This window comes from Mycobacteroides sp. H001, assembly GCF_001440005.1.
In the GTDB taxonomy this organism is placed as follows: Bacteria; Actinomycetota; Actinomycetes; order Mycobacteriales; family Mycobacteriaceae; genus Mycobacterium; species Mycobacterium gwanakae.
On the sequence record NZ_LJYH01000018.1, the window covers coordinates 1 to 54,069 of the forward strand.

Genomic DNA, 54,069 nt, shown 5'->3' on the forward strand with positions numbered 1-54,069 from the left:
GGCCATGGCGGCGGCAGCGGGGGCGGCCACGGTGGCGGCGGGGGCCATAGCGTGCCCGACGGGAGCTACTCCAACACCGGTGCTCCGTCGTTGCGTCCGTCGGGTCCGTCGGTGTTCATGAATCTGGACGCCGGTCAGATGGACGTCGCGCGCAAGATCATCGAAGAAGGTCTGCGTCGGGGGCTTTCGCCCGAGGCGATTCAGATCGCGTTGGCCACCGCACTCACCGAGTCCGGCTTGCGCAGCCTCGCGAACTCCTCGGTTCCCGACTCGATGATGCTGGCCAATGACGGTGTGGGACATGACCACGACTCGGTGGGGCCGTTCCAGCAGCGTCAAAGCTGGGGTGCCACAGCCGATTTGATGGATCCGACGAGGTCGGCAGGCAAGTTCTACGACCAGTTGGTGAAGGTGTCCGGCTGGCAGGACATGAGCGTTGCCCAAGCCGCGCAGTCGGTTCAGCGCTCCGCCTTCCCTGACGCGTATGCGAAGTACGAGGCGCAGGCCGCGCAGATCTTCCACCAGGTCACCGGCCGATAGTCGCGTTGCCCGTCGGCTGACTGTGGTGCAATGTGGGCATGGCCACGCCGCGACGCACCCAGGAGGAACGTTCGGCGGCGATGCGTTCTCGCTTGCTTGAGGCGACCATCGACTGTCTCGTCGAGTTCGGGTATTCCGGCACCACCACCTCGCGTATCGCGAGTCGCGCGGGTGTCACGCGCGGTGCGCTGATCCATCACTTCCAGTCGAAGTCGGAACTGATGGCTGAGTCGGTGCGCCATCTCGCGTTCAAGCGCACCCAGGCGGTGCTCGAAGAGCTGATGGCCATGGATCAATCCGCCGACTCTGTTGAGCGGTATCTCGACGTGCTGTGGCGGATTCATCAGGGGCCGTTGTTTACCGCGGTGGTGGAGCTGCTTATCGCGGCGCGGACCGAGCCTGACCTGCGTGTGCACCTGGACCAGTTCGAAAAGATGGTGCTGCACAATCTGTCAGCGTTGCATGTACTCGACGACGAGGATCCGACGTCACCCAGAGATCGGCGTGACTTCGGTCTGCTGGCCATGGACATCATCCGCGGCATCCTGGTCAGCAGCTTGACCGCGTCTCAGGAAACCCGCGACCGTCGCTGGGCCAGGGCCAAGCAGATGCTGGAGCTGCGGCTTCGGGCGCCGCAGCTCGATACGCAAAAACAAACTGTCCTGTAGGTAAATGTCCGGGGTGATTCCGGGCAAGTTTGGCGCACGTTCGCCAAGTTCATCGTTCCATGGACCAGGCCTTCTTCGGGTTGACGATACATCTGTACCGCACCCTTACATTCAGGATAGAACGTATGTTACGTTGACGAAGCCCCCATCGAAGTGCGCGCAAAAGGAGCTTGGAACGATGCCCCCAAAGGCCCCCGAAAAGGTTTTCGTCATCGGCGTCGGGATGACGAAGTTCGAGAAACCCGGACGACGTGAGGGCTGGGACTACCCGGCCATGGCCAAGGAATCGGGCACCAATGCCCTGACCGACGCCGGCATTGACTACGACAAGGTGGAAGCCGCCTATGTCGGGTACTGCGCGGGGGAGTCCACCTCCGGTCAGCGTGCCGTCTATGAACTCGGCATGACCGGCATCCCGGTCACCAACGTCAACAACAACTGTTCAACCGGCTCGACCGCGCTGTTCAATGCGGCGCAGGCCATTCGCGGTGGACTTGCCGATGTCACGCTGGCGCTGGGATTCGAGAAGATGCAGCCCGGATCGTTGGGCGCGACCTTCACCGATCGCGAGCAGCCCATGCAGCGGCACATCGAAGCCCTCGCCGGGTTGTTCGATTTCGCCTTCCCACCTGCGCCCTGGATGTTCGGCGCCGCCGGGCGTGAGCACATGCAGAAGTACGGCACCACCGCCGAGCACTTCGCCAAGATCGGTTACAAGAACCACAAGCATTCGGTGAACAACCCTTACGCGCAGTTCCAGGAGGAGTACACCCTTCAGGACATTTTGGACGCCAAAGAGATCTACGCACCACTGACCAAACTGCAGTGCTCGCCGACCTCCGACGGATCGGGCGCGGCCATCTTGGCCTCGGAGCGGTTCGTCGAGGCGAACGGGCTCGGTGACCGTGCCGTGGAAATCGTCGGGCAGGCGATGACCACAGACACCCCGGGGACGCTGGAATCCAAGTCGGCGATCACGCTCATCGGATTCGACATGGCCAAGCTCGCCGCGCAGAAAGTGTATGAGCAGGCTCAGATTTCGGCCGACGATGTGGACGTCATCGAGTTGCATGACTGCTTCTCGGCCAACGAACTGATCACCTACGAGGCGTTGGGACTGTGCGCCGAGGGCGAGGGCGGCAAGCTGATCGACAACGGTGACACCACCTACGGCGGCCGTTGGGTGGTCAACCCGTCGGGTGGCCTGATCTCGAAGGGGCACCCGCTTGGTGCGACCGGTCTGGCGCAGTGCGCCGAGCTCACCTGGCAGCTGCGCGGTGAGGCCGACAAGCGCCAGGTGGCCGACGCGAAGGTGGCGTTGCAGCACAACCTCGGCCTCGGTGGGGCGTGCGTGGTCACCGCTTACAAGCCGGCCAACCGCTGAAAGGGGTTGGAAAACAATGGCTGACACCAAATACCCGTTCAACAACGATGGCCTGGACCAGTGGGGCGCCGAGGAGACCATCGAGGTCGATAAGGATCGCCTGATCGCCTATGCCGAGGCCACCAACGACCCGATCGAAGAGCATCGCAAGGGGGAGGTGGCACCACCGGTTTTCGCGGTGGTGCCCATCTTCCAGTCACTGGTCGGAACCACAATGAGTGTCGTTCCCTACCAGTTGATTCCGCGTGTGGTGCACGGCGAGCAGTTCTTCCGGTTCCACCGGCCCATCAAGCCCGGCGACACGCTGGTGGCCAAGTCGAAGATGACCGGCTACGAGGGTATGGAGAACGGCACTCGCGGCACGGTGTATGCCGAAACGCGCGATGCCTCGGGCGATCTGGTCAACGAACAGTACGTGACGTTCTTCTTCCGCAAGTACGACGTGGGTGAGACACGCGGTGTGCTTGGCCCGAACGTTGTGCTGGATGAGGCGATCAAGGCCAACGCGCCAGCCGCCTCCCTGGTGCAGCATGTCGATGATGACCAGACGTTCCGGTACAGCCCGGCCTCGGGTGATCCGATGCCGATCCACCTGGACAACGATGCCGCGGTGGCGGCCGGATTGCCCGGCATCATCGCGCATGGGTTGTGCACCATGGCATTTACATCGTGGGCCGCCCTGACCGAGCTGGCCGACTCACGCACCGAGCGTCTCAAGGAGCTGGCGGTGCGCTTCGCCAAGCCGGTGCTGCCCGGGCAGGACATCACCACCAGCTTCTGGAAGAACGGTGCCGTCGGCACCTATTCATACGAAACGAGCGTCGGCGACGATCTCGTCATCAAAAACGGCCACGCCGTTATCGCCTAAGTCATCGCAGAAGGAGAGGGAATCACTATGGGACAACTTGACGGACGGGTGGCGGTCATCACCGGTGCCGGACGTGGCATCGGCCGTGAGCACGCGCTGCTCTTCGCCAGGGAAGGCGCATCGGTGGTCGTCAACGACCTCGGCGGCGCCAACGACGGCTCCGGATCGGATGCCGGGCCCGCGCAGGAAGTGGTCGACGAGATCGTGGCCGCCGGAGGCAAAGCCGTTGCGAACACCGACAACATCTCGACCTGGGCCGGAGCCTCGAATCTGGTGAATCAGGCCGTCGAAACCTTCGGACAGCTGGACGCCGTCGTGAACAACGCGGGCATCTTGCGGGACGGCTTCGTCGCGGGCCTTGAGGAGGACCAGTGGGATTCGGTCATCCAGGTGCATCTCAAGGGGCATTTCGCGGTGCTGCGCCACGCAGCCGAGTACTGGAAGGCACAGTCCAAGGCCGGCGCCGATGTCAAGGCCACCGTGGTGAACACCGCATCGGATTCCGGTGTGACACTGCCGAATCCGGGTCAGGGTAACTACGGTGCGGCCAAGGCCGGTATCGCGGCGCTGTCCTGCGTCGCGGCCGCCGAGCTGGAGCGGTACGGGGTCAAGGTCAACGCGATCGCGCCGGTGGCGCGCACGCGCCTGACGCTGGCCACGCCGGGTATGGGTGCGATCTTCGCGGCGCCGGTGGAGGAGGGGCAGTTCGACATGTTCAGCCCGGCCAACATCTCACCGTTGGTGGCCTACCTGAGCACGGAGAAGAACCCGTGGACCGGTCAGGTGTTCAAGGTGACCGGTGGATCCATCCAGCGGCTCAAGGGATGGTCGGTGACCGACACCGCCGAGACCGACGGACCATGGAGCATTGACCTGGTGCGCGAGAGCGTCGAGCCCTGGAAGTAGGTATTTCTTAACGCGAACGGTCCCCCGAAATCGGGGGACCGTTCGGCGTTTTCAGGTGTGTGCACGGCGGCGCGCCCCTAGATTCGGAGTTATGAGGCACACCGGTCAACTCGCCGCGGAGTTCGTCGGCACGCTGATCTTGATTCTGTTCGGCTTGGGTGTGGTCGCACAGGTGGTGACGGCCGGTAACGAGGACTACGGCAATCACAACTCCATCGCCTGGGCCTGGGGCATGGGAGTCGCCTTCGGCATTTTCGCCGCCGGGCGGATATCCGGCGCGCACCTGAACCCGGCGGTGACGCTGGCATTGGCGGTGTTTCGTGGATTCCCCTGGAAACAGGTGATTCCGTTCATCCTGGCCCAGACGGCGGGTGCGTTCGTGGCGGCGCTGCTGGTTCGGTGGAACTACGGAAGTGTGTTGTCGGCTGTGGATCCCGGGCACACCATTGCGACGCAGGGGGTTTTCTCGACGCTCCCGGGTAACGGCGCCCTTGACGTCAGCCTGTGGGGCGGCCTGCGCGACCAGATCATCGGCACCGCGATCCTGTTGTTCCTGATCTTCGCCATTTCAGACCGGCGCAATATCCGTATGCCTGAGAGTCTTTTGCCGTTCGCGATCGGGGCGGTGGTCGTCGGTCTGGGCATGGCATGGGGGTCCATCGCGGGGTATGCGATCAATCCGGCCCGCGATTTCGGGCCCCGGCTGGCGTCTTATCTCACCGGTTTCGATACGGCCTTCCTGGACCAGCACGGCGCCCAGTACTGGTGGGTGCCGATAGTCGGACCACTCGTCGGGGGCCTGCTGGGGGCCGCCCTGTACCGCTATCTCGTGGAAGCATTCCTGTACGCAGACGATTCCGAAACCCAATCACCGTCGCACACCGAGGAGTTCGCCAATGGCTGATTTCGTGGCATCGATCGACCAGGGCACGACCAGCACGCGTGCCATGATCTTCAACCACCGCGGCGAGGAGGTCGGCCGCCACCAATTGGAGCATCAGCAGCTGCTGCCGCGGGCAGGTTGGGTGGAGCACAATCCGGTGGAGATCTGGGAACGCACCTGGTCGGTGCTGGCCACTTCCCTGAACGTGACCGGATTGTCGTCGGGGGATCTGGCTGCCGTGGGAGTGACCAACCAGCGCGAGACCACGTTGGTGTGGAACCGTCATACCGGCCGGCCGTACTGCAATGCCATCGTGTGGCAGGACACCCGCACCGACAAGATCGCGGCGGCGCTGGACCGTGACGGCCGCGGTGACGTCATCCGGGAGAAGGCCGGATTACCTCCTGCCACATACTTTTCCGGCGGCAAGCTGCAGTGGATTCTGGAGAACATCGACGGTGTGCGCCGCGACGCGGAGAACGGGGATGCGCTCTTCGGTACCCCCGATAGCTGGGTGATCTGGAACCTTACCGGTGGCATCCGTGGCGGGGTACACGTCACCGACGTGACCAACGCCAGCCGCACGATGCTGATGAACCTGGAGACCCTGGATTGGGATGACGAGCTGCTGTCGTTCTTTTCCATTCCGCGCCAGATGCTTCCGCCGATCAAGGCATCCTCGCCGGTGGAGCCCTTTGGTGTGACCACCCATATGGGGCCGCTCGGTGGTGAGGTGCCCATTGCCGGCGACCTGGGCGATCAGCAGGCGGCGATGGTGGGGCAGGTGTGCCTGAGCCCTGGCGAGGCCAAGAACACCTATGGCACCGGAAACTTCTTGCTACTCAACACCGGTGAAGAATTGGTCCGCTCGCGCAACGGGTTGTTGACCACCGTCTGTTACCAATTCGGGGACAACAAGCCGGTGTACGCGCTGGAGGGTTCCATCGCGGTCACCGGCTCGGCGGTGCAGTGGTTGCGGGATCAGCTCGGCATCATCAGCGGCGCCGCACAAAGCGAGGATTTGGCGCGTCAGGTCGAGGACAACGGCGGGGTGTATTTCGTACCGGCCTTCTCGGGCCTGTTCGCGCCGTACTGGCGTTCGGATGCCCGCGGCGCGATCGTGGGCCTTTCCCGGTTCAACACGAACGCGCATTTGGCGCGCGCCACGCTGGAGGCGATCTGCTACCAGAGCCGCGAAGTGGTCGAGGCCATGGAGGCCGACTCGGGTGTGCACCTGGAGGTGCTCAAGGTGGACGGCGGGATCACCGCCAACAAGCTCTGCATGCAGATCCAGGCAGACACCCTGGGCGTGGATGTCGTCAGACCCGTTGTCGCCGAGACGACCGCTCTCGGTGCTGCCTATGCGGCGGGCTTGGCCGTCGGCTTCTGGAAGGACGTCGACGACCTTCGGCGGAACTGGCAGGAAGACGAGCGTTGGAGCTCCTCGATCAGCGAGGAACAGCGCGCGCATGGGTTCGCCGGCTGGAAGAAGGCCGTGCAGCGCACGCTGGATTGGGTCGAGGTCTAAGTAATGGCCGAGTGTCGACTTCTCGGGTGAAAGTTCGAGAGAACAGCCCGAAAAGTCGACACTCGACAAGTGAGCTAGTCGGTTTCGCCCAAGATGCCGTAGATCTGCTTGCGAGCAGAATTGACGATCTCGATGATCCGCTGCTGCTGTTCGGCTGAGGCGGCGTGGGCCGATTGTGCGACTGCGCCCATCAGCTGACCGAGTGCGGAACGAAGATCGAGCACCGATGGGTCGGCGTCCTCATTGATCTTGTCCCAGGGCGGGGTGTCGAGTTTGGCCGCGCCCGCTTTGCCTTCTTCGGTGAGCTCGAACTGCTTGCGGCTGCCGCTGCCCTCGGCCTCGACGATGAGGCCCTCGTCAACGAGCAGTTGCAGTGTCGGGTAGACCGAACCGGGGCTTGGCCGCCAGATGTTGTTACTGCGCTCGGCGATCTCACGGATCATCTCGTAGCCGTGCATCGGGCGTTCGGAGAGTAGCGCCAGGATGGCGGCCCGGACGTCGCCGCGCTGGCCACGTCCCCGTCCGCGTCCACGCGGCTGGTCACCGAAACCGAATCCAAAACCAGGGCCGAAGCCCGGACCGAATCCGCGTCCAAACCCGGGCCCGAACCCGCGGTCCATGAACGCGCCGGGTCCGCGTCGCCCAGCCCAGGCTTGATCCTGGAACTCGCCGCGCGGGTCGCATTCGTGACGACGACCGCCGTGGCGCCGACCTGGTCCGCGACGTGTGGGGTCGAACCCGAATCCGAAACCAAATGGTGTGTCGGGCCGAAACTGTTCGGCCCTTTCCTCATGGGAAGTCATGTGTATCTCCTTGTGCTTGGGGGAGGCGTTCTCGCCTCTCGATACATAACGATATATCGGAATCGATCGTGATGCAACGAAAACTTTCGGAGACGATTTCGAGAGCTGCTGCCAGCTACGCGCCGTAGGGTGACCGCCATGACGGTGAAGTGGCTGGAACAACCCGAGGACCACGACTACGCGGCGGCCGTGGATTACCTGACGCTCGTCGGTGAGGCCGATGTGGTGAAGCGGACCGTGAAGGCGCTGCGCAATGCGACGCTGGAGTACCGCAAGGCCAAGGACATTCTGCGGGCGGCTCACCTGGAGATGCTTCCCAAGACCAACGCTCACGTGGCGCGCGACCTTGCGAAGATCGCCAAGGACAAGGCGTTGTCCCCCATCCTGCTGGTCCGGGGTGACGCACGTTCCGGGGCGCGGCTGGAGATCGCCGACGGCTACCACCGGGTCTGCGCCAGCTACATATCCGACGAAAATACCGATATCCCCTGCCATTTGGTTTCCTGGCAGTAGCTCCATGAGCGGATTTGGATTTCCGACCCTGGCGATCGTCGTCGTCGTCGGAATGGTCGGGCCGCTGCTCGCACTCAATACGCGGCTGCGGATCCCTGTCGTCATCGGCGAACTACTCGCCGGAATCATCATCGGCCGCACCGGATTTGGCTGGATCGACGCGTTCGATCCCACGTTCAAGATGTTCGCCGACGTCGGATTCGCGCTGGTCATGTTCGTCGCCGGCACGCATGTGCCCATACGCGATAAGACAATGGTGGCTGCACTGCCCAAGGCGGCCCTGCGCGCCATCGTGGTGGGCGCGGTCGGTGCGGTGTTGGGAGTGTTGCTGGCCAACGCGTTCCACACCGGACATGCACCGCTGTACGCGGTGCTCATCGCGTCCTCCTCGGCGGCACTGGTACTGCCGATCATCGACTCGCTGAGCCTAGAAGGGCCCAAGGTATTGAGCACCACCGCGCAAGTGGCCATCGCCGATACCGCATCGATTGTTCTGTTGCCCTTGGTTATCGACCTCAAGCACGCGCCCCGGGCGGCCGTCGGTGCGGTGGCCGTGGCGGCCTGCGCGGGCATTGTTTTCGTGATCCTGCGCGCGCTCGACCAGGCCGGAAAGCTTGACCGGTTCCACGATTATTCAAAGCAGCGCCGGGTGGCCATGGAGCTGCGGATCAGCCTGGCCATCGTCTTCGGGCTGGCGGCGCTGGCCGTGGAGACCCACGTGTCGATCATGTTGGCCGGGTTCGCGCTGGGCCTGGTCGTCGCGGGCATCGGGGAGCCGCGCCGCCTTGCCAAGCAGCTGTTCGGCTTCACCGAAGGCTTCTTCTCGCCACTGTTCTTCGTCTGGCTGGGGGCTTCCCTGCACGTACGCGAGCTCGGTGAGAACCCCAAGCTCATGCTGCTGGGGCTGGGCCTGGGTGGCGCGGCCGTGTTGGCACATATGGTCGGACGGATTTTCGGACAGCCGGTATCGCTGGGTGCGTTGGCGGCGGCTCAGCTCGGCGTGCCCATCGCGGCGGCCGCGATCGGTGAACAGCAACAATCATTACTGCACGGTGAGGCTGCGGCACTCATCTTGGGGGCGCTGGTCACGATCGTCGTGGCAACGCTAGGCGGCTCGCTCTACGCGAAGACATCTACCCGGAATCAGCCAGGGGTGGCGAAACCTGAAGGCCCTCGCGGAGACTCGGAGGGGTCTGACGCTGCCGGTGCTGCGGGTGGTCCGGCCCAGTCCGCCGGTGGGACAGGCGACGGCGCCGCAGGGTAGGCGGGCTGCATGTGCTCCAGGGCGCGAAGGTGACGTTCGGCGAGCACCGCGGCCAGCATGAACTGTGGGGGTGTGCCGGGCGGCGGTGGCGGTGCGATGCTGGCAAGCACATCGGTGGAGATCTGATAGAGCATCTGGTCGCGGGTTTGCGGCGCCAATTGCCCTGCACGGTTGAGGAATTGGCGGGCAAGATTCGCCTGTTCGGTGGTGAGGCCCGAGAGTTGTAGCGTCTGCGCCCATTCGGCCAGCGGTGGTGGCATCACCGGTGGCGGAGGGAGTTTGGGACCACGCTCGCTGATCACCATGGTGCCCGCGAAGATGTCGCCCAGACGTTTACCCTTGGCCGACACCAAGCTGCTGATCACGGCGGGTGCGCCCATGAACATGAAGATCTCGACCACGGCCGCAAGGGCGCGGATAACGGCTTGCCGCAGGCGTTCCGGGCCGCCGTCGTCGGATACCACCCGCAATCCCATGGCCATCTTGCCCAGCGAGCGTCCCCGGGTGGACATCTCCCAGATGACGGGATAGCCGACGAGTGCCAGCACGGAGTAGGCGATGCTGAGCGCGCCGGCCAGCGCCTCGTCGAACTGCGAGAGCGAGAACGCGACGACGAAGATTCCGGCATACAGCAGGATCACCTGCACGAAGATGTCGATGAACGCGGACACCACCCGCACCGGAAGCTGGGCCACCTTGACGTCCAAGACAACCGCGTCACCCGTCACCAACTCGGACATCACTCGAGACTACTAGTATTTGCCAGATGGACGTGGACGCATTTGTCGCCACTCACCGGGGGACATGGGACCGGCTGGAGCTGCTGCTCAAGCGCAGGCGCAGCCTGAGCGGTCCAGAGATCGATGAGCTGGTCGAGCTGTACCAGCGGGTGTCGACGCACCTGTCGACCGTGCGGTCGTCCTCGGGGGATCCGGCATTGGTCGGGCGGTTGTCCAACCTGGTTGCCCGGGCACGTTCGGCCGTCACCGGCGAGCATGCCCCGCTGTGGCGTCACTTCATCCGATTCTGGACGGTGTCGTTTCCCGTGGTCGCCTACCGGAGCTGGCGTTGGTGGCTGGGCGCGACAGTCGCTTCGATGGTGGTGGCAGTCGCCGTCGGCATCTGGGTGATGCACTCGGCCGAGCTGCAATCGGTGATCGGAACACCCGATGAGATTGCGCACCTGGTAAACGAGGACTTCGAAAACTATTACAGCGAGCATCCCGCGGCGGCCTTCGCGCTGCACGTGTGGATCAACAACTCGTGGGTGGCGGCCCAGTGCATCATCTTCGCCGTGCTGCTGGGCATTCCCATCCCGTTTGTGCTGTTCATGAATGCGGCGAATGTGGGCGTGGCCGGTGGTTTGATGATCGCGGCGGGCCGCGGAGATGTGTTCTTCGGCCTGATCCTTCCGCACGGTCTCTTGGAGTTGACGGCGGTGTTCTTGGCCGCGGGCGCGGGAATGCGCCTGGGATGGAAGGTTATTGACCCCGGCGATCGGCCCCGTGGACAAGTGCTTGCCGAGCAGGGCCGTGCCGTCATGTCGGTGGCGGGCGGACTTGTCGGGGTACTGCTGGTGAGCGGCCTCATCGAGGCGCTGGTCACCCCGTCGCCATTGCCGACATTCGCACGTGTGGCAATCGGGGTGATCGCGGAGGCGCTGTTCCTGGCCTACGTGGTGATTCTCGGGCGGCGCGGGGTGGCCGCCAACGAATCCGGCGATATGGAAGACGCTCCCGACTACGCTCCGGCTTCCTGAGCGCTACAGGCGTCCGGACGCCTTCAACGACAGATACCGGTCAGCAAGAGCGGGGGCGATCTCGTCCGGTGGGGCGTCGACGACCTCGACACCCTGCCGGCGCAACAAGGTGACGATGCGCCGGCGTCCGCCACGGGTACGTTCGGCAGCGGCCGCGTCATAGACCTGCTCGACGTCCAGTGTCCTGATATTTCCTGGCCCCGTGGAGTTCTCGGGCATCACCATGTCCTCGACACGTGGATCGCTGACCGCGGCTACCAGCAGATGGTGATGGCTGGTCAGCTGGGGAAGCAGCGGTAGCAGGCCCTCCTCCAGCGCCTCGGGATTCAGGTCGGTGAGCAGCACGATGAGCGAGCGATGACGGGATTTGCGACGAATGGTGGCCACGAGATCGCGGGCGTCGGATTCGACAAGCGACGATTCCAGCGGCGCCATCGCGTTGACCACCAGCGGAAGTAGTTCGTTGCGCGATGCACCGGACACCTGCGAGCGCACCGCGCGGTCGTGCGCCAGGAAGTCCACGCGATCTCCGGCGCGAGATGCCAATGCCACCAACAGCAATGCGGCGTCCATCGCCCAGTCCAACCGCGGCCACCCGGAGGGGTCACCCGATGTCGGGTCGACGCCGATGCGTCCCGCCGAGGTGCGACCGGTGTCCAGCACCACGAGGATGCGACGGTCTCGTTCCGGGCGCCAGGTGCGTACCACCACGTCATTGCGCCGGGCGGAGGCACGCCAGTCGATGGACCGGACGTCATCACCCACGACATACTCACGCAGCGAATCGAATTCGGTGCCCTGGCCGCGGATCAGGACGGGGATGGCGCCTTCGAGTTCGCGCAGTTTGGCGAGTCGGGACGGCAGATGCTTGCGGCTCAGGAACGGTGGCAGCACGCGCAGCTGCCAGGGCACGTCGTGACGTCCCTGCCGCCCGGCCAGCCCCAGCGGTCCCACCGTGCGCACGGTCACGGTGGCTGGCCGGTGATCGCCACGACGTAGGGGGTGCAAGGAGGTAACGATCTGTGTGCGTTCGCCGTTGCGCAGATTCAACCGGTGTGCCCGTGGTGTGGCACGCATGCTCGGTGCCCAACTGTCTCGGACCCATCCGCGTACCCGGCGGCCCGGATTCTGGATCTGCAGGGTGATGTCTACGGATTCACCAAGCCGGATGGAATCCGGCCCCGACCGGACAAAGGTGAGACGGCGCGGGCTGGCGGCGGCGACGATATCGATGACGATCAATACCGCGAGCGCCAGGAGTAGCAGCCAGAACAGCCGAACCGGCCACGGCGACACCAGGATCAGCAGCGCGCCCAGCAGCGCCGCCAATCCCGCGCGTCCGGTGAGAATCACTAGCGCGGCACCGGAACCGTGACGAGGATGCCGTCGAGCACACGGTCCGAGGTGGCGCCCTCCAACTCCGCCTCGGGACGCAGGCCGATGCGGTGACGCAGCGTCGGACGCGCCATCGCCTTGACGTCGTCCGGAGTGACGTAGTTGCGGCCGGACAGCCACGCCCACGCACGGGATGTCGCCAGCAGGGCCGTCGCCGCGCGCGGGGAGGCGCCCAGCTGCAGCGAGGGCGACTGGCGGGTGGCGCGGATGACGTCGACCACGTAGGCGAGCACCTCCGGGGCCACCAGCACGCGGCCCACCGCGGCGCGTCCGGCCTCCAGGTCGGCGGCAGAGGCGACCGGAGTGACATGGGACAGGCTGCGGGGGTCGAATCCGTGCGCATGCCGCTCCAGGATGGCGATCTCCTGATCACGTTCCGGCAGAGACACGTTGAGCTTCATCAGGAAGCGGTCCAACTGAGCCTCGGGCAGTTGATAGGTGCCCTCGTATTCGATGGGATTCTGGGTCGCGGCGACGATAAAGGGATCGGGGAGCGGCCGTGGAGTGCCATCGACCGTCACCTGACGCTCCTCCATGGCCTCCAGTAGTGCCGCCTGCGTCTTGGGCGGGGTGCGGTTGATCTCGTCGGCCAGCAGCAGATTGGTGAACACCGGACCGGCCCGGAACTCGAATGCTGCGGTGCGTGCGTCATAGACCAGGGACCCGGTGACGTCACCCGGCATCAGGTCGGGAGTGAACTGCACCCGCTTGAACTCCAGGGACAGCGCCGCCGAGAGCGTACGCACCAGAAGGGTTTTCGCGACTCCGGGGACGCCTTCCAGCAGGACGTGCCCGCGGCACAGGAGCGCGACGACCAGTCCGCTGACCACGGAATCCTGCCCCACGACCACGGTGGCGATTTGTTCGCGTAACGCGGCCAGGGCATTGCGCGCGGCGTCCTCAGAGTTCCCGGTGGTGGTTGCCTGTGTCACGATTCGCGTACCTGCCTTTCCAGAAGATCCAGTTGTCGAGTCAGATTGGTGAGCTGTTGGTCGTCCGACGGGACGGGGCCGAACAGCACATGGTGAATCTCGATGGGGTTACGGCCTATTCGCGAAGCGACGGTGGTGGTGACGACCTGCGGCGTCTCGTCGACCGGGAGGCCGAGCCGGCGCACGATCCGGTAGGTGGCGGCCTCGCGCAACGATGCGGCGGCGAGATCGCGGGCACGGCGCGACCGGTAGAGGCGCCCGCGCCCCTCGGTGGTTTCCGAAGCGCGCACGATCACCGGAAGCTTTTCGGCGACCACGGGCCCCAGGCGGCGGCCCCGCCAGAGAGCGAGCAGCAGTACGACGATGCAGAGCTGCCAAATAGCCATGCTCACTTGGTCGGGGATCAGATCGCCCATCGATTTCGGTTGGGCGCTGGTGCCTACCTTCGGCCGTTCGGGGACGTACCAAACCAGGTGCGAGGAGCGGCCGGCCAGATTCATGGCCAATGCCGCATTGCCCTGCTTGGCCAGTTGCAGGTTGGATAGCAGGGTGTCATCGCCCAGCACGGTGATGGTGCGGGCGCCCTCGGGATAACGCAGCAGAGTGCCGCCGTAGCAGCTAATTTGGCCGGGACCCGGGTTGGTGAATGTGTAGGTGGGGCCGATGTATGTCTGAATGGTCCCGGCCCGCTGAGCTTCCCGGAGATCGCAGTCGGGTTTGACGATCTCATCGCTTTGGTACGAGGTGATGCGTGCCTGCGAGGCCAGCCGCTCACGGGTCGCGGAGTACGGCGCCAGCAGCAGACGATCCCCGGGAATCTCAACCAGAGAGTCCAGTATCTCGTCGGTGAGATTCCCATTGTCCAGCACCATGAGCTGGCTGTCGGGTCGCATCGCGGCACGGACCTCGGCGATGGTGGTGGCGCGTGTGACGGTGACACCGCGGTCGCGCAGCAGTTGCGCGAGAGCGTGCCCGCCCCGCTGGGTCACGGCTTCTGGGTCGAGATAGCCCTCGGGCCGAGGCGATTTGGTGACCAGTAGACCCGTGACGACGATGGCGATCAGTGCGGTCAGGATCCATGCCCAGGTGCGCCAACGGTCCCGGAGGCGGGGAGAGGTGGCGGTGCTGGTGGTCACCGCACCGCCTCCCAGCCCGTCATCGCGCCGGGTTCTGTGGATGTCAACAGAACCGCGGCATCGCGGATATGGTCGTCCAAGTCGGCGATCTTGCGATAGGACTGTTCGGTGCCTGGGCGTTCGCCGTAGCTCACGTCGTTGAAGATTTCCGCACTCGATCGGAATTCTGGCGCCAGTGAGGGTAATTCGCGTGATGCGTCGGCGGCCAGCTCGTTGGCGGTACGTCCCGGCACCGGGGTGAGGATCGTGCGTTCTTCGAGTTGGCGTGCCACGGCGCGCAGCCGGTGCCGGATTGCCGAGGCCCAGTCACCCTGGGATGCGGCAAGTTCCGCGGCCGCTCGATGCTCCGCCGCAGTGAGCTCGGCTGATTCGAAGAGCCCGAAATCCGCGCCGCCCTTGGTCCGGATGGCGCGGCGGGCGATGCGCACCAACAGCAGCACGACGGCGATGACGATGAGCGCGGTGACGACGATGGTGAACCAGCCGCCGGGAACCTCGCTGGCCCGGAACTCCAGGTAGTTCAGGTGTTCGATGATCCAGTTGACCAGACGATCCAGCGGTGAGGGGTGCTCGTAGATCGGTTTGGCGAGTTCGTGTTGGGCCGCCTCGGCCGCTGATTCGCGGTCGATGTCGACGGTCGGCATTACACCTGAACCGGGGGATACGCGGGCAGCCACAACGCATCAGGGTCGATGCCGGGTTGTCCGAGGCGCTCGCGCGTTCTGGTTTCGGTTTGCAACACGAGATCGAATGCCTCGGTGCGCATTCGCTGGTCGGTGTAGAGCAGCACGTTCACCGCGGCGTTGAACGGCAGCGTGATGATCTGGGCGACGATGACACCGACACTGGTGAGCGCCAGACCCAGGAGCATTGTCGTGCTGCTGGTATTCGATGAGCCCAGGCCCATGCCGATCTGTCCGCCGAGGCTGAAGGGCATTCCCAGGATGCCGGCCACGATGCCGACGATGATGGATGTGAGCAGCAGGATGCCCAGGAGGCGCCAATAGCCCTTGCGTACTAAAGATATTGATCGGCCGATTGCGCCGAAGACACTCTGGCGCTCCAGGATCAAAACCGGGGACGCCAGGGCGAAGACGGGAATGAGATAGAAGTACAGCGCAAGGAAGCCGAACCCGAGCGCGAAGCCCGCCGGTACCGCGCCCCACGGGCCGACGGTGAGGGCAAGCCCGACCACTCCGGCGATACCGATCGCGAGAGGCAGGGTCAGCAGTAGCGCGGAGAGGAACGCCAACCCGATGAGCGCCCAGATGCGGGGCTTGGCACGCTGCCAGGCCGCCGAGGGCGTGGTGTGTTCACCGAATACGGAGCGTCCGACGGTGACCGTCAGCATGCCGCTCAGGACGATGGTGACCAGCATGGTGATCACGTAGCCGATGGCCGCGCCGCCGAAGTATCCGATCCCGAATGCGGCGGCGAACGCGTCGTCACTGTTCGCGTCGAAGCCGCCGACACCGCTGAGCAGTCCCAGGATGGGTCCGGCTTGCAACGCGAAGGTGAGCAGCTGGCTGATGACCACGACCATGGCGGTGAGACCGATCGTTGCCTTGGGGTTGGCGCGAATGGCGGCGACGGCACCGTTGTACAGCGCGGACAGATCCAGCGGGCGCAGCGGGATGATGCCGGGTTTCAGTGCCGGTGGCGCAGGTGTCACCCAGTAGGGAACCTGCGGCGGCCCCTGATATCCAGGCGGTGGCGGCTGGTATCCGAATCCCGGGGGTGGATATCCGTAGGCCGGGGAGGGTGGATAGCCAGGCGCAGCAGGAGGGTAGGCGGGTGGGGGTCCCGGGGGTAGCGGAGACGGAGTGACGCCCCCCTCGTCGTTGCTCATTGCTCCATTTTGTCGGCTGAGGGCGTTCCTGGCAATTGCCTCCCAATTTTAATGTCAACACTCTTGACATATGTCAGGCGGATTGACATTCTGGGGATATGACTGAGAAGAGCGCCACACAGGAATTCGATCTCGCGTTTGAGGCCGCGTACCGCGGCGAGCGTCCCGACGGTTTGGGTGTCCGGCCGCCGTGGAGCATTGGTGAACCACAGCCCGAGATCGCGACGCTGATCGCCGAGGGCAAAGTGCGCGGGGAGGTGCTTGACGCCGGTTGCGGCGAGGCGGCAACCGCGCTGTATCTCGCCGAGGTGGGGCACACCACCGTAGGTCTGGACTCCGCGCCCAAGGCCATCGAACTGGCGAAAGGCTATGCGGCCGAACGCGGCCTGACCAATGCCAGCTTCGCGGTCGCCGACATCTCAGCCGTCACGGGATATGACGGACGGTTCGACACCATCATCGATTCGACGCTGTTCCACTCGATGCCTGTCGAGCTACGCGATGGCTATCAGCGTTCGATTGTCCGTGCCGCGGCGCCGGGCGCACGCTACTACGTACTGGTCTTCGATCGCGCCGCGTTCCCGGCGGAATCACCCGTCAATGCCGTCACCGAAAATGAACTGCGGGATGCGGTTTCGAAGTACTGGGCCATTGATGAGATCCGCCCCGCCAAGATCTACGCGAACTTCAACGGATTCGAACCGGGTGTGGCGCAGGGGTTCGCGCGGCACCAGGTCGAGCCCGACGGCCGGTCATCGGTGCCGGCGTGGCTACTTTCGGCGCACCTGGCGGGCTAGAAGTCCAGGACGAACCGCTCGGGGTGGTGGTAGTCGTTGGTGCGGGACTGGCCGGTATCGAGATGCGGCGGCGGAATCCATTCGGTGACCCCGTTACCGCGGCGTTTTCGGGTGGTCCAGCCCTGTTGGAGCAGCCGATGATGCGGGCCGCAGGCGAAGGTCAGGTTGTCGATGTCGGTGGGTCCATCGTCGCACCAATCGTCGACGTGATGCACCTGGCAGAGATAACCGGGCACCGTGCATCCCGGCGCCGAACAGCCACGATCTTTGGCGTGTAAGACAATTCGCTGATCGGCGGTGGCGATCCTTTTGGACCGACCCAGGTAGAGCGGGCGGCCGTCGTCGTCGAATATCGCGAGGTAATGCAGGGCGTGGGCGGCCATCCGGATCAGGTCGGGTATGGGCACTAGGTTGCCGCTACCCGATATCGCCTGACCGGCTGCCCTCTGCAGCTCGCTCACCGTCGTTGAGACCACGACGGTGACGGGTAATCCATGATGTGAGCCCAGTTTGCCCGAGGCCAAGGTGCTGCGCAGGCACGCTCGTAGTCCGTCGTGGTTTCGCTGGGCGGTCGTTCGTGTGTCGCGCTCGGCGGCTGCCGCGTCGGGTTCGCCTTCGGTCGTGGGAGATTCATCACGAGGATCGCACATGCCCGGCGCTGCGAGCTTGCTCTGCACTGCATCGAGGTAGGCGCGCGTCTCCGGATCCAGCAGGCCGCTGATGGCGCTCATTCCGTCGGTTCCCTGGCGTCCGATCGATATGCCCCGCATGCGGGCACGGTCGACGTCAGAGAATCGTCCGTCGGGATTGATCAGAGCCGCAATCCGGTCGGCGCCAGCGCGGAGTTGTTCCGGGCCGAATTCGGTTCCCATGGATGCCAATCGCTGCTCGGCAGACTCGCGGGTATCGGCGTCGATCGCGTCGGGCAAGACGTCGAAGAACTTGCGGATGATCCGCACGTGCTCGTCGCCGATGCGGCCCTCTCGCAATGCGCGGGCGGTACGCGGAAGCAGGGGTTGTAAGGGCTCGCCGGTGAATGAATGCCGCGGGCCGAGATGTGCGGCATCGGCGAGGCGGCGCCGAGCGGTTGCGGTACTTATCGAGAGGTGCCGTGCCAGTACTTCTGCGAATGTCGTACCGCCCAGCGCGACCGGTGACCCGCGTTCCACCAGCCGGGCCGTGAGTGCGTGTGAGGCCGCGGTGATCTTGCGCTGTGCAATTTCCAGTTGCCTTAGTGCGGAGAGCAACTCGGGATTGTTGAGCTCATCACACGACGACTCGACGACAGCGGTGGCTGTCGCCAGTAGATCGTCGATTGGACTCATGTTTGAAGGCTATGGATGACGACCGACAGCTGGGCGAGGTTATCCACAACCACGATGGCCATCCACAAGTGGGATGAACCGCTTGTCGGATGTCAGAAGTTGCGGTAGTCGCGCACCGGCATCCGGGATCCGCGCCTCTCCGGCTTAGGTGCCATGAGCTCGATGAGCCGAATGACTCGATAGCGTTGTCCGGCATAGGGTTCTAGAAGTTCCAGCATGCCGGCATCGTCGGTCTTATTGCCGGTGAACGCGAATCCCACCTGCCCGGCGATGTGGTAGTCCCCGACGGGCACGGCGTCGGGATCGCCGAGCGCGCGACTGCGGACCTCGGCCTCGGTCCACGGTCCGATGCCGTGGATCGAGGTCAGGTGCTCTGGCTTGGTTTCCACGTCGATGTTGGCAGCGATGCGGACGGTGCGCATGCGGACCGGTTCCGCACCGGACTTGTGCCACTCCCACGACGGTATGTCGAGCCATTCTCGTTGGGGTGGCGGAGCCTTGGCGCCGCCCATGTCGGTGCCGACACGGTTGATGAGATACCGCCAGGCACGCCAGGCCTCTGCGCCGGGCACCTTCTGTTCCAGCACGGCCGGAACGAGGGCCTCCCACACGCGATCGGTGGCGCCCAGACGGACGCCCTTCGCGCCGTGGATCAGCCGGGTGACGACCTCGTGTTTAGGTGTGAGCGCTTCGGGTTCGTCGTCGGCGCCCAACAGGCGTGGCAGGCGATCGAGCAGCCACTCGGCACCGTCACCGTAGGCCCGGCCGACGACGGTTTTGTCTTCGCGTGAGATCGTCAGTACCCCAGGGCCATCCGGGGTGTAGGAGCCCCGGGTGATGGATCCGCCGGGGGACACCCGGTACGTGGGATCAGTCGAGCCGCGCCGGTGGATGCCGAGGGTTCGGCGTATATCCAACGGCCACGGTGGAGTCCACTCACGGATGAGCGGAGCTGCTAGGCCCCCGGGCAGAACTTCCAGCCGCCGGTCTCCTTCTTGAACTCGATGTCGTGCTTGCCCTTGGCATCGGTGATGTGAATGACGGCGATGTCGCCGTCGATATCGAGGCCGGTGATCTTCGAGGGGCCATTGTCGGCCTTGGTCAAGGCGTTGAGATCGGGAGCCTGCCCACTTCCGGCGATGTCCTTGAACGCCTCGCGGTACTTGGCGCAGAAGAAGGTGAGCATCTTCTTGAAGTCGTTGGCCTTGGCGGCATCGGCCATTCCGGAGATGGTCTGCTTGATCGCCTTGATGTCCTCGTCCTTGTTGGAGCCGGAGGAGCGGGGCGAGTCGACGATCTGGTCGTTGGCGGACGTGCGGGTGCTCTGCGTGCTGGAGTTGGTGGTGGTGAGTCCGAGTACCAGCAGGGCGATCAGGAAGATGCCGAGCGAGCCACCGACGACGGCCAGAGCCTTCTGCTGCGGGGTCAGTGGCGGCCGGGGAGGTTTGGGGGCGGGGGCGTAGCCGCTGGGAGGCTGGCCATAAGGGCCGGGCTGCGGGTATCCGGGAAACTGCTGTTGAGGCTGCTGGTACTGGCCGTGGGGGTACTGCGGTTGCGTCATCTGCGTATCTGTCCTAGCGCGGCTGCGGTCATAGCGTTCTACGCCAGTGTGCCGGATGGGGGAGGCGGACGGCTGGTTAGTGGTCTGGACTCGGATCCTGATTGTGAAACCGTGTCAACCTCGCAGAGTGCTCAGATAATCTCGCGAGTAGGGCAAGAATGAGTCCACAACGGGGCAGGCGGAATGCTCTGGCGGGTATCGCGACGCCATAGCGGGCGATTTGTGATTGATTCGATTGGGTGAGGGGGGCGGAGCCTTGGACGTCCTCGACCGATACGGCCGAACGCTCACTTGTCGGTGGCGCGTGAGACTCTGTTCGGCTTGCCTCGAAGATAGGTTCGAGGACTGAGGACAGGGGAGAACTGCGATGTTGGCGTACACGGCTGGCTTGAGACCAACGGTTGGTCGGTCCATCGCGTCCGCCGATCCGCTGAAGTATGTGGACAATCCGTTTTCTCAGTCGCCCGCCGTCACCCCGCTGCAGAGCTTCCCAACGATCCCTCGGAGACAAAGTGTCCTTCAACACCGAAATTGAGTCAGATGCGACGGATCTCAACGTCGCGCCCGGCTCGATTGTTGTCGTTCGCGACGAGGAGTGGCTGGTCACCTCGGCCGAGCAGGGAGCGGACGGCTGGCTCGTCCGTGTTCGTGGGCTTTCGGAGCTTGTCGCGGAGACCACTGCGGCGTTCTACTCAAGCCTCGACACGATCGAGGTGCAGGATCCGAAGGCGGCGAAGGTGGTCGCTGACGGCTCGTCGGGATATCGGGATTCCCGCCTTTGGCTTGAAGCGTTGCTGCGCAAGACGCCGGTCCCCTATGGCGACCAGGCTCTCACTGTCTCGACACACATGCTCGCCGATGCGCTGGGCTACCAGCGAGCGGCGGTTACGAGGGCGCTCGATCCTCAGCACATCCGCCCGCGCATCCTGATCGCCGACGCGGTCGGGCTCGGCAAGACGCTCGAGATAGGCATGATCCTGGCCGAGCTAGTGCGTCGTGGCCGCGGTGAACGCATCCTGGTCGTCACGCCCAAGCACGTGCTTGAGCAGATGCAGCACGAGTTGTGGTGCCGGTTCGCGCTGCCATTCGTTCGGCTCGATTCGACGGGCATTCAGAAGGTTCGCCAGAAGCTGCCGGCCACCCGTAACCCGTTCACCTACTTCAAACGCGCCATCATTTCGATCGATACGTTGAAGAGCCCGCGCTACAAGGCCCATCTGGAACGCCAGCAGTGGGACGCGGTGGTTATCGACGAGTCGCACAACCTCACCAACGCAGGCACCCAGAACAACGAGCTGGCCCGAATTCTTGCCCCGAACACCGAGGCATTGATCCTTGCCTCGGCCACACCGCACAACGGCAAGGAGGAGTCGTTTGCCGAATTGCTGAGACTGCTCGATCCGACGGTTGTCCACGCGGACGGCACCTTCACCAAATCCGACGTCGAGTCGCTGTTGATCCGCAGGCATCGGCACAGCCCGGAGGTCGCCGCCGAAGTTGGCAGTGACTGGGCCGAGAGGGCCGAGCCAGTGCACCTCCTGGTCAAGCCATCGGTGGCCGAGGACGCGGTTGCGGCCGAACTGTCGCAGACCTGGCTGCACCCCGAGGGCGGAAACTCGCCGTATTCTGGCGACACCAAGGCGCTGTTCCCGTGGACGTTGGCCAAGGCCTTCCTATCTTCGCCGGCAGCCCTTGCCGAGTCGATCAAGCAGCGCCGTAGCAAACTGGACGCGACCAACGCGACGCAAAATGCCGAACTCCAAGCGCTGGACACCTTGAACGATTTGAACTCCACCGCGCTCAGCGAGCAGGCGGGCAAGTTCGCCGGGCTGGTTCAGCGGCTCAAGGAAATTGGCGTCGGCAAAGGATCGGCAACGCGGGCAGTGGTTTTCGCTGAGCGCATCGCAACGCTCACGTGGCTGCGCGATCACCTGCCGTCGGCCACCGGCCTCAAGCCCGAGAACATCGCGATGCTGCACGGCGGGCTCTCAGACGTTGACCAACAGAAACTCGTCGACGGCTTCAAGCTGGAGACCTCGCCCATCCGGGTGCTGGTGACCGGCGACGTCGCTTCTGAGGGGGTGAATCTACACGCGCAGTGCCATCACCTCGTCCACTACGACATCCCGTGGAGCCTCATCCGCATCGAGCAGCGCAACGGCCGTATCGACCGCTACGGGCAGAAGCATCCGCCGGTGATCTCGTCGCTGATCCTTGAACCCTCCGACCTGGAGTTCTCCGGTGACCTGAGGGTGCTGTCGCGGCTGCTGGAGCGGGAGTACCACGCACACTCGATGCTGGGTGACGTGGCCTCGCTGATGGGTAAGCACAGCGTGACCGAGGAAGAGGACGTGATCCGCGGCGTGCTCGCCAAGGGAGCCACGCTCGACGCTGCGGTTCGCAGCCCCGAGGAGGTCGCCGCCGGTGATGACTTGGATGCGCTTTTCGCACGGTTCGACGCCGTCGATGACACCGCGACGCCGCTGCCAGGATCACCACGCCAAAGCCTTTATCCCGATGACATGACATTTCTCGACGAGGCGCTGCACGCGGCATTCCACGACAAGCCGCACGCGCCGCCCGAGCAGGGTGGCATTGGCTGGATTGTCAGTGCCCCGCACGGTATCGCCGAACTGATCCCGCCAAGGGACCTACGACAACGCTTCGCGCAACTTCCGCAGAACTACCTTCAGCATGGCCGCGTATTGGAGCGACTCAAACTCGCCACCAACGCCGCGGTCGGCTCTGCCCAGCTTCGTATCGCACGAGAAGGCAAGGGCATCAACAACACCACCTGGCCTGAGGCGCACTATCTGGGGCCGCTGCATCCCGTGTTGGACTGGGCCAGCGACCGCGCCTTGACCGCGCTGGGCCGAAACCAGGTGTTCGTGATTCGGGGCGACGTCGAAGCACCCACCGTGTTGGTGATGGGAACGCTGACCAACAAACGGGGACAACTGATCTCGCGGGTCTTCTCCACCGCGGTATTTCCGAATGCCGAGAACGTCGAGTTCTGCATGGTTGAACCGTTGGAGGACATCAGCTTCCTGACCACCCACACCGGGCTCAAGCCCGGCGCATCCAACCCGGGGCCGGTAGCCCACCACGATAGGTATCAAGCGCTCATTCCGGTGGCCGTCGAGAACGCGCGACGGGAGATGCGCTGGGTGCTTGACGCACAAGAAGCCGCCACCACCGAACGCCTCGCGCAGTGGCGGCGACGTGCTCAGCGATGGCACCGTGACGCCGAGCAGCTGGAGCTGTTCGGCGCGCAGCGTTCGCGTGTCGGCAAGCTCGGCCAGCGCATCAACGAAGAGCAGCGTCTGGCCGACCTACTGGCGCCCACCCAACAGTTGGTTCGTCCTCTGCTGGTCATTGTGGGGGCTGACGCGCCCATCGCCGGAAAGGAGCTGTGAGCATGCCTTCCTACGATTCCATCGTTGTTGGCGAGGATTGGATCGGCGAGCACTACTTCACTACCGAATCGACTCGGGAATCATTCCAAGGCAAAGTAATTGATCTACGTAGGCAGTGGGACGCCGAGGTGTCCGAGGGGCGCGACACGGTGCGCCGCCAATTGCTCGGTGCGGCCGGTGAGCTGCAAACCGCGCTCTCGGGACTGGCCGAGAATCCCGACAGTGCCGCTGCCGCACACGCGCTGGTGAGAACAACGCTGGGATATCCGCAAGAGCTGGTCGAATACACCGGTGAGCGCGCGGGAACCGAATTGCGGCTGCCGCACGCTCAATTTGCCGGCGTATCAAGCACCCTGTTTCTGCAGGCTGCTCCCGTCGAGTCGATCGATGACCTGCTTGACCCATTGACTGGGCTGCTGCTCGACGCGGGGGAAGAAGACCGCAAGCCCATCGTGTCGGTGTCGAAGGCCGTCTCGGCAGCATTCCGAGCCGATGAACCGCCCATGTTCGTTGTGGTGCAAGCGGGTCAGTGGGCGCTACTGGCAGAGGCCGAACGCTGGGCTGAGGGGCGCTACCTCGCGGTGGACTTGCTGGTGGTCTCCGAGCGTCGTGACGACAAACGTGGCGGTGAGCTGGACCGCGCCGCCGCGATTCTCGGCAGGCAGGCGTTGCTGCCGGACGCGGACGGAAACATCTGGTGGAAAGGCGTTCTGGACGACTCGATCAAGCACACGGTGGGAGTGTCTAAGGATCTGCGTGAAGGCATCCGGCTCTCGATCGAGATCATCGCTAACGATGTAGTGCGCCGTCGGGCAGTTAAGGGGCTGCCGCTCGACGCGATTGACGCGCAACAGCTCGCCAAGCATTCGCTGCGCTTCCTGTATCGCATTCTGTTCCTGCTCTACGCCGAGGCGTCACCGGAGATGCGCGTGTTGCCCTCCGGCGCTCCCGAATACGGCGAGGGCTATGGACTGGACAGGTTGCGCGAGCTCACCCTGACGGAGCTGGTGTCGCCCACCGCGAAATCCGGCGCCCACCTGTATGAGTCCTTGGCCACACTCTTTCGACTTGTCGACTGTGGGCATCACCCACATACGCCGGAGGCAGACGAGGGCATTGACGATCCGGCGCCCGGATTGGAGTTCAATGAGTTGCGCGCTGACCTGTTCGCTCCCGTGGCAACCGAGTTGATCGATCAGGTTGGGTTGAGTAATGAAGCAGCGCAACGAGTGCTACAGCACCTGCTGTTGTCCAAGGAATCCAAGGGCCGGAAGGGATCGGATCGAGGATTCATCTCGTATGCCGAGCTTGGCATCAACCAACTCGGTGCGGTGTATGAGGGGCTGATGTCCTACACCGGGTTCTTCGCGGCGGAAGACCTCTACGAGGTTGCCAAGAATGGTGACCCTGAGAAGGGCTCATGGGTGGTTCCGGTATCACGTGCTGATGACCTCTCTGAATCTGATTTCGTGATGACGGAGCGGGAGGCCACCGGGGAGATGGTCCCGGTGGTCCATCCGAAGGGGTCCTTCGTGTTCCGGCTCGCCGGGCGTGAGCGTCAACAGTCGGCCTCGTACTACACCCCCGAGGTGTTGACGAAGTTCGTGGTCTCCCAGGCGCTGGCCGAGCTTCTGGACCAGGACGGTGAGCGAACCAGCCCCGAACAGATCTTGGCTCTGACCATCTGCGAGCCCGCACTCGGTTCCGGGGCGTTCGCGATCGAGGCGGTACGCCAATTGGCGGCCGAATACCTCAAGCGACAGCAGGAAGATCTCGGCGAGGTGATCGACGCCGATCAGTACCAGATGGAACTGCAAAAGGTGAAGGCGCACATCGCCCTTCATCAGGTGTACGGTGTGGACCTCAACGCGGCAGCGGTAGAGTTGGCGGAGATCTCGCTGTGGCTCGACACCATGGTGGCCGGCTTGCAGGCTCCCTGGTTTGGCCTGCACTTGCGCCGCGGCAACTCGCTGATCGGGGCGCGCCGAGCGGCCTATGCGCCGACCCTGCTGGCGAAGAAGGCCTGGCTGAAAGCGGCGCCCAACGATGTGCCGCTCGGGGATGAGATTGGCGCGGGCATTCATCACTTCTTGCTGCCCTCCGCCGGATGGGGTGCGGTGATTGATACTCCTGAAGCAAAAGCGTACGCGCCCGAGAAGCGCGACGAGTTGCGGCTGTGGCGTAATGTAATTCGCAGTACGCCCGATACGGCGATCAAGAAGCGGTTGGCGGCGCTGGCGCAGCGGGTGGAGACAATGTGGGGATTCGTCCTGCGCCGCTTGACAATCGCTGAATCTCAAATCCGGCGCGAGATCGATGTGTGGGGCCTTGAGCCTACTACTTCTGCGCAGGGAGTGGTGACTCGCGAGCAGATCGAGTCGGTGCTGCACAACGAGAATGGTGCCTACTTACGGCTGCGGCGCGCGATGGACGCCTGGTGTGCATTGTGGTCTTGGCCGCTGACCACCGATACTCCGCCACCGGATTGGGATCAGTGGGTCGGCGGCCTGGAAGCGTTGCTGGGGGTGCCGCCGAAAGAAAGTAGGAACGAGAAGCGCGGACAAACCAGCCTGGCTGGTGACTTGAGCTGGTCGGAGCTGGACGTTGCCGAAGACACCGATCGCATTTTCTCGCAAGCGCTTCCGATTGACAAGGCAGTCGAAGAGTTTCCGTGGTTGAAGGTTGCGGACGAGATTTCCAAGACACAGGGCTTCTTTCACTGGGAGCTGGACTTTGCGCCGGTGTTCGCGCGTGGCGGCTTCGATTTCCAAGTCGGCAACCCGCCGTGGGTGCGCCCCGACTGGGACGAGGCAGGGGTTCTTGCGGAGTCCGATCCTTGGTGGAGGCTAGCGGAGAACCCGTCAGAGCTAGACGTCGAAGAAAAGCGACGGATTGTGCTGGCAGATTCGAAGATTCGGGCCGCCTACCTGGATGAACGAACGCAGCAATTTGGTGTCAGTGAGAGTCTTAGCTCCCACGTAGACCATCCAATCCTCGCCGGAATCCGAACAGATCTCTATCGATGCTTTCTTGAAAGATCGTGGCGTTCGATGGCGGGTGGTGGAATTACAGCTTTCGTTCACCCCGATGGACATTTCGCAGACCCCAATGCAAGAGAACTCAGGCGAGTCTGCTACCGACGTTTGCGCCGTCATTGGCACTTCAGAAATGAGCTAAAGCTATTTGATATTGGCAATAAAGAAGAGTACGGTGTTCAGGTTTATGGCCAAGTATCAGAGATTTCATTTTTGCACGCGACAACGATGTACCACCCAAATACTGTCCAGCGTTCACTCACCCACGACGGCTCCGGAGGCGCCCCGGGCGTGAAAGATGACAACGGAAAGTGGGATTTGCGTCCCCATGCCCAACGAGTTGTTCGGATTTTACCGGAGACGCTGACAAGCTGGGCCGATGCCCTCGGCGACGATGTTGGCGACGCCGATGCAGCACGTATGGTCTATTTAGTGAATCAAGCCAGTACAGATATCCTCATCAAGATGTCTTCAGCACCTCGGTTGGGTGATCTAGCGCCGCCTTGGACTTATGGATGGAACGAGACCAATGCGCGGAGAGACGGCCTTATCAGACGTGCATCGACGGTAGTTTCGAACTGGAACGAAGTCATCCTCCAAGGTCTCCAGATCACCAATGGGAACCCCCTGTACAAAGAACCGAATCCATCGATGCAGAGCAATCGAGATTCGGTTGAGATTGATCTAGAGCGCATATCCGACGGGTTTATTCCGCGAACGAGCTACCAGTTGGCGAAACAATTTGATGAATATATTTCTGCTTATCCCAAGTGGGCAGGTGACTCGACTTCGAATTATTATCGATTAGCCTGGCGAGAAATGGCGAAGACTGGAAATGTCCGTACGCTTCAGTCCGCGATCTTATGTCCGGGACCTCAACACCTTCTAACGATTTACTCGCTTAAGTTGAATTACCACGACTTGGCGGCTTCAGCTGGGTTCACAGCGTCGCTGTTGGCTGACTTCTTGATGAAGGTCTCGACGACTGGGCATATCAACGCATTCGCAATAGGCCGTGTTCCACATATTCTCGAGCACCGACTGCAACAGCAACTGGCTTTACGTTCTCTTCGCCTAAATTGCTTGGTTCGCCCCTACGCTCCGCTCTGGGAGGAGCTTTATGACACAGCATGGCAGCAGGATTCATGGGTTCCGCACGTTGGCGTGGATTACGCCGATCGTGCACCGTTGGGCGCAGTCGACCCGAAATGGGGGTGGCTGACTCCCTTGCGGCGCGCAGCCGACCGCCGGCAGGCGTTGGTGGAGATCGACGCGATCGTCGCAATCATGCTCGGGATCACCGCCGAGGAGCTGCTAACGATCTATCGCACGCAGTTCCCGGTATTGCAGAAGTACGAACGCGACGCTCTTTACGACGCGACGGGCCGCCAACTGCCGGGCAAGCTCGCCGCCGAGTACCGCAAGAAGGGCGGGCTGAGGGCTGAGGACTTCACCGTTGATGGAATCGCCTATCTAGAGCCGTTCGTCGGCGTTGATCGGGAGCGCGATATGGAATTGGCGCACAAGCACTTTAGTGACGTGGTGGGCGCATGAAGCAGGTCGAGGTAGATAGGCTGGCCGACGCTATAGTCCAACTCGATCCGCGACCTCGGGAACGGCGTTGGGCCAGCCTGAGTCTGTGCATCATCGACGCAGTGTGGAGCATCGGCGCCCGGTACGACACCGTTGTCGTGCCCTTGGTGCGCGAGGTGGCCAAGGAATTCGGTGTCGAACAACCGACCGTTCCGGCCAGTGAACCAGTGGGTGCAGATCCTCTGCCCTTGACACGGTTGGCCGGGCTCAGCGTCGATGAACTGACGCGACTTACCAACCGACAGTGGACCTCGACCCGGGGCGGGATCCTGAAATCCGATGCCGTGCTTCGCCACCTCCATGCATTTCTTAACCACGGAGTCGACGCGCTTACCGGGGCGATCAACGTGTTTGGCGACGAGACACGGTTCACTGCTCTCAACGCCGAGCTTCGCGCGATCCCTGGGGAGGGGGCCAACGCTGTTCGGCGGGACTATCTGTGGATGCTCGTCGGTCAGGACGATCTCATCAAACCTGACCGAATGATGTTGCGCTGGTTCAGTTGTCGCGGTGCCCAGGTCGACCCGGCAGGGGTGCGGGAGCTCATCACCCTACTCATCCCGGTCGTCGGTGAAAAGCTTAACCGCAGGGTTACGGCGTGGGAGATCGACCACGCGCTCTGGCTGGCTGGGCGGGGGGTGTAGCTGATGGGCGCGCTCCTTCCCACTCTGCAAGCCGAACACCTTCGCGAGGGACTGACCGATTACCTTGCAACGACATTCGCGCTGACCGACCCAGACGCTCAGTCCGCGCTGAGCGACTTCATTGGCGACCCCGACACCGGAATGTTCAAGGGGCCGTATGTGCGTCTGCGTCTGCCGTTTGCGCCATCAGGAGACCAGTGGACGGATCAGTTGGACTGGTGGCCCGCCGATTTCACCCCGTATGGGCACCAAGCCCATGCGTTCGGGCGGTTGTCGACCAAATATCAGGACCGGCCGCAGCCGACGTTGGTCACCACCGGCACAGGGTCGGGCAAGACCGAGGCATTTCTGTATCCGATCCTTGATCATGTTCTGCGCGTGAAGAAATCGGGTATCACAGGGATGAAGGCGCTCATCCTCTATCCGATGAACGCACTGGCCAACGACCAAGCTGAGCGCCTCGCCAAGCTGATCTCAGGCGATCCTGCGCTAGCCGGAGTTACCGCAGGCATCTACACCGGTGAACAAGCCGGCGGTGGGCGCACCCGAGTGTCGGTGGATGGGCTGATCTCCGACCGTTCCCTCATGCACGATTCTCCACCCGACATCCTGCTTACCAACTACAAGATGCTCGACCACATGCTGTTGAATCCGGGCCGCGCCGAGATGTGGCGGCTGTCGGCCGAATCGCTGCAGTACCTGGTGCTCGACGAGTTTCACACATACGACGGGGCGCAGGGCACCGATGTTGCGATGCTGCTACGCCGGCTTGGCCTGACGCTCAAGGCCCATTGGACCGTCACATCGACGGTGACCGACGGGGACCGCACACGCCCGCTCGGCAAGGTGACTCCGGTGGCGACCTCGGCGACCCTGGGGTCGCGGGCCGCCCCGGCGGCCATGCTCGGCTTCGCGCACACGGTGTTTGGTGAAGCGTTTGACTCGGATGCGGTCATTGAGGAGACCCGCCTCACTCCGGATGAATGGCGTCGTGCCCGCCGTGGGAGTTACGACGACGCGTGGAAACCCGTCGAACCGGTGATACCCGATGCGGTTGAGCGTATTGAGAAGGTCGATCGAACCGTCGGAGGGAATCAGGCTTTCGCCGAGGCAGTTTTCGCTGAGCTCTTCGAGAGGCCAAGGGAGCCAGCAAGTTCGGCAGTCTCCGCCGTTCTCAGAGTCGACGAGCTGCTCGACCAACTGAAGCGTCACCGATTCATTCAGGCGGTCCTGGAAACTGCGCTCGATGCGGTGTCGTTAGCCGAACTCGCCGAGCACGTGTTTCCGGCGGTGCCCCCCGATCGGGAAGCCGCTCGCACGCATGTAGCGCGGATACGATTCCTGGAGTTCGTTTTTGCGATGCTCTCGCACGTGCGTGCTGAGGCGGGTCGGGCTGCGCTCGGCGTGGATGTCCACCTCTGGATCCGCGAATTGAGTCGCGTTGATCGAGCGGTCCAGGCTGCGGCCCTGTACCGATGGTCCGACGACGGTGCGGTGGCCGATGACGACGCGCTGTTTCTGCCCGCCGTGTATTGCCGACACTGCGGGCGCTCAGGTTGGGGCGCACGCCTCGCGCCCACTGGCAACGCGCTTGACGTCACCGATGAGGCAATTCGTGCCGATCATGCCGCAGGTGCAGCTAGGTTCCGTGCGCTCATTTCCGCTCCCGCCGAGGCGCAGGTGATCGGTGGCGTTCGGGACCTGCGATGGTTTCAGTTGGATCATCGCGAACTGGAGGACACGGCACCCGACCCTGAGAGTCCCGAGGTGGTCGACGGACGGGTGCTGCCGGTACTCACCCTGAACGGACCCGATGCCGACGAGCAATCCAAGATCGACGTGTGTCCCGCTTGCGGGGCGGCGGACGGCATCCGGTTCCTCGGTAGTGCGGTGGCGACTCAACTGTCGGTGACCCTGTCAAACCTGTTCGGCGACACGCGCCTCGACGCCGCAGAGAAGAAGGCGTTGATGTTCACCGACAGCGTGCAGGACGCTGCGCACCGGGCCGGCTTTGTGCAGGCCCGCTCGCACAGCCTGACCCTGCGCACTGCGCTGCGAGGCGCGCTCGGTGACGCAGAACTGGATCTGGACGAGCTGACGCGAGCAGTCATCAACCAGGCCAGCGACGATCCGGTGTTGCGCTATCAACTGCTGCCGCCCGATCTGGTGGATCGCGACGAGTTCGTCGCCTTCTGGAAGCCCGACGTCCACCCGAACTCTCGACGAGCGGCTGAGAACAAGGCCAAGCGTCGGTTGCGCTTCGATATTGACCTCGAGTTTGGCCTGCAGTCACGCACAGGCAGGACCTTGGAGCTGACCGGCAGTGCAGTCGCCGAGGTCTACCTGGGGGCCTCGCATCGGGCACCGATCATCGGGCGGCGCGCCCTGGACAAGGCGGACCCCACCCAACTTCCGCTGCAGGGGGTACCCGACGCGGCGCTAGCTCAATGGGTGCGCGGTACCGTCGAGCGGATCCGTACCCGTGGCGGCATTCATCATGACTGGTTGCGGCCATACTTAGAACGCAATGCCAATCGCTATCACGTTTGGGGAGGCCGTCCCCGCGGTCAGGGCATGCCCGCCTTCCCGAAGGGCCGACCGGCCCCGACATTTCCCGCTATCAAATCCGGAGCCGCTGCGCTGCCAGAAGGATTCGACCCGATCACCGTACCGTCCTCCTGGTATGCGCAGTGGGCATCGCAATGCTTGAACGTCAGCCCCCAAGAGGGCACTTATCTGGCCAAGGCATTGTTCGCCGAGCTTGCCGCACAGATGCTGCTCTCCACCCTCACTACCGAGACCGGTTCCACCGTGTACGGGTTGGCGGCCTCCACGGTTCACATCGGTGTGCCTGTGTTGGATGCACTGCTGGACGGGCGACACTTGCTTGCCTGCGACATCTGCCAATCCCCGGTCCCGGGCAGCGCCACTACCATTGATGAGCTGGACGGTGCGCCCTGCACGTTGATCCGGTGCCCGGGCCGTCTGCACCGAAGCGGCAAGGCCGACAACTTTTATCGGCGGCTCTACGACTCGACGCAGATGAAGCGTGTCGTGGCCCGCGAACACACCGGCCTGCTGCCCGTGAAGACACGGCTGGACTATGAGACGGCGTTCAAGCGGGGTGGAGCAGACCCGCAAGCGCCCAATGTGCTGGTAGCAACGCCCACGCTGGAGATGGGCATCGACATAGGCGACCTGTCGACGGTGATGCTTGGATCGTTGCCGCGGTCGGTGTCGTCGTACTTGCAGCGCGTTGGACGCGCTGGCCGTCTTACCGGAAACTCGTTGGTGTTGGCCTATGTTCGTGGCAGGGGCGAACACCTTCCCAAGCTGTTCGACCCTCTCTCCGTGATCCAAGGCGACGTGCGTCCGCCAGCGACATTTCTTAGCGCCGAAGAAATTCTGCAGCGCCAATACGTCGCTCATATCATTGATCAGTTTGCACGCGACCGGCAGGTGGAGCCGCCAAAGGACGCGCAATCGGCCCTTGGTGACGACGGCGAAAATAGTTGGCTGTCAACTCTTTTAGAGACCGCGGCCACCGATGCGGATGCTCACCTGGGTCGATTTCTAGCCCAGTTCGGTGAACACCTCAGTTCAGATGCCGTGCAGGCGCTCCGCACCTGGGTAGTCGCATCGCCCGAGGGGATGCCAAGCGGACTCACCGTGCGGCTGATGTCGGCCGCACACCAATGGCGACTCGACCTTGGCGAGCTCACTCAACGTCTGGCCACAGTCGAGGCCGACCTGTCTGAGTTCGAGCGCCGCGCCTTCTCGCCTGCCGCTACCGACGACGACAAGCGGGCACTCAAGACCGCCCGAGGATCCCGTAAGCTTCTTGGCGCACAGATCAACTCGCTGACCCGCGACTATTGGATTGCTGTGCTCGAACGCTACGGTGTGCTGCCCAACTACACGCTGCTTGACGATGCGGTCACCCTCGACGTCGGTGTCACCTGGATAGACCCGGACAGCAACGAGTACATGGGAGAAGAATTCAGCTACCAGCGTGGCTCCCGAGTCGCGCTCACTGAGCTCGCTCCTGGCGCCACTTTCTACGCTCAGGGCCTCGCCGTCACCATTGACGCGGTGGACTTGGGATCGGGTGAGTCCAACATCCATGCATGGCAGGTATGCCCGCAGTGTGGATGGGCTCGGATCAGCGCGACGGCCGTGGCGACGGAATCAGCATCGGTGTGCGTGCGCTGCCACAGCACTGCCATCGCCGACGTGAGTCAGCACCTACCCGTTGTCGAGATGACCCGAGTGTCAGCCGAGGTCCGCCGTGATGAAGCCACCATCAACGACATTCGTGACGACCGCCGAAGCGAGCAATTCACCGTCGTGACCGCTGCCGACATCGACCCCGGACAGGTAGGGCGGAAATGGTTCCGGACCAGCTCGGCCTTTGGTGCAGAGTATTTGCGGCGCTTGGATATTCGTTGGATTAACCTCGGTCGTCGTGCATCGACGGGCAAGACTCGAATCATCGCCGGGCAGGAATCGACCAGTGGTCTGTTCCGGGTCTGTGCCTCGTGTGGACAACTCGATCGGGATGCCGGTCGGAACAACCGCTACGAGCATCGAACCTGGTGCCGCCTACGCGATTCGGCCACCGAAGATGTCCGCGACGTCGCATTGGCTCGACGGCTACGCACTCAGGGTGTGCTTCTGCACCTGCCGCCTCAGATGGAGTATGACAATTTTGCTCACCCGAGCTTGGCGGCCGCGATCAAGCTTGGGCTGCGAGAGGTGATCGGCGGCTCGCCTGAGCACCTAGATGTGGCGACCATCAGTGACGCGCTCTGGGCTCCAGACAGACGCGCGCTCCTGATTCACGACACGGTCCCCGGCGGTACCGGGTACCTCGCCGAATTTTCTGACCACAATAAGGTATTCGATGTCCTGGTGGCTGCTCGCCAAACGGTACGTGAATGTCCGTGCAAGGAAGAGGACCGGCTGGCGTGCCACCGGTGTCTGTTGCCGTTCGCCGCGCCCTACGAGATGGACAAGGTATCCCGGCTGACCGCACTGAAGCTTCTTGACGGCATCCTCGACGTCGGCTCACATGCCACCCCGAACCTCGACGAGTGGGCTGCGGATGTGACGGAGACGGCACCGGCGCCTACCGCGATGAGTGACGAGTCGTTTCTGGAGCGCGATTTCTATTCCTCATTCGTCGGGCGACTGAGACTGATGGGCGCAGCTGTTGTGGAGAAGCCTGGGCCCTACGGACCGTCAGCGACTATTGCCCTGCAAGGCGCAAAGCCCCGGAAATGGTCGCTGCGGCCGCAAGTTTCCCTGGATTTCGTAAAACCCGACTTCATGTTGCAGACCGCCGATCCGGATATTCCTCAGATAGCGATTTTTGCCGACGGGCGCGCTTTTCATGCGGTACCCGGGTGCAATCGCGTCGCGGACGACGCGGACAAACGGGCCGCTCTACGCGCCGCGGGATATTTGGTGTGGTCCTTTGGGCATGACGATCTACAACGGTTCAAATCGGGTGAAGCCGTGGACCCCATGTGGTTTGACCAGAAGGCCGCCAGCATCGTTACTAGTGAATTTCAGGTACAACCCAGCCTGGTGAGGTTGATGGCCAAAGATCCGGTATCGCAACTGCTGGAGTTCATGATTGCCCCTGATATCGAGGCATGGCGCAAGTTCAGCGCATGGATGCCGTACTTCTTTGTGCGAAGCGACAATCGGGTGAAATCCTCCGTGGAGGAGGTATTGTCTGCAGCGCTGGCGACGCTCGACGGAGTTGCGCCCTTCGCGTCACCCGCGGGCGATATGTGTTGGACCTTTACCGATGGTGGCATAACCGTCGCCGCGGGAGCACGCTCGCGCACCGATCCGCCGCGCGCCGTACTCGCCGTCGACGATCGAGAAGACAAGCTGGAGAACCTCGACGGAGAGGCGTGGAAAGAGTGGCTGCGGTTATCGAATTGGTTGGCTATCAGTGACCCTGGCCGCGTCACCACGCGGACACGGCTGGACACCGAACCCGATTCCGGTCCTGCTGATCTCGCAGTATCAGTGTTGCCCGTCGAATGGCAGGCGTTACTCGATGATGCCGTGTCCGACGGCGAACGCGATCTAGTTCGTGCATTGGCGGAAGCGGGTGCCGCGATGCCGACGATGGGTTACGAGACGGATGACGGCGATGTTCTCAGTATGGCCTGGGAAGGTACACGGGTAGCCGTCGCCTTCAGCGAGCAAGAGGCAGTTGACGGTTGGACGCTTTGCTCACCAGATGCTGCAGTGATCATGGACGTTCTGAAGGCGAAAGGAGTGATGTAGGTGGCGAATCTTGTTATCGCATCGAACAGCAAGGGTATGTCCAAGCTGGACGGTTCCGTGAAGAACAAGGTGTACGACTTCTTCGAGAAGCTCGCTGCGGACGACACCGCTCCCAAACTTCATATCGAACCGCTGCGTGGTGCCGTCGACCCGAGAGTGCGTACAGGTCGCGTGGACCTGTACTGGCGAGCGATCTTGTTCAAGATCGACGACAAGTCCGGTGGCCGCACATACATTTACATGGGCACGTGGCCCCACGATGACGCGATTAAACTCGCTGAACGAGCTACTCTGAAAGTCAACCCGATCAACGGCACCCTGGAAGGTTTGATTGGCGAGCCCGCACCGGTGGATTCGGTGGCGCTACTGCCCGCTCCTGAGAGAGCTGCGAAACCTGAGCTGTCATACCTTGCGGGCGTTGGATATACACTTGCCGACCTCACCGACAGGCTGGGTATCAACCGGACGTTGGCAACTCAGGCAATGGGTGCGGCAAACGAATCTGACTTGCTTGAGGTGGCTGCCACAGGGCTCGAATGGGAGGGTAGTGCGCTAGTCGAACTCGCAATGGGCATCGCGATTGAGATGATTCGAGAAGCGCATGGGTTCACCGAGAAGGCGACCGAATGGTCTCTGGGCGATGACGAGCAAATCATTGCGGCATTGGAACGCCCGGCCTCCAGGATGCAGTTCGCGTTCATCGAAGACAATGAGGAACTGCGCCGGGTGATCGAGGGGGGCGATTTCGCTGCGTGGCGCACGTTTCTGCACCCTGAACAACGAAAGTATGTGGAATCAAATACAAGTGGCGCCTTCCGGCTTTCTGGCGGTGCAGGAACCGGGAAAACTGTCGTCATCATCCACCGGGCGCGCAGGCTGGCCCGCGACAACCCGGACGCACGGATCATCTTGACCACTTTCAACGCAACCCTGGCGCAAGGGCTCAAAGCTGATCTTAAGGCGCTCGATCCGGGGTTGACGTTCGCCGAGAATCCCGGCGAACGTGGCATATATGTGGGCGGCATCGACTCACTCGGTAGAAGTGTGCTTTATCGTGCCGGTGATGATGCAACCCTTGCATGCGAGACAATTTTTGGGCACGGCGGGATTGAAATCAGTTCGCGCAGAACAAATTATGATGCGGTATGGCGAGAGATCGTACATTCTGTAGAAACGGGGCTGGAAGCCAGACTTGCCTCTCCAGGGTTTCTGGATAACGAGTACACGGCGGTTGTATTGGCCAATCGCATCACCACGCTTGAGCAATACGCAAAGGTCGCTCGACCAGGACGGGGGGTGCGACTGAGCCGGCCGCAACGCATCGCGGTATGGAAGCTAGTAGAGGCGTACCGCAGGCAGTCGCAGATGGACCAGACGCTCAGCTTTCCGGAAGTGGTGGCACTCGCTGCCGAAGCCCTCCGTATCCGCACGGAGAGGACTGGACGTCATCTCGCCGATCACGTCCTGGTTGACGAGGCGCAAGACCTGCATGGACCACATTGGGCACTGCTGCGTGCATTGGTCGATGACGGCCCCAATGACCTTTTCATTGCCGAGGATTCGCATCAGCGAATCTATGGGCGGCCGATTGTGTTGAGCCGCTTTGGGATAAGAATCGTGGGAAAATCGCGGAGGTTGACCCTCAACTACCGCACCACTGCCCAGAATCTCAATTTCGCGGTGAGTGTGCTTTCCGGCGCGGATTATTGCGACCTGGAGCAAGGCAAGGAGAGCACCAGCGAGTATCGCTCTGCTCGCAACGGTCCTGAGCCTGAGCTGATTCCGTGTGTCGACCTCGCGGCTGAGTTGGAAGCGGTTGCTAGGAAGGTGGGTGAGTGGCTGGTGGAGGAGGGTGTAGAACCCGAAAGCGTTGCAGTATTGACCCGCAGCCAAGACGAGCGGGACCGCTTCATTCGGGGGCTTGGCGAGCGCGGCATCACGGCACGTGCCATTGACAAGAGTGCTGCGATACCAGGGCAACCGCTGGTGATGACGATGCACCGCGCGAAGGGGATGGAATTCTCTCGAGTGGTCCTGGTGGGCGCCGACGACAAGCATGTGCCGTCCCCGGCAACACTTCGTTCTGTACCCGAGGAAGAACGTGCGGAGGCGTTGTTGCGGGAGCGGTCCCTCCTCTACGTTGCTAGCAGCCGGGCGCGTGATGCGCTTGTGGTGACGTGGAGCGGGAAGCGGACCGAGCTGTTGGGTACGGCGGGAGTCACAGCCGGAACTTGAGGCACTCCGACTAGCCGTTCTCGGGAGCGTATGACCGAAGTAGGCTGGCAACAGCCGCCGGGAGGTCGGTGTATTCGATTAGGCGGGTATCTCGTGTCTTGGTCCAGCGGTAGTCGAGTTCACGCTGGCCCATGGAGTCGTCCTTGAGTACGCGAGGGCACCCAGACCCGCACTTCCGTGGGTCTGCCGTCGATGCACCGCGCAGTGACGTGTGTTGGGCGCAGCGTCTGCGCACGCGTTACCCCCTTTGGCTGCGTCGTTCCAGTTGCCGCAAGCGTGTCGGGCCTGGTGAGTTCTAGTCATGGTTGCATCCACGTTTCTTCTGATGTGACGCGCCGATTGTCGATGCCCTAGTTCATGAAGCGATCATGGGTGCTCACGGCCATGAAATTTGTTGGTTACTAGGCCCAGTGTCAGATGCGTGTGCTGTGATCATTCTGGATGTCATTAACAAGGGGAGGTCCTCAGGTGGGGCTGTCGGAGTACGAACAAGAACAACTGGTCAAAGTTAGAGAGCACAAGGAACAGTCGTTGAGTAGATCGCCCAGGCGTCTGGTGCCTGCTGGTGTGCAAGCGCGGGGAGCCAACCTTTTCAACAAATTGTCGAAAGTGCCCGGGGCGGATAAGGCTAAGGATTCTGGGGCCGCGGTGCTCGCTGTGACGGCGGAAGGCGCGGGAAAGCTCATGACTCGGTCTGGCCGGCTGACTACTTCGAGTAGCCGCGTCGTCCGTGCGTATGTGAAGAGGGGGCATACCGTCAACGAGCTGGCAGACATACGGAGACTCGACCTACGTGCGATCGATAAGGTCGCGTCGTTCGCGCGATTGCATTACACCTACGCGTTGTCGGCCGCGGCGGAGGGCGCGGCGGCCGGCCTCGCCGTCAGCGGTGGGCAAGCTCTGGCGACAACGGGCGCCGTCGCCGGTGCGGGCGTCGCTGCTGCCCCGGGGTTGGGCACAATCGCGGCAGCCATGGGCGTAGACGCTGCGGCGCTTCTGGCGATTTGCAGCCGCGTCGTGGCCCACGACGCGCTCTATTACGGGTACGACCCCCATGACCCGGCCGAAGAGATCTTCATGATGCAGATCATCGGACTTGGCCTGGCCACGACCGGTTCAGCCAAAGCCGCTGCGTACCAACAACTCGCGGTATTGACACGGAGCCTAGCTACCAACGCGGCCTGGAGACAGCTGAATCAGCAGACGTTCGTCAAGGTGGCGCAGAAGTTTGCCGCACAATTCAGTCAGAAGCTGACGAAGAAGAAGCTCGGGCAGTTTGTTCCGGTGGCTGGCGTGGGTATCGGAGCTGTGTTGAACTGGAAGATGGTTGACGACATTGCAGATGCCGCCTACTGGTCTTACCGGGAACGATTTCTTTGCGAGAAGGACGGCGCCAGCCCCTCGGTGATTGACGTTGGGATGGTCAACGAAACTGCGGAACCGACAGGCGAAGAGCCAGTGATCGATGTTCTCGGGATTCTTCAGTCCGAGGGGGTTGGCCTCTTAGAGGGTGAACCCGCAGCGGAATGACATTCAAAGGGCGATCTGAGAATTGTTGTGCTGCTATATAATACGATTTGCTTGGAGGGGCGGGTATGTATCTGGATGAGAACGCGGTGGCCGACCGACTGTTTAGGGAGGCCGAGATACGCGAAAAGATCGCTGCAGATTATGGCTTTTCCTCCGATACGATGTCGGCATCTGAGTTTATTGATTCGGTGGTCGAGAAGCTCGATCAGCATCCGGCAGAGCCCATGCAACCACGTTCAAATCGTGAGGTATTCATTGCCGTGGTCAAGGCGGTGGGCAGCAACTCTCGGCAGTGGGTGACGTTCCGTAGGAACCAAAACGACTTGCGTGACCTGCTGGGGGATTTTGAACCTGCGCGAGCGCAAGGTGCCGCCCCGGCGAGTCTCAGGGCGCTGTTGCCTGGGACAACTGGTGGAGGCGATGCACGGGCGATTCTGGCTTGGGCAGCCACGCTGGCAGACCTTGATGAGCGGAGAGCAAGCTATTACGACGGTGTCATCGAACTCGCAAATACCCTCAGAAGGCGCGCTGCGTCGCGGGACATCGAGCTGTCAGATGAAAAACTCATGCTGTGCGTAGTGGGACATCTCATAGACGAGCCTCCTAAGCGATGGGATGGCCCGCGCCTGGGGAAACTGGCCGGGATGAGGTTCCCGCTCGCCAGTGAGTTCTTCCGAAATCTCGGCTGGAACGGTTTTAAGCCAGACCGCCATGTCATCCGTCTGCTGAACCGTTGGGTTCCCAACATTGTTGAACAGCAGGCTGATTCCGTGAATGCGTTGGTATCGCTAACGGGTCGCGAAACTGGTGAGGTGCGCGAAGCAATGAAGTACTCCTTAGCGGGTATGGCTATCTCCCCAACGAGTAACTACTCGCGTACCGACAACTTGATTTGGCTGCTCGGCGCAAATGCGGAGAAGAAGGGTCGAGAGAGTGATACGCGGTATGTGAAACCGTGACTTGCGTGGGAGTACCTGTCATGCAATAGAAGTGCACTGTCGGTGCTCAATGTGATGATCGGAGAATGACAGCCCGCATCCCATCGCGCGTGACCGAAGCGCACAGCCTCCTGGAGGTAACCCTGTTCGTATCCGATCCGAACAGGTCTGCTGAGTTCTATCGTGCGCTCGGCATTACGCTCTTCGAGAATTGTGAGCCGGGCTGCCCGACACATTACGACGGTGGTGTGGGTGAGGTGGTTCTTCAGCTCTGGCCGTCCCTGGAACGCCCAATATCCAAAGTGCAGTTGGGGCTTCGTGCCACCGATATCGGGGCGGTGAGCTTGGCGCTCGACGGGCTAGGAATCGGCTACGAGTTGCCCGGACCTCGGCGGCTTAGAGCATTCGATCCGGACGGAAACCGGGTTCACCTGTCGGATGTCTGAAGCTCAGCTCCCACCAGTCTCATCGCTAGCCCGGATGCCCTCACCGCCGGCCGCTGGATCGCGGCTCGCACCTCGGCCTCGGACCCGACCACCCGCACGCGCTCCTTGGCGCGCGTGACCGCGGTGTAGAACAGCTCGCGTGTCAGCAGCCGGGAATCTTCAGACGGCAGCAGCACCGTCACTTCCGTGGCCTGGCTGCCTTGCGACTTGTGAATCGTCATGGCGTGCATGGTTTCCACCTCGACCAAGCGGCTGGTCGCAAATGACGCCCCGCCGATCACCGCGCGCAAACCGTCAGTTTCGCCCACCGTTACGCCGGTATCCCCGTTGTACAGGCGCAATCCATAGTCATTGGCGGTCACCAGAATCGGGCGCCCCGCGTACCAGGCCGCCCAGTGTGGCTCGCCCGTCTCCTCAGTGATCCACCGCTCCACCTGTCGGTTCCAGTGCGTCACCCCGAATGGCCCATGCCGATGCGCACACAGCAGCCGGTGCTCGTCGAGCACGGCCAGTGCCGCCGTGGCGTCACCCGCCTGACTCGCCGCGCGCAATGCCAGCGCGTGGGGGACAAGCACATCGCGTAACCCATCTGAATCCGTCGACCACTTCACATGCGGATCGCCAGATGCCAGCACCTCCAGCGCACGATCCGCGTCTCCGTCACGCACCGCCGCAGCCAACGCGCCAATCGCCGCACCGAAACGGTGCGATGTGCGCAGTGCCGCCACTCGCTCGGACCCCAGGCCCTCGACCAGATCAGCCAGCACCGCGCCCGCCTCCACAGAGGCCAGCTGATCCGGATCACCCACCAGCAGCAGTCGGGCCTGCGGGCGCACCGCCTCCAACAATCGCGCCATCATGGTCAGCGACACCATCGACGTCTCGTCCACCACAATCACGTCGTGCGGCAACCGGTTTCCGCGCTCATGTCTAAAGCGGGACGACGTGTCGGGGCGCGATCCCAACAGACGATGCAGCGTGGTCGCCTGCAGCCCGGCAAGCCGCGATTGGTCGACGGGATCCAGCTTGCTCACCTCCAGCTGCACGGCTTCCTGCAGCCGGGCCGCGGCCTTGCCTGTCGGCGCCGCCAGTGCGATGCGCAGCGGCGACCCAGCAGACGACGATGCCTGCTCGGCCAGCAGCGCCAACAGCCGCGCCACCGTGGTCGTCTTACCCGTGCCGGGACCGCCCGTCAACACCGTAAGACCCTGCGACAGCGCAGTATCGGCGGCCGCGCGCTGTTCTTCGAATCCGGGCGGGAAAAGTCGCGCATAGGCGGGCACTTCGGCATGCGGTTGCGCGGCGGCGACCAAGGCCTGCATGTCCTCGCACACCTGCTGTTCCTCGCGCCAGTACCGATCGAGATACAGCAGTTCGCCGAAAAGCCGCAGCGTGGCCGGCGCACCTGTCAACGGACTCGCCCGCACCGCCGCCAACCAGGCGTCCGTAGCAGGCCACGGTAACGATGGCGCGTCCACCTGCGCCGCCACCGCGCGCAGATCCACACAGACCGACCCGCCGCGCAGCGCCCGCACCGCCAACGCGACCGCCAGCTCCACCGACTCATCCGTCTCGGCCGCCAATGTCGTCAACCGCTGCGCCACATGCACATCTGCCGGTTCGAGAATGTCGCCGAACGCCTCTATCAACCTCATGACAGCAGCTCCGACAGCGCGACCACCAGGGCCGCCGATGGCTGCCAGCTGAACACCCCGGTCGGATGTCCTTCCACCATCGGGGTATCCGCTCCGCACATGCCGCGCACAAACAGATACACCGCGCCGCCCAGGTGCTCCTCCGGTCGATACCCCGGTAGACGCCAGGACAGGAACCTATGCAGCACAACGCTGTACAGCAACGCCTGCAGTGGGTAGTCCGAATGCAACATGGCCTCCACCATGCGTGGCCTCGAATAGTCGGCAGCCGTTAACGGAGCGTCGCCGGTACCCAGCCAGTTGGTCTTATAGTCCACCACCACGTACCGCGAACCCACCCGCAGCACCGCATCGACGGAGCCCGACAGATACCCGCGCAGACTCTGGGCACCCAGGCCGGGTCCCGTCAGCCGTGACGCGTATACCGCCAGCGGATCATCGGCCGCAAGGTGCTTTCTCAACAGCGCGCCCACGTCGGCCAGCCGCGGGAACGAGCCGCCGGCGGCATCACCGCCCGCCAACGGAAACTCGAAATCCAGCTCGCATAAGCGATCCCGCAAGCCGATCTGGCGCAACGTCACGCCCGGCAGCAACGGACCTAGCGGAGTGTCATGCATCGGCTCCAGCGCTGCGGCCAACTCGGTGGCCGGAACCTCGACGGGCCATCGCTCCGCATGTTTCACCACCTGCGCCTGCAGTTCCCCAACCAGGTCCGGTGCGAACGGATCGGCGGTCTCCAGCACTGCGTGAACCAGCGACCCGAACGCGGCACCGGCCGGAAGCTCCGCCATGGGCGACGGCACGTCGGCACCTGCCGGTGTCGATCGCAACGGAATGTCGTCCACCTCGTCGTCCAGCTCGGTAACCTCCGGCTCGCTCGACACCCCCGACTCTTCGGCGGCGCGCAGCAGCCCCGAATACGAGGTGCGCCGCCACGCGGTATCGATCGGCCGATCAAACACCCGGACCGCGAGATCCTCGGAAACCGACGGCGCCGCGGTCGGAACAAATGGGGCGACCAGTGCCTCCTCGATCACGGGGCCGCCCTCGGCCTCCCATGCGCGCAGCCGCTTGAGCGCGTCCACGTCGGAAATCTTCGCGGGAGAACACCTGTCGGGAACCGGGGGATTCCCGGGAACACGTCCCCGCAACAGCCGAGACAGGCCGCCGTTGGGCTCATCGAAGGACGGCGCCCACCACGCCACCACCTGCGACTGCGCCCGCGTCAACGCCACATACGTGAGCCGGCTGGCATCACGGGCCGCCTCGGTACGGCCCGCCAGATCGGCCATCGAATAGTCGGGATCATCTCTGCCGCCGATATGCAGACAACGCACCCCATCTTCGTGATACAGCACGTAATCACGTTCCGGCGCATACCGATTGAATGAGAAAGGCAGATAGACGATGGGGAACTGCAACCCCTTGCTCACCCACACCGTCATGATCTGCACGGCCGCGGCATCACTGTCCAGCCGCCGGTTGCGTTCGGCCTCGGCCCCGCCCTCTGAACATTGCGCGCGCAACCAATCCCGCAGCGCGGCAAGCCCGAAGCCATTGCGGTGCGCCGTTTCCTGCAGCAGCTCCGTCAGGTGGGCAAGATCGGTCATCATCCGCTCGCCGCCCCGCCACGACAGCACCCGTCGTCCCATGCCGGCCAGCTGCGCGTCCTCGAGCACCGCCGCGACTCCGCGTTCGCGGGCTCGCCCCGCCCACGCGCGTAGGGTTCCGGCGATCTCATCGGTCAGCGATTCGCCGCCCGCAGCAAGAGTTTCCGCCGTCTCACCGAAGAACACCGTCGCCGCGGCGGCGCGCACCAGGCCGGGGCGATGTGGCTGATCGAATGCCTCCAACAGGTACAGCCAGTCCTGTGCCGCGTCGGAACTGAATACGTCGGTATCGCCGGTATAGACAGCGGGGATCCCGGCCTCGGCCAGTGCCGAGTGACATGCGCGCGCATCTTTGTGTGCCTCCACAATCACCGAGATGTCCCGGGCTTGGACCGGTCGGCCATCGAAAGTGGCGTCGCTGGAGAGCAGTGCGCCGATATCGGCGGCGAGATCCTTGCCGATGTTGCGCCGCAGATCTGCGATGGGAATCACCTTGATGCCATCCCGATTTCGCGACACCACCCGCAGCCGGAACGGGTCGTTGTGCGGGGCGCCCACCAGCCGATGCCCCCGGTGGTGAGCCTGGACGGCATGGACCACGATGTCCGGACCGCCCAGCTGTGCACCCCGCAGCACCGCCTGCAGCCGGTCGACCAACGCGGCATCACTGCGCCAGTTGGTGCCCAACGTCTGCTGGTCGCCGGCCGTGGCCGCTGCCCGTAGATAGGTGTCGATATCGCCACCGCGGAACGCGTATATGGCCTGCTTGGGGTCGCCGATCAGGACCAGTGTCGAGCGTCCGGAGAAGGCCCGCTCCAGCACCTGCCATTGCACCGGGTCGGTGTCCTGGAACTCGTCCACCATGACGATGGGCCAACGCTGGTGCATCCGTGCCCGCGCCGGGGAATCCGGGGCATCCAGCGCATCGGCCAGGCGGGTCAGCAGATCATCGAACCCGAGGATGCCGCGGCGGCGTTTACGGATCTCCAGCTGCTCCAGCACATCCCGGGCAAAGGTGAGAGCGGCCAGGGCATACGAGTCGGCCTCGGGTTCGCCTGGACGCAGCTGGGTGGCTGGATTGCGCACCACCTCCCTGGCCAGGCGCAACGCCGTCGGGTAACTCAGCGGCGGATTCTCACGTTCCTTGCCGAAATGCGTCAGATACCGGTCGTTGACGATCTCGCAGACCAAGTCATCCAGGTTCTCGACCAGCGTCAGACCGGAATCGCTATCCCCGGCGACCCCCAGGGACTTGAGCACGATATGGCAGAACTGATGGGTGGTGGCAATGGTCGCCGCGTCGAAACCGGCGAGTGCGTCCCGCAGCCGCCGCTGGCGTGTCTCGTGGTCGGCCGAGATCAGACACCGCGTCAGATCCGTGCGTGCCGTCGACGGATCCTCGAAGGCCCGCAACGCATCAACAATCTGGCCGCGAACCCGGTCGCGGAGTTCCTGGCTGGCGGCGCGCCCGAACGTGATGAGCAGCATCTGATCCAGCGTGGCGACACCCTCGGCGACGTACCGGGTGACCAAACCTGCCAACGCGAACGTCTTTCCGGTACCGGCGCTGGCCTCCAGCACTGTGGTGGAGCTCTCAACGGGCAGCGGCCCCAGCAGGTCGAAGCGTTTCATGAGCCCCGCTCCGCGCGCAGCAACGGCAGCCACAAGCGCGCGGAATACGCGCCGAGACGGTTCGTTTCGCCCTCGGTCTCTTCGCCGGGCCGCAGTGGCTGCATCAGATGGCGTAACCAGACACCCTTGCCGAACGCCCGCTCGACGGCCGGGTCCGCGTCCTCGCCGGGAAAATTGCCGGAGCGCCAACGATATCCGGCCTGCAGTTCGGGGTCGTCGCGTGTTTGACGGGCGTCTGCCCATGCGTAGGAGGTCTTGAGTGGCAACGGCAGCGGCTCACGGCGTCCGGCGTCGTAGATGGCCACCAGGTCGCGTAGTACGCCTACCGGATCGGTGGGCCGCCCGAGCGTTCGCGCCAGTGGTTTAGGGCCACGCCGGGCGCGCCCGATGCACACCGCCGACCAGTCCTGCTGAGGATCGTGTGCCGTCAATGCCGCCAACGCAATCCACGATTGCAGCAGATGTTTGGCATCGAGCCGCGAATAGGTGACTGACACCAGTCGCTCGCCGAACACCGGGGAGACGGTGCCGGTGAGCCGGCGGCCATCCCCGAGATCGATATCGATGTCGAAGGCTCGGGTGTCGTCCGTTCGGTACCCCCCGGTCTCCTCGGCGAGAGCGGCGCAGCGGTCCCGCAGTTCGGAGACCCGTCGCCAGCCCAGCTGGCCTGGGGGCAATGTGCCGCGCCGCCATTCGGCCTGCTGGGCGTCGACTGGCGACATACCGCGCAGCATGTCGGCCAGCATGCGGTCACCCACCGTCCACTCTTCCAGCGCGTCGATCTCGACGGGCATGTCATCGGATACGCCGTCCACATCCCACGGCAGGGTGTAGTCCAGGGCGCGGAAGAAGCCCTTGATGGGGTGGTTGAAGAACGCTGCGAGGTCCGTCAATGCCACATCGGTGACGGCCGGTGCTGGTAGCGGACCGGAGATGAACGGGGGCCGTTCGGCCCGCGCACCAGTGGCGGCGCGGGCGGCGATCAGGGCGGTGGCGTCGAAGGTGAAGGGGTGCCCGGGAATCACACCGTCCGGTGTCACATTGCGAATATCGAACGGCTGCAATGGGTGCACCACCTGAATACGCGAGCGCACCGGCTGCGGCGTAGTAATGTCCAACGCGTCCAGCAGCTCGGCCAGCGGAACGGCTGGCGGGCGGGACTGGCCCGAGTATTCGTTGGCCCCGGTGTAGGTGAGCACCAGGATTTCGGTGGCGGCGCCGATCGCGTCGAGCAGTAATTGCCGATCCTCGGAACGGATATCGCGTTCACCCGTCATCGGATCGCGGGCCAGTGCATCGTCCCCGTCGACGGCGCCGAGCCGCGGAAACACGCCGTCATCGAGCCCGACAAGACAGACCACCCGATGCGGAACCGAACGCATGGGCACCATGGTGCAGACGGTCAGGGTGCCGGTGCGGAAGTTGGCGCGCGTCGGTCGTCCCGCCAGATGGCGATCCAGAAGCGCGCGAATATCACTGAGCCGCAATGATATCGGTTCGGCTTCGGATTGGATGTCCGCGAACTCGCGCAGCATTTGGGCGCGGGGCCAGTCCTCCGCGTCCGCGGCAAGGGCATCGATACCCGTCGACAGGGCGGATAACCACTTGTCTAGGGGGCGGGTGCCGGTCAGTGAAGTGACAGCGGTGTGCAGCCGGGAAATGAACTCGGCGAAGCGACCGGCCAGCTCGACGCGGTTACTGCTCACATCGTCGAGCGGCAGCGTGGCGCCCAACCAAGCGTGTGAATCCTCGGACATCGCCACCCCGGCCAGTACCCGATCGATACCGAAACGCCATGTGTTGTGCAGGAAGTAGACGCCGTAGGGCGCGCGATGTTCGGGGTCGAATCCCCAACGGATGTTCGCCTCGCGCACCCAGGCGGTGATCGCGTCCAGATCGTCGTCGGTGAAACCGAATCGCATGCGCACCGGTGCCGACCCCGCAAGGTTGAGAACCTCGCTGGCCGTGGCCCGCCCACTGGCCAGGCCCAGCACCTGTGCGGCCACCGTCAGCAGCGGATTGGTTTGCACCAGAGCACGATCGGCAAGTCGCACCCGCAGCTGATGTGCCGGATGAGCGCCGGGCACCGACTCGCCAAGGCCGAACCGGGCCGATATCAACGGTGCGTACGTCTCGATATCCGGGCACATGACGAGAATGTCGCGCGGCTCCAGCGTCAGGTCGTCGGCGAGTAGTCCCAGCAGCACCTCCCGCAGCACATCGATCTGCCGCGCGGGGCCGTGGCAGGAATGCACCTGCACCGAGCGGTCACGCGCCGTGAGTTCTCTTCCGTGCGGACGTATTTCGTCGGCCGCGAGATCGGATTGCAGCCAGCCCAGCAGGGTGTCTGAAAATGGCGTGACACCAAGGTATTCGTCGGACTCAGGGCTGGGCAGCACGCGTTGCAGCTCGCGCACATCCCGGCCCAGCGTGGCCAGCAGCGGGTGGCGCACCACCCGATGCCCGGCGTCCACGCGCCGCGGAACCGGGACGCGCTCGTCGCGCAGGGCGTGCCAGAGCGTGTCGCTGGGGTGCGGTAGCCACAGGTACAGGTCGTGGTGCGTGGCCAGTGCCGCGAGCAGTTCGACATCGGTCACCGGTAGCCGGGTGTGCCCGAACAAGGATATCCGCGCAGGCAGCTCCGACGGCGCCTCCCGCAGCCGCGCCAGAACGGTGGCGTGCCGGACATGTGGAGGGGCGGCGCCGACCCGCGACACCAGCGCCCGCCATAGCGGAGGCTGCCACGCCAGATCCGGCTCCACCGCGTCGCCGTCGAGCCAGGAGATCAACAACTGCGGGCGCTGCCGCGCATAGGACGCGAACAATCCGGCAAGCCGCCGCGCCACGGCATAACGCCGGCCCTGGCGCAGCTCGCGTTCCTCCCCGGCTTCGAACAGCCCGAGATGCGTGGCCAGCGGCGTGGCCCAGGGTTGGTCCAGGTTTTCGTCGATCGCCGAGAGCAGTGGCCAGACCAGCGCATCAGGTGACCACGGATCGTCGTCGAGAGTGTCGGTGATCTCGGCGACGAGCGAGCGCGGGCTCCGGAACTGCACCCCGGCGCACACTCCGAGCCGGTCCGATAGCCGTTGACTCAGCCACCGTTCGACGCCCTTGGCCGGTACCAGTACCAGCTCTTGAGCAAAAGGATCCAGCATCGGTTCGGCCAGCAGCCGGGCGAGCCCGTCGGCGAGCGTGTCGGTGCGCTCGGCCCGGCGCAGGTGAAGTGCCATCGCCGCAACGATAGAACCCGGGGTAGATGAGACAGTGGGTAAGTGCGGCATAGCGGCATGTCGGAGATTCCGGCTTTCCTAGCCCACGCTGTTAGTCTCCGAAGAACGCCGGAATTGGGTCGCGGGGAGGCGTGCTCGACCGGTTGATCGCAATGAAGCGCGAAAGAGCTGGTAGCGAGCTTGACGGAGAGAGTTGTGCGCGGCGGAGAGATCAAGGCCTTAACGGGACTTCGGATCATCGCGGCGTTCTGGGTCGTCCTCTTCCACTTCCGCCCATTGTTGGAGCAAGCAGCCCCCGGATTCCGGTCGGCGCTGAACCCGATCCTCAACTGCGGCGCCCAGGGCGTTGACCTCTTCTTCATCCTCAGCGGATTCGTGCTGACGTGGAATTACCTCGACCGGATGGGCCACCGCTGGTCCACCCGCGAGACGCTCCATTTCCTGTGGCTGCGTCTGGCCCGGGTCTGGCCCGTCTACCTGGTCACCATGCACCTGGCGGCGCTGTGGGTCATCTTCACCATGCATGTCGGCCACGTGCCCGAACGCATCGACACCTTTGACGCCACCAACTACGTGCGCCAGCTGTTCATGGTGCAGCTGTGGTTCCGTCCGTACTTCGATCTGTCCAGTTGGAACGGTCCGGCCTGGTCGATCAGCGCCGAGTGGTTGGCCTACCTGCTCTTCGGCGGTCTGGTCCTGGTCATCTTCCGGATGGCGCACGCCACCCGCGCCCGCAGCCTGATGGTGCTGGCCGTGGTGGCCTCCCTGCCGCCAGTCATGCTGCTACTACTGACCGGGCAGTTCTACACCCCGTGGAGCTGGCTGCCACGCATCGTCATGCAGTTCACCGCCGGTGCGCTCGCCTGCGCGGCGGTGAGCCGACTGAAGTTGTCGCACCGTTCCCGCCACATCGCCGGCTACACGGCATTGCTGATCGTGGCCGCGATCGTGGGCGCGCTGTACTTCCTGGACGCACACCCGATCTCCGGCGTCGTCGATAGCAGCGGCGTGGTGGACGTGCTGTTTGTGCCGCTGGTGATGGCGTTGGCGATAGGCATCGGCCCACTGCCGACGCTGCTGTCGACGCGCATCATGGTTTACGGCGGCCAGATCTCCTTCGGGCTGTACATGGTGCACGAGCTGGTGCACGTCTCCTGGACATGGGCGACCAAGCAATTCGAACTCTCGCTACTGGACCCCGGCGGGGGCTGGATCGTCAGCGGTCTGCTGGTGATTGCGGTAGTGCTGTCCATGGCGCTGTACCACTGGGTGGAGGAACCCGGACGCCGCTGGATGCGCCGGATGATCGGCGTCACCAAGCCCGCCATCACCGATCACCACGTTCCGCACAATGGCCATAAACACCAGGTGCCCGCGGACGTGACGGATCCCGATCGGGAGCCGGTGTCGACCGGTGTAACGAGTCGATAGTTTCAAACGAATAACGCTGTGCCGCAGCCGGGTTTGAGGCCCCCTAAAATGCTGGGGACAGTGGAGGTAGCAGTGGTTCGTCTGGCGGCGTTCGTCATCGCATTCGTGTTTCTCTTCGGGGTGGCTGCCCCGCAGCCCGCGCCGGCGCGCCCCTACCGACTGGCCTACTTAGGTTCCGGACTGAACCATGTCGCGGTGGTCAGCGACTCGTACACCACCGGCACCAAGGAAGGTGGCCTGGGCGCCAAATCGTGGACATCGCTGGCGTGGCGGATCTTGGGGCGCGAAGGTGTCCGCATCAACGCTGACGTCGCCGCCGAAGGGCGCGCCGGATACGGCGTGCGCGGTGACCACGGCAGCGTCTTCGCCGACCTCACCGACCGGGTAGTGCGTCCCGACGACGAGCTGGTGGTGTTCTTCGGTTCGCGCAACGACCAGGATGTCGATCCGGATGTGTATGCAGAGGCGACCCGTCGCACGCTGGCATCGGCACGGCGCACGGCGCCGGCGGCCAAGCTGCTCGTGATCGGCCCACCGTGGCCGACGGCCGACGTACCCGACGTGGTGCTGCAGCTGCGCGACATTCTGTACGGCGAGGCCCATGCGATCGGTGCGTCGTGGGTGGATCCGCTGGCCGAACGCTGGTTCGTGGGACGCCCGGAGCTGATCGGCTCGGACGGTGTGCACCCCAACGATGCCGGGCACGCCTACATGGCCGACAAGATCGCCCCGCTCATCGGTACCCGGCTGACCCGTCGGCTCTGAGAGTAGAGTCCAGGCATGACGCGGATCGTGTGGGTGACCGGAATTGCCTTGGCAGCGTTCGCTTTTACGGGCTGTGGTTCACCATCGACGGAGAAGAAAACCGTGTCCACGTCGGCAGCGCCATCCTCGACATCGCTCCCCGAGCCTTCGCGCAAGGTAGTGCCGCCGGGCGGTGTCTACTGGAATCCGGTGACCCAGCAGCCAGAAGAGAAGCCCACACAGATCGTGCTGACCCCTGCCGACGCCGGAGACATGCTTGTCGACATCACCTGGGACAGCTGGACGCAGCAGCAGGCCACTGGGAAGGCAGTCCGCGCGACCAAGGACTGTGTCCCCGACTGCGCGACGGGCGGGACAACCCGTCGGGACGTCACGCTGACCTTCCAGGACTCGAAGGCGCTTCCCGATGACGCAGGCTGGTGGCAGTTCACCAAGCTGATCATCACCGATCGGGACGCTAAGGCCGAGACCATCGACATGCCGGTGACCGCGCAATAGGAGCGCGCTAGTTGGCGATCACGTCCAAGGTGCCGAATAGCGTGAGCCCCGCAGCACGAGCCAGCGCGCTGGACGCGGAGTTGTCCACCTGGCATCGGTACTGCGGCTCGTAACCCCGCGCACACGCGTACCGGAACACGGCACGCACCAGCTGCCGGGCGTGGCCTCTGCCGCGGAATATCGGCAGCGTTAGTACTCCGAGGTCCATGATCGCCGCGCCCTCCCACTGATAGATGCTGGAGACGGCGACGAGGCGGCCGTTGTCGAAGGAGCCGAACACCGCCCAATGACCCAACTCCACTTGGGCATTGTCCAAGTCATCGACCGAAGCAACCGATTCGAATGCCGAGAAGATTGCCTTGTCGTCGGCTGTGAGCTGACGGACATCGCCCGTAGGTACCTCGGCCACGAGTGCATCGCGCGCATCGTCGTTGAAGTAGAACAGGTTGTCCGCGCCATGCATGGTGATATCGGCCTTGTCGAGGCTTTCCCAGAATTCCGAAACTGTCTGGACACCATCGATTCCCGCACGTGCGCAGAGGTCAGGCGCGAGGGCGACGCTGGTCTTGCCGTCAACCGTCGTGAGCACCATCAGCCGGCTGTCCTCATCGAGATCGGGGTAGACGGCGAGTTGGAATTCATCGCCACTGTGTAGGACGCTGCCCCGGCCAAGGTAACCATGCCAGAAGTCCGTGACGATCGGGGAGAAGTGAGGCATCGGCTCTATCTTTTGGAGGTAATCGGTTATGGCACAAACGGATCCAGACTAGAGACCGTGCTGAGGCGGTGCCACCGAATATTGCGGTGCGCCCAAAGAATCAGGCCGCCCACGTCCCGAAGGACACAGGCGGCCTGATCTGTATGCAGTGCTAGGGCGTCAGCCCATCAACGACGTCAGCAGTGGGTTGCCCGAGGTCTCGGCCCGCTTCTCGGGGTCGGTGCAGTCCTTCCACTTGCCGTTCTCCAGCACGAACTCGCGCTGCTGATTGGCGGTCACGTCGTGGCCCTGCGCGGTGACCCCAGCGGTCGCCGTCGGTCCGGTGACGTTGATGTCGTGGACGTCGTAGGTGACGCCGGACAGCACCTCTTTGGCTGCCGCGCGGAACGACGAACGGTAGGCCTTGTCGTCATTGTTCTGGATCGCGGTGGTCAGCGCCTGGGTGGTCGGCCCGGAGACCCCGGCTGCCGACGCCACAGCGCTGATCATGCTCGGCCCGTACCCAGCGACCTGACCGATCGGGGGGATCTGGTCATCAGCAGACTTCGAGGCGATCGTGCCCCGGTACTTGTCGCAGAAGAAGGTCGAGAGGGTGGCGTTGTCGAGCGACTTGATGGCCGAAGCCTCGCCCGAGATGATCTGCCGGATCTGCTGGTCATCGGCGGGTGCGGCGGCGGCCAGCGCCGGTCCGCTGAGGGCGGCCGCCAGCGCGATCACACCGGCGCCCACAAGGCGATTCTTCATGTAAAGCTCCCATTCGTCGGGTTTTGTCAAACCTTACCGAAAGAAATGTCGTGTGCTTCCGCTTAGCTGTTACCGGTACATAGCGACCAGGAGCACCACCGCTGCCAGCAGGCCGATCAGCATCACGGCCTTGCGCAGCTTCCAGACGATAAGCACACCGATAGCGATGGCCGCGAGGGCGACAGGATTCGACGCGAGTTCAGAGACGGCCATGCGTCCACCATGGCACGGTGCAGAGACGACCCGCTGCTGCGCCATGCGGATGAAAAAGGCCCGACCGGGGGGATCCCTGGTCAGGCCTTACTTCTAGCGTCGGGGTGGCGGGATTCGAACCCACGACCTCTTCGTCCCGAACGAAGCGCGCTACCAAGCTGCGCCACACCCCGCTTTGAAGCCACGCAAGGGTATCGCATCGGGGCCTTCAGTCGCGAATGCGTAGATCCGGGGGCATCACGCGGGCGTTGCGTCGACTAACCCCACCGACCGGTGTTCTCGAACTCGGCCAGACGCTCCGTGGGGGCCGACAGGTCGAAGCCCTGCTCACTGACCCAGGCGTCATCGAAGTAGGTTTCGGCATACCGGTCACCGGTGTCGGCCAGCAGTGTCACCACCGACCCGGGGACACCGTCACGCACCATTTCCGAGATCACCCGGAACGCGCCGGACAGGTTGGTTCCCGTTGACGCACCCACCCGACGGCCCAGCACGGCGCTGGCATGCCGCGTGAGCGCCACCGACTCCGCATCGGGTATCTGCTCCATACGGTCCACCACGGTGGGCAGGAATGAAGGCTCGACGCGAGGACGTCCGATGCCCTCGATACGCGATGAAATCCCGGTCACCACATCATGTCCGGCGATGTAGGACGGGTAGAACGCCGAGTTGTCCGGGTCCACCACACACAGTTTCGTGGGGTAGCGGCGATAGCGGATGTACCGTCCGATGGTTGCGCTGGTACCGCCGGTACCGGCCCCGACCACGATCCACGTTGGCAGCGGGTGCTTTTCGTAGTGCATCTGCGTAAAGATCGATTCGGCGATGTTGTTGTTGCCACGCCAGTCGGTCGCACGTTCGGCGTTGGTGAACTGGTCCAGATAGTGTCCACCGGATTCGTCGGCGAGCCGCTGTGCCTCGGCATAGACCTGCTGTGCCTGGTCGACGAAATGGCAACTGCCGCCTTGAGACTCGATCAGGGCGATCTTGCTGGGACTAGTTGAGGCCGTCATCACCGCGATGAAAGGCAGCCCCAGCAGCTGCGCAAAGTAAGCCTCGGACACCGCGGTCGAACCGGACGAGGCCTCCACGACCGTGGTGCCTTCCCGGATGAACCCGTTACACAGCGCGTACAGGAAAAGTGAACGCGCCAAACGATGTTTCAGGCTGCCGGTGATGTGAGTGGACTCGTCCTTGAGATATAGCTGAACGTCGGCTGCTTATCTGTAGCTAAATCGGATCGATGTGCGAAACATTGAGCTCCATCTGCAGCTATACCATCAAGTACATGTCCCTTATGAGGGGGCCGAGCAATACAA

At 63.5% G+C, this 54,069-nt stretch carries 36 protein-coding genes, 1 tRNA gene and 3 pseudogenes; 22 read left to right on the forward strand and 18 right to left on the reverse strand.

The features are described from left to right. The 7 genes and pseudogenes from AOT83_RS01050 to glpK form a co-directional block, all read left to right on the forward strand. Positions 1-540: pseudogene (locus tag AOT83_RS01050) on the forward strand (hypothetical protein); the annotation flags it as partial. A gap of 38 nt (positions 541-578) precedes the next feature. Further along, complete coding sequence (locus AOT83_RS01055; protein ID WP_078286461.1) at positions 579-1,208, forward strand: TetR/AcrR family transcriptional regulator; 630 nt, start codon at positions 579-581, stop codon at positions 1,206-1,208. Positions 1,209-1,386: 178 nt separating this feature from the next. Further along, complete coding sequence (locus AOT83_RS01060) at positions 1,387-2,592, forward strand: lipid-transfer protein (protein ID WP_030095945.1); 1,206 nt, start codon at positions 1,387-1,389, stop codon at positions 2,590-2,592. Between the two features lie 16 nt (positions 2,593-2,608). Continuing rightward, positions 2,609-3,460 (forward strand): MaoC/PaaZ C-terminal domain-containing protein, encoded by an 852-nt coding sequence (locus AOT83_RS01065; RefSeq protein WP_030095944.1) that lies wholly within the window; start codon positions 2,609-2,611, stop codon positions 3,458-3,460. A 27-nt stretch (positions 3,461-3,487) separates the two neighbouring features. Then, positions 3,488-4,366, forward strand: coding sequence for an SDR family oxidoreductase (locus AOT83_RS01070; protein ID WP_057965856.1), 879 nt, complete (start codon positions 3,488-3,490; stop codon positions 4,364-4,366). A gap of 91 nt (positions 4,367-4,457) precedes the next feature. Further along, positions 4,458-5,270, forward strand: coding sequence for an MIP/aquaporin family protein (locus AOT83_RS01075; protein WP_030095942.1), 813 nt, complete (start codon positions 4,458-4,460; stop codon positions 5,268-5,270). After that, complete coding sequence (gene glpK / locus AOT83_RS01080; RefSeq protein WP_057965855.1) at positions 5,263-6,777, forward strand: glycerol kinase GlpK; 1,515 nt, start codon at positions 5,263-5,265, stop codon at positions 6,775-6,777. The genes AOT83_RS01075 and glpK overlap by 8 nt, the downstream gene beginning before the upstream one ends. Before the next feature lie 74 nt (positions 6,778-6,851). On the opposite strand, the gene AOT83_RS01085 is transcribed toward glpK, so the two are convergent. Further along, positions 6,852-7,580, reverse strand: coding sequence for a PadR family transcriptional regulator (locus tag AOT83_RS01085; RefSeq protein WP_057965854.1), 729 nt, complete (start codon positions 7,578-7,580; stop codon positions 6,852-6,854). Between the two features lie 138 nt (positions 7,581-7,718). Between AOT83_RS01085 and AOT83_RS01090 the strand changes: the two genes are divergently transcribed. Together AOT83_RS01090 and AOT83_RS01095 are read left to right on the forward strand one after the other, a co-directional pair. Further along, entirely contained in the window at positions 7,719-8,093 is a 375-nt protein-coding gene (locus tag AOT83_RS01090; protein ID WP_046255452.1) for a hypothetical protein, read from the forward strand. A 4-nt stretch (positions 8,094-8,097) separates the two neighbouring features. Beyond that, complete coding sequence (locus AOT83_RS01095) at positions 8,098-9,357, forward strand: cation:proton antiporter (RefSeq protein WP_057965853.1); 1,260 nt, start codon at positions 8,098-8,100, stop codon at positions 9,355-9,357. Between the two features lie 368 nt (positions 9,358-9,725). Here AOT83_RS01095 and AOT83_RS28085 read toward each other — a convergent pair. Further along, positions 9,726-10,037: pseudogene (locus tag AOT83_RS28085) on the reverse strand (RDD family protein); the annotation flags it as partial. 86 nt (positions 10,038-10,123) lie between these two features. Between AOT83_RS28085 and AOT83_RS01100 the strand changes: the two are divergent. Further along, entirely contained in the window at positions 10,124-11,116 is a 993-nt protein-coding gene (locus AOT83_RS01100) for a stage II sporulation protein M (RefSeq protein ID WP_057965852.1), read from the forward strand. 3 nt (positions 11,117-11,119) lie between these two features. On the opposite strand, the gene AOT83_RS01105 is transcribed toward AOT83_RS01100, so the two are convergent. The 5 genes from AOT83_RS01105 to AOT83_RS01125 are packed head-to-tail and all read right to left on the reverse strand — an operon-like array spanning position 11,120 to position 16,251. Continuing rightward, positions 11,120-12,469, reverse strand: a complete 1,350-nt coding sequence (locus tag AOT83_RS01105) for a DUF58 domain-containing protein (protein WP_057965851.1) — start codon at positions 12,467-12,469, stop codon at positions 11,120-11,122. Next, entirely contained in the window at positions 12,469-13,443 is a 975-nt protein-coding gene (locus AOT83_RS01110) for a MoxR family ATPase (protein WP_057965850.1), read from the reverse strand. The genes AOT83_RS01105 and AOT83_RS01110 overlap by 1 nt, the downstream gene beginning before the upstream one ends. Beyond that, a complete protein-coding gene (locus tag AOT83_RS01115) occupies positions 13,440-14,579 on the reverse strand; it encodes a DUF4350 domain-containing protein (protein WP_057965849.1) in 1,140 nt (379 codons plus the stop codon). Before AOT83_RS01115 ends, AOT83_RS01110 begins: the two co-directional genes overlap by 4 nt. Continuing rightward, the gene (locus AOT83_RS01120) at positions 14,576-15,223 is read right to left on the reverse strand and encodes a DUF4129 domain-containing protein (RefSeq protein WP_057965848.1); all 648 of its coding nucleotides are present in this window, start codon (positions 15,221-15,223) and stop codon (positions 14,576-14,578) included. Before AOT83_RS01120 ends, AOT83_RS01115 begins: the two co-directional genes overlap by 4 nt. Beyond that, positions 15,223-16,251 carry a hypothetical protein gene (locus AOT83_RS01125; RefSeq protein WP_057965847.1) on the reverse strand — a complete coding sequence of 343 codons (1,029 nt, stop codon included), beginning with the start codon at positions 16,249-16,251 and terminating at the stop codon, positions 15,223-15,225. The genes AOT83_RS01120 and AOT83_RS01125 overlap by 1 nt, the downstream gene beginning before the upstream one ends. Positions 16,252-16,526: 275 nt before the next feature. Between AOT83_RS01125 and AOT83_RS01130 the strand changes: the two genes are divergently transcribed. Next, on the forward strand, positions 16,527-17,225 hold the full coding sequence (locus AOT83_RS01130) for a class I SAM-dependent methyltransferase (RefSeq protein WP_057965846.1): 699 nt from the start codon (positions 16,527-16,529) through the stop codon (positions 17,223-17,225). Here AOT83_RS01130 and AOT83_RS01135 read toward each other — a convergent pair. The 3 genes from AOT83_RS01135 to AOT83_RS01145 form a co-directional block, all read right to left on the reverse strand. Beyond that, positions 17,222-18,550 (reverse strand): HNH endonuclease signature motif containing protein, encoded by a 1,329-nt coding sequence (locus AOT83_RS01135; RefSeq protein ID WP_057965845.1) that lies wholly within the window; start codon positions 18,548-18,550, stop codon positions 17,222-17,224. The genes AOT83_RS01130 and AOT83_RS01135 overlap by 4 nt on opposite strands. A 92-nt stretch (positions 18,551-18,642) precedes the next feature. Continuing rightward, positions 18,643-19,467: a hypothetical protein gene (locus AOT83_RS01140; RefSeq protein ID WP_057965844.1), complete on the reverse strand. Its 825-nt coding sequence runs from the start codon at positions 19,465-19,467 to the stop codon at positions 18,643-18,645. A 38-nt stretch (positions 19,468-19,505) separates the two neighbouring features. Then, the gene (locus AOT83_RS01145) at positions 19,506-20,111 is read right to left on the reverse strand and encodes a hypothetical protein (protein WP_057965843.1); all 606 of its coding nucleotides are present in this window, start codon (positions 20,109-20,111) and stop codon (positions 19,506-19,508) included. Between the two features lie 512 nt (positions 20,112-20,623). Between AOT83_RS01145 and AOT83_RS01150 the strand changes: the two genes are divergently transcribed. The 8 genes from AOT83_RS01150 (at position 20,624) to AOT83_RS01185 (ending at position 40,254) form a co-directional block, all read left to right on the forward strand. Further along, positions 20,624-23,527, forward strand: a complete 2,904-nt coding sequence (locus AOT83_RS01150) for a helicase-related protein (protein WP_057965842.1) — start codon at positions 20,624-20,626, stop codon at positions 23,525-23,527. A gap of 2 nt (positions 23,528-23,529) precedes the next feature. After that, positions 23,530-28,116 (forward strand): DNA methyltransferase, encoded by a 4,587-nt coding sequence (locus tag AOT83_RS01155; protein ID WP_057965841.1) that lies wholly within the window; start codon positions 23,530-23,532, stop codon positions 28,114-28,116. Continuing rightward, positions 28,113-28,799, forward strand: coding sequence for a hypothetical protein (locus AOT83_RS01160; RefSeq protein WP_057965840.1), 687 nt, complete (start codon positions 28,113-28,115; stop codon positions 28,797-28,799). The genes AOT83_RS01155 and AOT83_RS01160 overlap by 4 nt, the downstream gene beginning before the upstream one ends. A gap of 3 nt (positions 28,800-28,802) precedes the next feature. Continuing rightward, positions 28,803-35,105 carry a DEAD/DEAH box helicase gene (locus AOT83_RS01165; RefSeq protein WP_057965839.1) on the forward strand — a complete coding sequence of 2,101 codons (6,303 nt, stop codon included), beginning with the start codon at positions 28,803-28,805 and terminating at the stop codon, positions 35,103-35,105. Beyond that, positions 35,106-37,340 carry a UvrD-helicase domain-containing protein gene (locus AOT83_RS01170; RefSeq protein ID WP_057965838.1) on the forward strand — a complete coding sequence of 745 codons (2,235 nt, stop codon included), beginning with the start codon at positions 35,106-35,108 and terminating at the stop codon, positions 37,338-37,340. A 657-nt stretch (positions 37,341-37,997) separates the two neighbouring features. Further along, positions 37,998-38,870 (forward strand): EcsC family protein, encoded by an 873-nt coding sequence (locus AOT83_RS01175; protein WP_240488002.1) that lies wholly within the window; start codon positions 37,998-38,000, stop codon positions 38,868-38,870. 65 nt (positions 38,871-38,935) lie between these two features. Continuing rightward, the gene (locus AOT83_RS01180) at positions 38,936-39,829 is read left to right on the forward strand and encodes a hypothetical protein (protein ID WP_057965836.1); all 894 of its coding nucleotides are present in this window, start codon (positions 38,936-38,938) and stop codon (positions 39,827-39,829) included. A gap of 65 nt (positions 39,830-39,894) precedes the next feature. Beyond that, complete coding sequence (locus AOT83_RS01185; RefSeq protein ID WP_057965835.1) at positions 39,895-40,254, forward strand: VOC family protein; 360 nt, start codon at positions 39,895-39,897, stop codon at positions 40,252-40,254. On the opposite strand, the gene recD is transcribed toward AOT83_RS01185, so the two are convergent. Genes recD through recC form a run of 3 tightly spaced genes read right to left on the reverse strand, consistent with a single transcriptional unit; the run spans position 40,236 to position 48,381 of the window. Continuing rightward, complete coding sequence (gene recD / locus AOT83_RS01190) at positions 40,236-41,909, reverse strand: exodeoxyribonuclease V subunit alpha (RefSeq protein ID WP_057965834.1); 1,674 nt, start codon at positions 41,907-41,909, stop codon at positions 40,236-40,238. The genes AOT83_RS01185 and recD overlap by 19 nt on opposite strands. Further along, the gene (gene recB, locus AOT83_RS01195) at positions 41,906-45,151 is read right to left on the reverse strand and encodes an exodeoxyribonuclease V subunit beta (protein WP_057965857.1); all 3,246 of its coding nucleotides are present in this window, start codon (positions 45,149-45,151) and stop codon (positions 41,906-41,908) included. Before recB ends, recD begins: the two co-directional genes overlap by 4 nt. Continuing rightward, on the reverse strand, positions 45,148-48,381 hold the full coding sequence (gene recC / locus AOT83_RS01200) for an exodeoxyribonuclease V subunit gamma (protein ID WP_057965833.1): 3,234 nt from the start codon (positions 48,379-48,381) through the stop codon (positions 45,148-45,150). Before recC ends, recB begins: the two co-directional genes overlap by 4 nt. A 195-nt stretch (positions 48,382-48,576) precedes the next feature. On the opposite strand from recC, the gene AOT83_RS01205 reads away from it, so the two are divergent. The 3 genes from AOT83_RS01205 to AOT83_RS01215 all read left to right on the forward strand — a co-directional run bounded on the left by AOT83_RS01205 (position 48,577) and on the right by AOT83_RS01215 (position 51,075). Next, positions 48,577-49,812 carry an acyltransferase gene (locus AOT83_RS01205; protein ID WP_057965832.1) on the forward strand — a complete coding sequence of 412 codons (1,236 nt, stop codon included), beginning with the start codon at positions 48,577-48,579 and terminating at the stop codon, positions 49,810-49,812. A 72-nt stretch (positions 49,813-49,884) separates the two neighbouring features. Beyond that, a complete protein-coding gene (locus AOT83_RS01210) occupies positions 49,885-50,577 on the forward strand; it encodes a GDSL lipase (RefSeq protein ID WP_046252308.1) in 693 nt (230 codons plus the stop codon). Between the two features lie 15 nt (positions 50,578-50,592). After that, entirely contained in the window at positions 50,593-51,075 is a 483-nt protein-coding gene (locus AOT83_RS01215; RefSeq protein WP_057965831.1) for a hypothetical protein, read from the forward strand. 7 nt (positions 51,076-51,082) lie between these two features. Here the strand turns inward: AOT83_RS01215 and AOT83_RS01220 are convergent, their stop codons facing one another. From AOT83_RS01220 to AOT83_RS01235, 5 genes and pseudogenes are all read right to left on the reverse strand, one after another. Next, positions 51,083-51,793 carry a GNAT family N-acetyltransferase gene (locus tag AOT83_RS01220; protein WP_057965830.1) on the reverse strand — a complete coding sequence of 237 codons (711 nt, stop codon included), beginning with the start codon at positions 51,791-51,793 and terminating at the stop codon, positions 51,083-51,085. Positions 51,794-51,952: 159 nt separating this feature from the next. Next, entirely contained in the window at positions 51,953-52,537 is a 585-nt protein-coding gene (locus AOT83_RS01225; RefSeq protein WP_030095914.1) for a hypothetical protein, read from the reverse strand. A gap of 69 nt (positions 52,538-52,606) precedes the next feature. Beyond that, a complete protein-coding gene (locus AOT83_RS27745) occupies positions 52,607-52,750 on the reverse strand; it encodes a hypothetical protein (protein ID WP_030095913.1) in 144 nt (47 codons plus the stop codon). A gap of 99 nt (positions 52,751-52,849) precedes the next feature. Then, positions 52,850-52,923: transfer RNA gene (locus AOT83_RS01230), tRNA-Pro, on the reverse strand. A gap of 84 nt (positions 52,924-53,007) precedes the next feature. Next, positions 53,008-53,964: pseudogene (locus AOT83_RS01235) on the reverse strand (PLP-dependent cysteine synthase family protein); the annotation flags it as partial. Positions 53,965-54,069 lie beyond the last annotated feature (105 nt).

What these genes read in the sequence shown, in the direction of transcription:
- AOT83_RS01055 (WP_078286461.1), top strand. Translation starts at nt 579, where the DNA reads ATGGCCACGCCGCGACGCACCCAGGAGGAACGTTCGGCGGCGATGCGT.
- AOT83_RS01060 (WP_030095945.1), top strand. Translation starts at nt 1,387, where the DNA reads ATGCCCCCAAAGGCCCCCGAAAAGGTTTTCGTCATCGGCGTCGGGATG.
- AOT83_RS01065 (WP_030095944.1), top strand. Translation starts at nt 2,609, where the DNA reads ATGGCTGACACCAAATACCCGTTCAACAACGATGGCCTGGACCAGTGG.
- AOT83_RS01070 (WP_057965856.1), top strand. Translation starts at nt 3,488, where the DNA reads ATGGGACAACTTGACGGACGGGTGGCGGTCATCACCGGTGCCGGACGT.
- AOT83_RS01075 (WP_030095942.1), top strand. Translation starts at nt 4,458, where the DNA reads ATGAGGCACACCGGTCAACTCGCCGCGGAGTTCGTCGGCACGCTGATC.
- glpK (WP_057965855.1), top strand. Translation starts at nt 5,263, where the DNA reads ATGGCTGATTTCGTGGCATCGATCGACCAGGGCACGACCAGCACGCGT.
- AOT83_RS01085 (WP_057965854.1), bottom strand. Translation starts at nt 7,580, where the DNA reads ATGACTTCCCATGAGGAAAGGGCCGAACAGTTTCGGCCCGACACACCA.
- AOT83_RS01090 (WP_046255452.1), top strand. Translation starts at nt 7,719, where the DNA reads ATGACGGTGAAGTGGCTGGAACAACCCGAGGACCACGACTACGCGGCG.
- AOT83_RS01095 (WP_057965853.1), top strand. Translation starts at nt 8,098, where the DNA reads ATGAGCGGATTTGGATTTCCGACCCTGGCGATCGTCGTCGTCGTCGGA.
- AOT83_RS01100 (WP_057965852.1), top strand. Translation starts at nt 10,124, where the DNA reads ATGGACGTGGACGCATTTGTCGCCACTCACCGGGGGACATGGGACCGG.
- AOT83_RS01120 (WP_057965848.1), bottom strand. Translation starts at nt 15,223, where the DNA reads ATGCCGACCGTCGACATCGACCGCGAATCAGCGGCCGAGGCGGCCCAA.
- AOT83_RS01130 (WP_057965846.1), top strand. Translation starts at nt 16,527, where the DNA reads ATGACTGAGAAGAGCGCCACACAGGAATTCGATCTCGCGTTTGAGGCC.
- AOT83_RS01135 (WP_057965845.1), bottom strand. Translation starts at nt 18,550, where the DNA reads ATGAGTCCAATCGACGATCTACTGGCGACAGCCACCGCTGTCGTCGAG.
- AOT83_RS01145 (WP_057965843.1), bottom strand. Translation starts at nt 20,111, where the DNA reads ATGACGCAACCGCAGTACCCCCACGGCCAGTACCAGCAGCCTCAACAG.
- AOT83_RS01155 (WP_057965841.1), top strand. Translation starts at nt 23,530, where the DNA reads ATGCCTTCCTACGATTCCATCGTTGTTGGCGAGGATTGGATCGGCGAG.
- AOT83_RS01160 (WP_057965840.1), top strand. Translation starts at nt 28,113, where the DNA reads ATGAAGCAGGTCGAGGTAGATAGGCTGGCCGACGCTATAGTCCAACTC.
- AOT83_RS01165 (WP_057965839.1), top strand. Translation starts at nt 28,803, where the DNA reads ATGGGCGCGCTCCTTCCCACTCTGCAAGCCGAACACCTTCGCGAGGGA.
- AOT83_RS01180 (WP_057965836.1), top strand. Translation starts at nt 38,936, where the DNA reads ATGTATCTGGATGAGAACGCGGTGGCCGACCGACTGTTTAGGGAGGCC.
- AOT83_RS01185 (WP_057965835.1), top strand. Translation starts at nt 39,895, where the DNA reads ATGACAGCCCGCATCCCATCGCGCGTGACCGAAGCGCACAGCCTCCTG.
- recD (WP_057965834.1), bottom strand. Translation starts at nt 41,909, where the DNA reads ATGAGGTTGATAGAGGCGTTCGGCGACATTCTCGAACCGGCAGATGTG.
- recB (WP_057965857.1), bottom strand. Translation starts at nt 45,151, where the DNA reads ATGAAACGCTTCGACCTGCTGGGGCCGCTGCCCGTTGAGAGCTCCACC.
- recC (WP_057965833.1), bottom strand. Translation starts at nt 48,381, where the DNA reads ATGGCACTTCACCTGCGCCGGGCCGAGCGCACCGACACGCTCGCCGAC.
- AOT83_RS01215 (WP_057965831.1), top strand. Translation starts at nt 50,593, where the DNA reads ATGACGCGGATCGTGTGGGTGACCGGAATTGCCTTGGCAGCGTTCGCT.
- AOT83_RS01220 (WP_057965830.1), bottom strand. Translation starts at nt 51,793, where the DNA reads ATGCCTCACTTCTCCCCGATCGTCACGGACTTCTGGCATGGTTACCTT.
- AOT83_RS01225 (WP_030095914.1), bottom strand. Translation starts at nt 52,537, where the DNA reads ATGAAGAATCGCCTTGTGGGCGCCGGTGTGATCGCGCTGGCGGCCGCC.
- AOT83_RS27745 (WP_030095913.1), bottom strand. Translation starts at nt 52,750, where the DNA reads ATGGCCGTCTCTGAACTCGCGTCGAATCCTGTCGCCCTCGCGGCCATC.